Raw genomic sequence first — 43,046 nt, 5'->3', positions numbered from 1 at the left:
GACCTCCGCCGTCCCTGGGAAAGACCCGCACTGCCAGGCAGGCTCACGCCCGCCCGTGTCCGACGCGGGTTCCGCCACCTCCACCACCGACTGCCGAGGCTGTCGCACGGCTCCTGCCCGGTGAAGGTCAAGAGTGCTTCTTGGGCGTGTGATTGATGAGCTTGTTGAGGTTGTGCACCGTGCCGAGGAGCTTGATCTCGACGTCCACCGCCTGGTGGCCGCGGTAGTTGAGGTGTCGTCCGAAGCGTTGGAAGATCTGGGCGTATCCCGGCTTGACCAGGGCACTGCGTTGACGGTACTGGGCCCGTCCTGTTGGGTTGGCGAGGCGGGCCGCCATGTCCTGCTGGCCGGCAGGGGCCTGCTGACGTTTCGCGGGAAAGCCTGCCTGGTCGGCATCGCTGGTGACCGAGACCAGTAGCGGGAGGTCGGCGAGGGCCTCGAAGGACGCGGCGGACGCGTAACCGCTGTCGGCGAGCCACAGTTGGATGTCGCCGGGGAGCCGTGCGGCCTGGTGATTGTGCTGGGTCTTCTTCACCATCGGAACGAGGGCCGTCCTGTCCGAGGGATTGTCGTGCGCTTCGATGGCGAGCAAGAATTGACGGCGGGCGCACACGATCTGGATGTTGTATCCCTGTAGGTAGCCGCCGCGTTTGCCGGGAATCAGCCGGGAGTCGGGATCGCTCAGGCAGGCACGGGACTCCGGAGAGGGGGCCGGTCGGGGTGTGCGGGCCCGCTCCAGCCAGGCCCGCATCTTCACCAGTCGCGTTCGCTGGCGAACGAGGACGGTCTTGTTCTCCATCGGGACCGGCGGCCGTCCGTTCGCTCCACGACGTCCTGCCGCCCGGTCCTCTCGGCCGCGGAGCTCGTACTTCTTCAGCTTCTCCTGGTGAGCCTCGGTCTCGATGGCCAGGCGCTTCTCTGCGCGGGCCACCATCCGCTCGGCGGCTTCGACCTTGATCCGGATCTCTGTGGGTGAAGGCATGGCCCGTTCATGCAGTCTGTCCCTGGCCAAGTGGGCCCGAGTGAGCCGGTCACACAGCCGGGACAGGCGAGGCCAGTTGTCGCACGCGTCCTCGCCATCGCCCTGTGCTGCCGAGCCATCGGCCTCGACGCTCAGCGCGTGGTCGACTGCATCCTCCATCAGCGCGTGGATCTCTTTCTCGCACTGGGAGATGGTCTCCTCCAGGCGCTGGAGTCGCTGGTTGGCGTCGCGTGAGGCGTTCGCCTCCATCGGTGAGCCGTCCACGGCCACCGCCGAAAGATCGACCAGGCCACGTCGGCCGCACAGCGACAACACCTGCACGAACAGCGAGCTCAAGGCGGCACGGTGGCGTCGTACGAACCGCGCGACGGTGGAGTGGTCCACTCGGCGGTTCGCGGTGATGATTCGGCAGCCCACGTCATCCCAGCAAGCCTGTTCGATGCGACGGGAGGAACGCACTCCTTTGCTGTAGCAGTACAGGAGCAACGCAATCAGGCTCGCGGGAGGGTATGCCACCCCGCCCCGCCCGTCTTCACGGTAGCTGTTCTCGAACGCCGACAGGTCAAGTAGCTCGACGACGTCGAGCACCTTCCAGCACAGGTGCTCGGGCGGCAGCCACTCTCGCACATCCCGCGGCATCTCAAGATCACGTGCACCGTCGCACGACAAGAAGTTCCGCCCCATCAGCCAAGATTCCGGCACCTCCCTGACCTTCGGAACCGAACAACGAATCGCTCTTGACCTTCACCGGGCAGGAGCCGTGCGACAGCCTCTGCCCCAGCCCGCAGCCGCACCGAAACCCGGCAAGCCCGGCCCCGGACGCCCACCCGGCTCCAAGAACCGACGCCCCGCACCCCACCACCACGTGGGCAAACCACCCAAAACGAATGCCCGACGGAACGCAAGAAAGGATCAAGCACCTTAAACGTCAAGCTCAGAGGCTGTCGAGTGACCTCGGATCGGAAAGCGGACGCGGTCTGGTGCGTGCGATTCCAAGGCGGAGGAGGGAGGCGACGCGAAGGGGCCCCCTCCCATGCCTTCAAGGCTATGGGGGAGTCGCCGACCGACGACAACGCGGGAAGCGTGCGTGCCAGGGCGTGGCCGCCCGGTCGGAGGTCACCCGACAGCCTCTCAGCCGCCCGTCGTTGATCATCAGGTGACTCCTGAACTCACGTCGAAGCGACATCCACGGAAAAGTTACACAGCCAGCGGGACGACCCACTCGACGACGGTGCCACTCGGTTCGTTCGAAGACAGGCTGAACGTGCCGCCCATCTCCTCCGCGCGCCTGCAGAGGTTGGCCAGGCCGCTGCGGCGGGTGACCGCCGGGTCGATCCCGCGGCCGTTGTCGGCCACGCGCAGCTGCAGGGCGGCGTCGGTGACATCGACGCTGACGTCGACGGTGGTGGCGTGCGCGTGCCGAGCGGCGTTGGACAGGGCCTCGCCGAGCACGGCCAGCAACTGCTCGGCCTGTTCGGCGGACACGGCCGTGTCCAGCAACCCGGTCATGCGCAGAGCCGGGGCAAAGCCAAGCGATTCGGTGGCCCGTTCAGTGGCCGCCACCAGCTGGGCGCGCAGCCCGCTGCCGTGACGGGTCTGATCGTGCTCGCGTAGGCCGTAGATGGTGGAACGGATGATCTTGATGGTGTCATCCAGGTCGTTCACAACCCGCTGGATCCGCTCGCCGACCTGCGGCCGGTCGGCCACTCGGCCCAGCGTGGACTGCAGCGTCAGCGCGCCGGCGAACAGCCGCTGGATGACCAGGTCATGCAGGTCTCGGGCAATCCTGTCGCGGTCATTGAGCACGAGCATGCGCTCCGTGTCCCGCCGGTGCTCAGCGACGTCCAAGGCCAACGCAGCCTGGTTGCCGAACCCGGTGACCATGTCGACAACGGCGTCCGTGAAGAAAGTGCTGCCCGGTATGTTCGCCACCTGCAGCACCCCGCGGACGTGCTCCCGGGTGCCGAGCGGTACGAAGAACGCCGGCCCCAGCTCCACCACCGAGGCGCTGCCGCCCTCGGCGCGCGGGTCAGCGCTCACGGCATCACTGGCGATCCTCTCCCCGGACGTGAAGATCTTCGCAGCCAGCCCAGCGGCGGGCAGCACCAGCCCGCGGACCTCCTCGGCCAACGCTCCCGAGGCGGCCTCGATGACCAACTCGCCGCGGTCACCGACCGGCACCCCCAAGGTGACCAGGTCCGCACCGGCCATCTCCCGCACGGTGGCCGTGACAGACTCCAGCACCGCGGTGGGCTCCGCACCGGACAGCAGGCTACGCGTCAGCTCGTTGCTGGCCGCCAGCCACCGCTGCCGGCGGTCCGCATCCTCGTACAGCCGGGCGTTGTCGATCGCCACACCGGCCGCCGCGGCCAGGGTCCGCAGCACCGCCTCGTCGTCGGTGTCGAACTCCGCCCCGCTCTGCTTGTTGGTCAGGTACAGGTTGCCGAAGACCTGGTCGCGGACCCGGATGGGGGCGCCGAGGAAGCTGGTCATCGGCGGATGCCCGGACGGGAAGCCGACGGACGCTGGATGCTGGGCCAGGTTCGCCAGGCGCAGCGGTTCCGGGTGACGGATGAGCTGCCCGAGGATGCCCTCGCCGCGCGGGTAGTGCCCGATCCGGGCGATGGCCTCCTCGTCGATGCCGACCGTGACGAACTGCTTGATCGTCCCTTCCTCGCCCAGGACGCCGAGCGCCCCGTATTGGGCGTCGACCAGGGTGACCGCCGACTCCACGATGCGGTGCAGCACCACCTCCAGGTCCAGGTCGGAGCCGACCGCCAGCACCGCGTCCAGCAGCGTGTGGACCCGGTCCCGGGCCCCCCGAACCTGCGTCACCTGCTGCTGCAGGTCCTCCAGCAGTGCATCCAGCCGCAGCTGTGGAGACATCCCGGATGTCTCCACCTCACGCGAATCCTGCGCGCGCTCGTCCACCACAGCTCCCTTTACCGTCTCGCTGGCCCGCCCCAAGGATGCCCGACGAGCCGAACCCGTTCGACGGCACCCTGGAGAGTAGCGAGGGCAGATCTCAGGAAGGGTGGGCAGATGGGTGATCATCTCATGGCCGGGCCCGATGACCTCGGCTGTGACGTGGATCAGAGCCGTAGTTCAGGGCGCCCGGGCCGACGTCGTACAAGGGAGAGTTGGGTGACATCCAGTAGGCCCCCGACAGACGGGCGAATTTTGGTGGTGGCTGCGGATCCGTGTTGCTGATGGTCTCCTCCATGAAGGGTTCAACGACCCTCCGGCACCGCTGATTTCAGACGTTGGGCCTGGGCGGGGTGCGCAAGGCGAGGATGGCCAGGTCGTCGTGGCCGTCGCTGGGATGGTGGTCCGCGAGGACTGTGCACAGCTCGTCCACGGGCAGGTGGGCGTGGGCGGTGGCCGCTGTGGAGAGGGTGCTCAGGCCATTGTCGTTGGACCGGTGGGGGTGTTCGACCAAGCTGTCTGTGAAGAAGATCACGGTGGCGTCCGCAGGCAGGGGGTGGTGGTCGGGGCGGGGCTGGTCAATGTCGACGCCCAGGGGTACACCGGGCTCGGCGTGCAGGTACACGGCCCGGTGGCCGGGGTGATCAGTAGCGGCGGGAGGTGTCCCGCGGTGCTCCAGTGCAGCGTTCAGGGGGCGCCGCCGGGCTTGATGCGGGCCAGGCAGGCGGTCGTGAGGGGGGTTGTCGGTGATCGCGTGCAGGGTGCGGTCGAGCTGGCCGAGTACGGCGCCGGGCGGGGTACGCCGATCGTAGAGCAGGGCGCGCAGCATGTGGCGGGTCTCGGCCATGGCGGCCGCCGATTGCAGGTCGTGACCGACGACGTCGCCTATGACGGCCGCGCAGGCGTTATCGGGGAGCCGGACGGCGTCGTACCAGTCTCCGCCGAGGCGCACTCGGCCTTCCCGACCTCGCTGTGCGCGTCCGCGATCGCGCCGGCTTCGAGGAGCGCGATCAGCTCTTCGGCCTCGCCCTGAAACACGCCCGCGCGGTTGAGGAGTTGGAGGAGAGTCTTCTTCGCACTCATGACGCTGGCGGAGTCCAGCGGGTGCCGGCCCTCTTCGGCGGTGTTGATCGTGTCCTCCTCGTCGGCCTCGGCCTGATACTTCTGCAGGTGCTTCAGCATGACGTGGCTCTTGTCTCTCACCGTCTGTGCCTTGGCTGAGAGGCTTTCAGCTGGGAGTGGCCGCCGTCCAGCTTCTCAAGGCTCGACGGACACGACCGGTCGCGGTCGCCCCCGAGGCCGTTCCGGACCCGCCCGTCTCCGTACGAGCCCGGGGCGGCGAGAGCGCAGGCGTGTCTGCCCGGCGGAGCAGGGCCCCGAGTGGCGTGCGAGGCTCCAGCCGAACGGGATCGGTGCCGTAGCCCAGTGCCCGTTCCACCGCTGCGTAGGTGACGCCGTGGTCCGCCAGGGTCTCGGCGACGACACCCGGACGTGCCGTCAGGGCAAGGAGCAGGTGTTCGTCACCGATCGTCTTCTCGCGACGGCCGAGGCAGACACGCTACGGTGTCGACGACCTCGGGATTGACCTGCCTGTGCGTCAGATGTAGTCCTCCAGGCGCGCCACCGTGAAGCCCTGTTCCTGGATGTGGCGCAGCATGTTCGCCGTCATCTCGGTCATCGAGTGCCCCTTGAGCTCTCCGGGGCCACGGAAGTGGGCGAGGATGATGTCGCCGGGGTGGAGTTTCTTGTCGGCACGCTGGTACTGCATGTTGGTGATCTGCATGGACTCGCGCCAGAGCACGATCGCCTCGACTCCGCACTGTCCCGCGGCGCTGCGGGTGTTCTCGTTCCAGTTGCCGTAGGGCGGTCGCAGCAGACGCGGGACGGTTCCGTACTCCTTGCCGAGCCTGGTCTGCTGGCCGCAGATCTCCTCGCGCTGCGCGGCCGCGCTCTCGGTGCGCAGGTTGGGGTGGGTCAGGGTGTGGTTCTGAATCGTGTTCCCGAGCTGCTGCAGCGGCTTGAAGTAGTCGTAGTCGGCGCTGATGACCGAGTCGGTCAGGAACATCGTGAAGGGGACATTCAGTTCGCGCATCATTTTCACGAACCTGGGGTCTTTCTCGGCGCCGTCGTCGAAGGTGATGAAGACGATCTCATCTTTGGTGGGTATGTCACTGATGACCCGCACCGGTTCGCCCGCCCGGCGTTTTACCGGCTTGACCTTCGGCGGGGCGGGCGGCGCGGCGAGAGGCTTGAGGCCCCAGGTGCGGAAGGCCGCGGCGTCGTGCGCGGTGCCTGCGACGGGCGCTGTGTCTTCCGCCCGGGGGGACGCCGCCGGCGCGCGAACGGAGCTCGAAGCGGCAGGCTCTGCCGCCTGGAAGCCCGCCGAACAGCCCGATATGAGCAGGATGCCGGTGAGCGCCAGTCCCGCGATTTTCTTGTCCACCTGAGAACCTCAAGTCCCGAACATATCTTCTATGGCGTCCTGCTTGACGGAAGACGCGGCCGCGGGGTTCCCGTAGGTCGGTGTGATGTGAAAGGGGGTTGAGCCTCGATCATTCGTGACGGGTCGTCGGATCCTCCGGCGGCTCGTTTCGGGTTGCTGGGCCGATTGCGGTCATGGTGAGGTCCCAGCTGTCGCGTCGGGTGGGCGCCGGGTTCCACTCTCCGGCAGGTTGATCAGGTCGTCGGGGCGGGTGAGTCCGCTGGTCAGCCGGGGTGCGGGAAAGTTTGGAGCTGTGATTACGTCGCTCCAGGGCCAGATGTGGTTGAAGCGGAGCCAGCGCCGTCGGCCGGTGGAGATCAGGAGTGCGGCGGCGGAGAACAGCCTGAGGCGGAGCTTCTTGGGTTCCCACCGGCGGGCATCGCCCGTGAGCGCGAGCATGGGTATCCAGGCCAGCGGGTCCAGCGCGAGCGAGACGATCTCCAGCCGAGCTGGTTCTGGCTGCTGCCGTGCAGCGGCAGGTTGCGCAGGCCGGTGTCGCGGGCATTGCGGATCCGGTCCTCGGCCCGCGCCCGGCGGCGATGCCGCAACTCCAGGTCGGCGATCGGGGCGTCCTTGGTGTTGGTGGCGAAGCAGGTCAGCCGGGCGGCTCGCTGTTCGCAGCTCATGCGAACGGCCCCGGGGTGCGACCCGGGGCCGTCTCAGTTCAGATCTCACTTAGGAGACTAGTGGAAACCAGCACAAACGAGAACCGGCCCGAGCCTCTGCCCCAGCGGTGGGCGATCATCCTCATCGCAGGCTTCGTAGCCGGTGCGGCCGTCTTCCCTCTCGGCGGCCTGCTGGTCGCTCTCGGGGCTGCCGGCGCGACAGTTCTGGGGCTGCACCAGCTCATCGCGTAGAGCGGGAATCGTTGGGGCGCTCCTGCGAGCGCCCCAACCGGGCGAGCAGCACCGGCTCCGAGCCGGCGGCCGCGAGCGAGGTGTTGTCGGGGAGGCCCGCGTCGGCGAAGACGGACAGTTTCACCGTGTGCTCGCTCACCGCCGCCGCGAGTCCGGTTGCCGCCTTCTCTTGACCCTTGACCCGGCAATCGCGCGTCCGGAGTGGCCACTTCCTTGCTGTACAAGAACCGATCGGTTCCCGAGCAGCAGGACAGCCGGATGATGGAACGCCGTCATCCGGCTGCCGGTGTGTTCAAGAAGTGTGTGCAGTCTGGCTTCGGATCAGGGAGTACGGACCACTGCACCGGAGACGAACCCTTCTCCATACTACGTCGGCCGCTTCCGCCCGGGAGGTTGCTTCGAACTCGGGTTGCACTCGGACGGAAGCCTTGGGCCTAGGAGGACTTCTTGCACACTCCCATGACGTGGACACCGAAGGCGCCCTTGTTCGGGCCTGTTTGGTCTGCGAACTTCTTCGGCACCGGTCCGGCGAAGAGCATGACGTCCCACTTACCGGATGACAGAAAATCCATCTCGCCGGTGGTGTCGAGTTTCCATCCCCGGCTTTGCAGGCGGCTGGTGAAGAGGGCGAGTTCGTCACGGCCGGGGACCTCGCGTGTCAGGATCACGCCGGCTGCCTGGCAGGGCGGAACCTTGGCGGCCTGCTGGCCCGGCTGACTCAGGGGCCGTACCCGGTAGTCCCCGAGGTCCTTGGCGGTGTGGCGGAGATCGCCCAGTACCTGGCCCAGGGTCTTCTCTCTGACGGGTGTCGCCTTCGCGGTCGGCGTAGGAGACGCCGTCGCAGATGCTGCCGGGGTTCCGGGGCCAGCGGCGCCCGCGCAGCCCGCGAGGAGCAGCGTCGCCGCGATCGCGGCGGCCGCCGTGGAGCGTCTGAATCCTGCCAATGTCCCACCCCTATGCTGTGCAGACCCGGTACGGAGCACCAGGTCAGAGGGGGGAGTCTGTCACTACGGCTCACGCCTCGCACACGCGTATCTTCTGCCCAGGCAAGAACGCCGTTCGACCGTCCGCGTGCGCCCAGGTCGTTGCCGCCGTGGTCTCACATGTGGTCTCGATTGCCGCCGATTCCACGACAGTCCATGAGCGTACGCCAAAGTGCCGCAGGGCCGCTGACCAGGGCTACGACGCGGGTGACAGACGTACACGGACCGCCGCGGAACAAGATCGGACAACTTGTAATGCGTAGGCCGTCGGCGTCCTGCGGGTCGACCGGCCGATGGCGGCAGACGCCGTCGGCCGCGGCCGCGTCGTGGTCCTCGCCGCGCTTGCGGACACCCTGGCACCGACCCTGGCCCTGCTGGCCGAGGAGGCGGGTGATCGGGCCGCTGACATCCGTACGGTCCTGGTCGAGGGGGCATGGGCGCGGTTCGAAGCCGGCGACCGCGACGGCTATCTGGAGCTGGTGGCCGCTGCCGCCGACCGGGTGACGGACGCCGATGTGATCGTGCTGGCCCAGGCGTCCATGGCCGATGCCGTCACCCGGACGGTCACGCGGATTCCGGTCCTCCCCAGTCCCCGGCCCGGGCTTGCTGCCGCGGCCGCGGCAGCGCGCTGAGCGCCGTACGGGTTCTCGTCCGGTGGCACGGAACCCGTACGTATGCTCCCGGCAGGCGCGGGCAGCTGCTCCGGGAGACGGTGGACAGGAGATCCGCCCGCACTTTTGGAGCCCGAGATGACCAACCCGTATCCCGACCCCGTGCCGCCCGCGCCGACGCCCGGACCTCCGCCCGGACCGCCCTCGCCGCTGCCGGGGCCGACACCTGCCCCGCCCGTACCCGGTCCGGTGCCGCCCGGTCCTTCGCCGGACCCGATTCCCCAGCCGCCGTCGCCCAACCCCGAACCGGTGCCGGAACCGGAGCCCACACCCCACCCCGCCGGATGACGAGTCAGGGCCGGACGGCTACCCCGTGTGCTGGGGGCCGATTCCGAGGAGGGAGTCGGCGTGTCCTGCCCCGCTCTCCTCGGCGATCGACTCCAGCGACTGGGCGTCACGCACCGGCGCGAATCGAACGGCCTCCTCGCCCGAGCTGTCGCTCCCGGCGCCGACCGTGCTGAACCCGTATACGGCAGGCCTCGGCAGACTGTTGTACGACCAGGGGGTCGAGAAGTAGTACGCGCCGGTGTCGTACAGCACCACGAAGTCGCCCTCCCGCAGCTCCGGCAGTTCCCGGGCGTGCGCCACGACGTCCCCGGCGAAACAGCACGGTCCCGCGATGTCCTGGACCAGCGGCGGACCGTCCTTGGGGCGCCCCTCGGCATCGAACGCCCCGACCCGCAGCGGCCAGGACTCGGGCATGAAGACGGTACGGGTGGCGATCTGCGCGCCGGCGTGGGTGAGCGCGATACGACGGGAGCCCGCGTCCTTCGTGTACTCCACCAGCGCCCCGATGAAGCCGTTCTTCGCGAGCAGCGACCGGCCGAACTCCGTGACCAGCCCGTACCGGCCGTCGAAGAGCCCCGGCGCCGCTCCGCGCAGCGCCGCCACATAAGCGGAAAAGGTGGGCCGTACGGAGTCGTCCTCGAAGTTGACGGGCAGTCCGCCGCCGAGGTCGATGCTGGTGATCTGCCGGGCACCGAGGGTCTCGTTGATCTCCTCGGCGAGCCGGTACGTCTCCGCGACCCCGGTCGCGATCAGCTCCAGCGAACAGCCCTGGGAGCCGACATGGGCATGCAGCCGGGTCAGCCAGGAGTGTTCGGCGAACGCCCGGACGACACTCTCGCGCGCGCCGGGGTCGTGCAGCGCCACGCCGAACTTGGAGGTCGGTGTCGCGGTACTCATCGCGCTGATGGAGCCTCCGCCCACCTGCGGGTTGATGCGCAGTCCGATGACGGAGACCGAGCTCCGGGGCCGCAGCGAGGCGATGCGCCGCACCTCGTCGAGGCCGTCGGCATTGAGTGCCACACCGAGCGCGAGCGCCTGACGGATCTCGTCGCGCGTCTTGGCGGGGGAGTCGAGGACGATCGCCGAGGGTGCGAATCCGGCGTCGAGGGCGAGCCTCAGCTCGCCGGGGCTGGCGACCTCGCATCCCATGCCGCAGTCGGCGAGCAGCCTCAGCACGGGGACGAGGGACGCGGCCTTGGCGGCAAAGGTGTGCAGCACGGTGGCGGGCGTGTCGGCGAACGCGCCATGGAGGGCGGCTACCGAGTCGCGCACCCCGTCGGTGTCGATGAAACCGGCGACGGGCCGGCCCTCGCCGAGCAGCCCGGTGCCGACGGCGTGGCGGAGCGCGGCGGCGACACGCGCGGAGGACGAAGGGCCCGGAGCGGGTGTGGTGAGAGGCATACGGCGAGAGTCGGTGATGGGGGCCCCGCAAGTCTCTGTCGAGCAGAACAGGATCGGTGCCGGACCTTGGCCGCAGGGCCAACGACCGTACGAATCAGGGACAAATCTAGCCGCTCAGCCGGACGGCGAGGGTGATGAGCAGCCGGGTGTCGGGGTCGTCGAGATCGACGCCGTACCGCTCCCGGGCGCGGCGCAGCCGGTACCGCAGCGTGTTGGGGTGCAGGACGAGCTGCCGGGCGGCCCGGCCGACGTCGCCCGACGCGTCGAAGTAGGCGGCGAGTGAGCGGACCAGCTCGCCCCCGGTTGCCAGGTCGGACCGTACGAGGTCGTGCACCGGTCCGCTGCCCGCTTCCCAGACCGGCCGTACGGCGTCCAGGACCCGCAGGACGTCCAGGGAGGGACCGACCTCGGCCGCCCCGGCGTACCGCAGGGGCTCAGGCTCCCCGCCGCGCGCGGCGCGATTGCGCAGCACCCGTACGACCAGCGTCGCCTCCTCGCAGGAGGCGGCGGCCCGCAGGGCGGTGGGCACGACGGGACCCGCACCGACCCGGACCGGCGCGGAGCCGTGCATCGACACGGCGAGTGCGTCCAACTCACGTGCAAGGCCGAGCACTTCCCGGTCCCGGCTGCGCTCGACGGGCAGCAGCACCAGCAGCCGGTCCCCGTCGCGCAGCACGCGTGCCGAGGGGCGGTACGAGGATGCGTGCAGGGCGAGTACATCGAGGACGCGGTCGGCCGACGGCCCTGCCGCGCCGTCGCGTTCGGCCACCAGGACCGCGCACGGCGCGTCCGGTGGCAGCCCCAGCGACCAGGCGTGGGTGCGCCGGTCCCCACGCCCGTACAGCAGACCGCGCAGCGCATGGTTCCTCCGGCGCACGGCCCCGCTCTCGCGCAGCCGGTGCTGCACGAGGTGAGGGGCGGCGACCTCCGCTCCGCGCCGCAGCGCATCCGCCGCCTGCGCGGAGAGAGCGCGCCCGTCCGCGGCCGCCCAGATGGAGCCGAGGACTTCGGAGCCGCTGCGGACCGCGATGATCAGGCGCTCGGGGCTGTCGCCTTCGGCGGCCCGGTGGATGACGTCCCGGGAGGTCCACAGGGCACGGAGGATTCCGCTGCGCCGGAGCTCGGCGACGCGCCACTCGGGAACCCTGCCGCCGAGAATCGTGGACCGGCGGACCCCGTCGGCCTCGGGGCGGGTGGCGGAGTGGGCCAGCACCCGGAAGCGGGTGTCCTCGATGGTGATGGAGCCCCCGGTGTTCTCGGCGATGGCCGAGGCGAGGGCTGCCAGCCCGCCTGTCGAGGTGTCCGCCGGGGTGGCCGCCTCCTCGGTGCGCACCGCCTCGGCGTAGGAGAGCGCGGAGCGCAGCAGAGTCACGGTGTCGGTCCATTCGGCCCAGGCCGCACGGGCGAGCAGGGCGATGCCCGACTCCTCGGCGGCGGCCAGTACTTCGGGCGCTGCGGGCACGCCCTCGGTGTCGCGGAGCACTACGGCGCAGGCACCGCGCCGGGCGGCTTCGCGGACCGGGCCCGTCGCATCGGCGGAGGCGGCCGGCGGGCCGACGGCCAGCACGATGCGTTGGTCGAGTGACTGTGCCTGTCCTTCGTCACCGACGGCCACGCCGCGGACGCCGACGTCGTGGTCGGCGGGCGCGAGCAACAGACGGAGCGTGCCGCTGTCGTCGAACGCCAGGATCTCACGGAGCGGAACCCCGGACTGCTGCTCCCGGTCCGGCTCGGGCACGTTGCGCCTCGTCATGGGAACCGAGCATACGAGCGACCGGCCGATGGCAGGAGTACGCCCGGTGTCCGGTCGGCGAGAGGCGCCCGATCCGGGCTCCATGAGGGGCGATTACCTGGATTCGATCACCGGTCACTCGGCTTCCGGGTCTTGTTCCGCGCTTCTCCCACCTCTAGGTTAAGCGTCGAGATAAGTCGATTTAATTTTCTGATTAGTAGCTGGTCGCGTCGTTGCGCGTCCGCTCGAAGTCGGAGCCCCTCAAGGAGTTGTACATGCGCATACGCCCGGCCACGCGCCGAACCACCGGATCGGTGGCGGCCCTTGCCGTCGTCGGCCTGCTGGCAGCGACCGCTGCCGCTGCCGCCCCCGCGGCGGCCGCCCCGACCGGGGGCGACGGCAAGGGCAGCCATCGCGTCGAGTCAACCTGCCGGGACGCGAGGCGATGATCGCCGGGTTCTACCGCGCAGGCAACGCACTGAGCAGCACCCTCGACACGGGCGCCGCGATCACGCACGGCAAGCGGATCCGGGTCACCCTCGCCGGCCTGGGAAGCGCCGGTGGCGACGGACACGGGTCCGGCGCTGCGGCTGGTCTCGCGCGGACGGATCTGCGCTGGTACGTCGACGGTGTCGAGAAGGTCTCCGCCCGTGGCCGCACCGCCGTCACCCCGGCCTCGCTCGGCGTGCGCGCGGACGGCCGCGGCCACCGGGTGACCGCCGAGGCCGTGGACCGTACGGACGCCATCCGCGACCCCGCGGTCCGCGCCTTGGCCACCGACACGCTCACCTGGACCGTCAAGGCGGCCGGGCACCGGTAGGCAGCCCGGGGGCCCGGCCCCGGCCGTCAGGCGATGATCGGGACCACGGCTTCCGGCGTCAGCATCCGGAACGTGAACGACTGGTGGAAGTAGAGCCGGATGTGCGTCGAGTCGTGGTCCCGATAGCCGATGGACAGATCCTCGCCCAGGCGCAGTTCGAAGTCGCCGCCGCGGGTGGACAGCAGCACACCGCCCGCGACGGCGGGCGCCCAGAGGATCTGGTCGTCCAGCAGCCGGGCGAGATGCGTGGCCACCGGATAGCCGTGGTCGGACGTCTCGGTCGCCTCGGTGAACGCGTCGGCGCCGAGCAGCAGCCGGTACGGCCCGTCCACACCGGCCAGCCGCAGCTGGGTCAGCGCCTGGCTCACCGTGGCCGGATAGTCGCGCGCATCGGCGGGCAGCGGCAGCGGAGTGTGCGAGGAACCGTCGCGCAGGCCGGTGATCCCGGCCGCCGCGTACCCGTCGATGACGGCCATGTCCTCGGCGAACGCACAGGTCCGGGCGGCGTCCTTGACGGGCTGCCAGTCACTGTCGTCGGAGCCGCGCTCGACGTCGTCCACGGCCGCCCGCGTCACCGTGAACGGCACCCGCCACTCGATCACCGGCACCGAGGTACGGGCCCGGGCGATGACATCCGGCGTCGGCGGGTCGATGTCCCGCAGATGCCCGTCACCGACCGCCGAGAACGACGGTCCCTCCGGATCCGTCACATCGACGACGCGACGGCCCGCCAGATGACGGCTGAAGGTGCGCCGGGCCTCCTCCTCGATCTGGTCCCAGGCGGCTTCCGTGACGGGGGCGAGTTCGCGGTGGAGGTTGTTCATCACTGGGCGCTTTCTTGCAGGCTGCCGATATGCAGCGAACCGTCCCGCGCATCCGCCGGAACCGCGGTCTGAGCGACCGGCGCGGACGCCGGCTGCGACAGGGATTCGGTCCCGGACAGGACGGGAGACGGCGGCGGGGCGTCGAAGAAGTCGGCGCTGGGGGCGTAGAAGAGGGTGCCGGTGACGGCGGTCGAGAAGTCGAGAATGCGGTCGTACGTGCCCGGCGGATTTCCGAGGAACATATTGCGGAGCATCTGTTCGGTCACGTCCGGATCGGCGGCATAACCGATGAAGTACGTGCCGAACTCGCCCTGTTCGAAACTGCCGAACGGCATGTTGGCACGCAGGATCTCGCGCGCGGTGCCGTCCGGCGCGGTGAGGGTGTTCAACGCGACATGGGAGTTATGGGGTTTGACGGCGTCGGGCAGCTCGACGTCGTCCAGCTTGGTGCGGCCGATGACACGCTCCTGCTCCTGGGTGCTCAGCGTGTTCCAGGACGCCAGGTCGTGGAGATACTTCTGCACGATGACGTAGCTGCCGCCTGCGAAGGCGGGGTCGGCTGCGGAGCCCACGAGCGCCGCCGTCCGCGCATCGGCGCCGATCGGGTTCTCCGTCCCGTCGACGAAACCGAGCAGGTCCCGGTGGTCGAAGTACCGGAACCCCTGCGTCTCGTCGACAACCGTCACCGCCCCGCCGAGCCGGTCGAGCAGTCGGGTGGCCCACTCGTAACACACGTCCATCTGCTCGCCCCGTATGTGGAACAGCAGATCGCCCGGGGTGGCGGGGGCGTGGTGGCGCGCGCCGTGCAGCTCCCGGAACGAATGGAGCGAGGCCGGCCGGGGCCCCGCGAACAGCCGGTCCCAGGCGTCCGAGCCGAACCCGGTCACACAGGCCAGTCCGGCGTTCGGCACCCGGAAGTCGATGGAACGGGCGAACGCCGCAAGGTCCGGCAGCACCTCGCGTACGGCGCTCTCACCACCGGGTTCGATCGTGGTGACCAGGATCAGGGCGGCGGTGGTCAGCGGCGCGACGACGGGCTGGGCGGCGGCCGGGTCCGGGACGGCGTCGGGCATGCGGCGACTCCGAGTGGGTGGTGGCGACAGCTAGTGCCCCTCCCGGCAAGCTTTGCCCCGTCGCGCCGCCCAGCACGCACGCTCGCCGCGTTGGCCAAAAGTCCTGGTAGCTCCGCTACAAGGACTTCCGGCCGCCTTGCGATCGCACGCACCGGACGACACTCCTTACGGGGCAAACATTGCCGGTCACGGCACTAGGCTGGGGCATCCCGGTGGTGTGGGACGCCGACGGTACTCGATGCTACTTACGCATACGTACGGCCCCGCCGCACCCGGGGTGCCCCGACCGGGCGACCGACCGCCCCCGTCAGCCGGTGGAGACCTCCGACCGGTCGCCGCCCCAGAGCGTGTGGAACGAGCCGTCACGGTCGGTACGCCGATAGGTGTGCGCTCCGAAGAAGTCCCGCTGCCCCTGTGTGAGCGCCGCGGGCAGCCGGTCGGCGCGCACCCCGTCGTAGTACGAGAGCGAGGCGGCGAACCCGGGGGTCGGCACCCCTTGGCGTACCGCCTCGGCGACCACCGTCCGCCAGTCGTCCTGCGCCGCACCGATCTCGGCAGCGAACTGCTGGTCGGAGAGGAGACTCACCAGCCCGGGACGCGCGTCGTACGCCGCGCGGATCCGGTCCAGGAAAGCGGCCCGGATGATGCATCCGGCCCGCCAGATCGCCGCCACCCCACCGAGATCGATGTTCCAGTCGTACGCCTCGCTGCCCGCCCGGATCTGGTGGAACCCCTGCGTGTAGGAGACGATCTTGGAGGCGTACAGCGCCTGTTCGACCTGGTCGGCGAAGGCTGCCGCCCCTGCCCCGGCGAGGGGGACGGCCGACGGCCCCGGCAACTCCCGTGCGGCCTCCCGGAGATCCGCGTGGCCCGACAGGGAACGGGCGAACACCGCCTCCGCGATACCGGAGACCGGCACCCCCAGATCCAGCGCGATCTGCACCGTCCAGCGGCCCGTCCCCTTCTGCTCGGCGCGGTCCTGCACGATGTCGACGAAGGGCTTGCCCGTCGCCTCGTCCGTATGGGCGAGGACCTCGGCGGTGATCTCGATCAGATACGAGTCGAGGCGGCCGGTGTTCCAGCTGCGGAATGTCTCGGCGATCTGCGCGGGGGAGTAGCCGGCCACCCGGCGCAGCAGGTCGTACGCCTCCGCGATCAGCTGCATGTCCGCGTACTCGATGCCGTTGTGGACCATCTTCACGAAATGCCCGGCGCCGTCGGGGCCGATGTGCGTGGTGCACGGGGTGCCGTCCTTCGCCTTTGCGGCGATCCTCTCCAGCAGCGGCCCCAGGGATTCGTACGACTGGGTGGAGCCGCCCGGCATGATACTCGGCCCGTTCAGCGCCCCCTCCTCGCCGCCCGAGATACCGACACCGACGAAGTGGATCCCGCGCTCCCGCAGCTCCTTCTCGCGGCGGCGGGTGTCCTCGAAGTGGGCATTGCCGCCGTCGATGATGACGTCGCCCTCCTCGAGCAGCGGGGCGAACTCCTGGATCACGGCGTCGGTCGGATCGCCCGCCTTCACCATGATGACCAGCCGACGCGGCCGCTCCAGCGCCGCCACGAACTCCTCGGGTGTGCGCGCGGCGACGAAGGTGCCCTCGTCGCCGAACTCCTTGACCAGGGCATCGGTCTTTGCGGTCGTACGATTGTGCACCGCGACCGTGAAGCCGTTGCGGGCGAAGTTCCGGGCGAGATTGCCGCCCATCACCGCGAGTCCAGTGACGCCGATCTGCGCAGTGCCGCTCATCTGTGTGCTCCTGCAATCTGTCGAGGATGCCGGGATGACCAGTATGGATACGGGAAGCGGGCACGGCCTGTTCACCCCGCCGCGCTCCGTTCACGCCGCAGTGGAACGCCCGTACGGTCGGGTGAGGAGCCGGCCGACCGGGCCGGTGGAACAGGGCTCTTCCGGGGGACAGGCCTCGCCCGTCCCCCGCCGCTGGACGCGGTGGCCCACAGCACCGCTCTGGTTCTGTCGCGGCGGCACCCGGGCGCGGTCGTCGTGATCCTGCCCGCCATCACGGTGAACAGCAGTCTGTCGCTGTCCGGCACGGCAGCTCTGATGCTGACGGGCCAGATCCCCTTCGGCCACGAGAGGGCGGTCGGGGAGGTGTCGTGCGGACCGGGTGAGGCGCAAGCACCGGGCGGTACGCGCATCGCGGACGGCATTCGCGCCCGGGCGATGCCGGTGCCGTCGTCCACGGCCCCAGGGCAGTGCCACCGCTCTGCCGGCATCCCCATCAGAGGGCGCTTTCCCGCTTCCTGGGATCCAGCGTCTTCTGCAGGCATCGCCCCTGGCGATGAACTGCGATCCGAGGTGCACCCGTTTCGTGCGTGACAGGTGGGTTCTCGGCTGAACTCTTGTCATCACCCTTTGTATGCCCATAAGTTGGCCGCTTGCGACGTGTCCTACAGCCAGTGGGGGAGCCAAGTCATGGCCGCGAACGGACGGCACCGCAAATACCAGCCCAGCCGCATCAACCGTGCCTCGCTGACGGTCACGGCAGGCGGTGCGGGCATTGCGCTCCCGCTCATCAGCGCAGCTTCGGCGGGCGCCGCGTCGACGGATGTCTGGGAGAAGGTCGCCGCCTGTGAGTCCACCAACAACTGGCACATCAACTCGGGCAATGGATACTTCGGCGGGCTGCAGTTCACCCGGTCGAGCTGGGCGGCCTACGGTGGCACCGCCTACGCGCCGCGTGCCGATCTGGCCACCAGGGAACAGCAGATAGCCATTGCGGAGAAGGTACTGGAGGCGCAGGGCCCCGGTGCCTGGCCGACCTGCTCCACCCGGGCGGGCCTGACACGGGGCGGCGACGCCCCCGACGTCAAGCCGCAGGCGGAGCGGACCGGTGGTCCCGTCGACACCTCCTCGAAGGGGACTCCCACCCCGAAGAAGGCGAAACCGAAGGCCGATAAGGCACCTAAGGCACCCGCGCCCGTCACGCCGACCACGGTGCCCGGCAAGCGCGAGTCGTACACCGTTGCGCGCGGCGACTCGCTCTCCGCGATCTCGTCGACCGAGCACGTGAAGGGCGGCTGGCGGCATCTCTACGCGGCCAACCGCAAGGTGGTCGGCGACGACCCGGACCTGATCTTCCCCGGCCAGCGGCTCACCCTGGACGCGGCCCGGACTCCGAAGCCCACTTCGAAGACCGGCCTCAAGCCGGGCGCGTCCACGGGACCGCAGCAGAAGACGAAGCCGCGTCGGCAGGCGGAACCGCAGCACCAGGCGGTGAAACCGCACCACACGACAGAGTCGAAGCCGCACCAGACGGCAAAGCCTCGGCCCAGGAAGACCGAGCGGGCCGAGAAGCACTCCGGGCTCACCGCCCCGGTGGCGGCGACCCGCATCGGCACCTCCTACCACCAGGCCGGTTCCTGGGCCAGTGGCTATCACACGGGCATCGACTTCCCCGTCCCCACCGGCACCTCGGTCAAGGCGGTGGCCTCCGGCACGGTCGTGTCGGCGGGCTGGGCGGGAGCGTACGGCTACCAGATCGTCATCCGGCACAGCGACGGCAAGTACAGCCAGTACGCGCACCTGTCCGCGCTCCATGTGCGCGAGGGCCAGCACATCAGCGGCGGTCAGCGCATCGCCCGCTCGGGCTCCACGGGCAACGTCACCGGACCGCATCTGCACTTCGAGATGCGTACCGGCCCCGGCTACGGCTCCGACATCGACCCCGTGACCTACCTCAGGGCGGGCGGCGTCAGCGTCTGAACGCTGCCGGGCGGCTGCGCGGAGTCATCGGGCTCGGCGGCCGACAGGGCACGTCGTCCCGAACCGGTACGCGGCCGCGGCGCGGGGCCGAACCCCACCCGCCCCGCCCGACGACTCCCCAGCGTCACCGGCACCGTCACCGGCGGCGGGAGCACCGATGGAATCGAGTCGGCAGCGGCCGAGCCGGACACGGCGGGCGCGCCCCGGGCAGGCTTCGCCTGCGGCTGATGCCCGGCCGGTGCCCCCGCGGACTCCACCGCACCGGCGGACTTCACCGCACCGGCGGACTTCACCGCAGCAGCGGACACAGCGGCACTCTCCGCGCCCTTCGTGGCACCTTCCATGTCCTCCGCGGCAACCCCGGCATCCACCTCCGACACATCCGCGCCGATACCCTGGACCCGCTGGTTCTCGCGCTGCTCCGCGCTCATCCGCTCCGTCGTCAGCATGATCAGCCCGCCCGCGGCCACCACGCCGCACGCGAGCGCCAGCACCGTGCCCGCCGTACCGTGCCGGAACTCCTCGCCGAACAGCGTGATGCCGACCGCCGCCGCGATCACCGGGTTCACGACGGTCACCGTCGCGAGCGGAGCGGTGAGGCCGGCGCCCCGGTACGCGGCCTGGGACAGCAACAGTCCGGCCCCTGCCAGCGCCGCGATCACCAGGAGCGAGGGCAGTCCCGCGCCCACGGCACCCGACGTCCACTCCATCGCCACCGTCTTCGTGAACACGGAGGCGATACCGAACGCGACACCCGCCGCCCCGGCCAGCACCACGCTCCGTACCACCGGCTTCTGCATGCCCTTCGAGACCACGAGGAGCAGCGCCACCGCACCGAACGTCACGGTCGAGAGCATGAACTGCTCCGGCCCGTCCAGCGTGTGCGACTCGCCGCTGCCGGTGAGCGCGAGCAGACCCGCCAGACCGGCCGTCGCCATGATCGCGCCGCGCCAGGCAGTCCCCCCGGCCCGGCGGCGTACGAAGAGGGCAGCCATCGGCAGGGCGAAGACGATCGTCAGCGCACCGAGCGGCTGCACCAGGCTGAGCGGGCCGTACGCCAGTGCCAGCACGTGCAGCACCGCACCCACACCGTTCAACGCCACCGCCACCCACCACACGCGGTTGCGCAGAGGGGTGAGCGAGCGGCCGTCTCCGGCCGTGGCGACGCGCTCCTGGACGATTGCCCCGGCCGCGTACGCGACCGCGGAGACCAGTGACAGCAGCACCGACAGTGCGAGGAAACTCATGTGCACCACGATGGCCCTTCAAAGCCGCCGAGTCGTCGTCCTTGAGACTGCGATCCGACGTACTGCTTTGGTAGTACGGCAGTGGTCCGCGTGTCCTCCTCCCGACGGTAGTCCTCCTCCCGACGGGCCTCAGGACGATCATCCCGCAGCGATACGGTGAACGGCGAGCCGCGGTACCCGGGATGCCCGCGATGTCACCAGGAGTGATCGATGGAAGCCGCGCAGGAACAGCGCACGGAGCAGGCGGACGCGGCCTCGGTGGGCGGCTTCTTCGCCCTGCGCGGCACACCGGTGCCCGGTGGCGCACACCGCCCGCTGGCCCGGCTGTACGCGGGGGAGACGGCATCGCTCACAGCTCGTATCGACGCGGTCGCCGCCGTGCTCCGTACCCCGGAGCGCAGAGTGGCCGCGTCCGTCGCGCACCTGGGTCTGGCCGCCCGTCTCTGGTCGACCGCCCTGGGGCCGGCGGCCATCGGGGGCCGCTTCCCCGATCTGTCCCCCGGCAGGCTCCACTGGGACCCGCAGCGCCCCGCCCCCGACGACCTGTGGCACGAGCCGGTCGCCACGCTGCCCGGCACCGCGGACCGGATCCGCGAGGTCGTCCAGTTCGGCCATCTCGCACCCCTGGCGGAGGCGATGCGCCGGAACGGACACCTCGCTCCGCGGCTGCTCTGGGGTAACGCGGGATCGGCCCTGGCCGGAGCGCTCCGCGAACTGATCGCCTGGGCACGGACCCACCACCGCCCGGACGTCGCACAACGGGCCCGGGCCCTGGTCGCCGAACTCTTCGACCACCCGGATCTGCGCACCACCGGCTCCCCGCACACCCCCGCGTTCCGCAGACACAGCTGCTGCCTCTACTACCGGTGCCCGGGTGGGGGCCTCTGCGGGGACTGCGTCCTCGACCGCAAACCGGGACCCTCTGCGGACTCCGCCCCCCGGTGATCGAAACACCGCGCGCCGACTGAGACCGCCCGCGAGGTCTGGGTCAACGGCCCCGTACGCGTACTACAACGCCGACACGTACAACCCGCAGAACGAGCCCGACCTCATCGCTCCGTACACCTATCTCTCCTCCGGGCAGCCATGGAAGACCACCGATGTGGTGCACGCGGCTCGTTCACGGTGAGTGCGCCCGGAGCCTCGGACACCGACCGGTACATCCAGTCGGCGGAGCTCGACGGCGCGGCGCAGTCGAGCACCTGCCTCACCACCGATGACATCCGCTCGGCCCGCTCGCTCTCGTTCACCGTGGGCAGCGCTCCCTCCGCCTGGGGCACCTCGCCCGAGGACGCTCCGCCCGCTCTCGGCTGAGCCCGGCCCGGCCGGAAGCCCGGACGCCCGCCCCCTCGGCGCCACGGCGACAACTTCGACTGGTCTGCCGACGCCGACGAGCTGACCGTTGCCGTGACCAACGGCATGGGCGAGGGCATCCAGGCGTCCCTGCTCACCCCGACCTGGCCACCGGCCAGGTCAGGGGCTCTCCCCGGAACAGGACCTGAAGGCTGTCCACCGGACCGTGGCCGGGCTGCGACCGGGTCAGCTGCTGAGCTCGAACTCGGCCCGGATCCGCTTGCCCACCGGCACCCGCTCGGCGGTCAGGCGGTCGCACAGGGCGACGACGATCTCCATGCCGTGACCGCCGAGGCGGGTCGGGTCGGGGGAGAAGAAGACGGGAAGCGCCGTGCTGCTGTCGTAGACCGTGACGCTGATCCGCTGCGCGGTGCCCTCCAGCTCCAGCAGGTAGGGGCCGTGGCTGTAGCGGTCGGCGTTGGTGACCAACTCGCTCACGGCCAGCATCAGATCGTTACGGGTGTGCTCGCCGAGCACCGCCAGCCATTCCGTGGTGAGCCTGATCAGGAAGCGGTCGGCCAGTGCGCGTGCCTGTGCGATGCATCCCGGCTCACCACCGAACACTTCGGCGATATGCAGTGCCTCAGTGGGCCGGTGACCCGGATGCGGGTCGTCCGGCCGGGAGAGGGCGTTTTGGTTCATGAGCTCCAGCCAGGGCGCAGCAGGGGAGGTCGGTGACCTTTTCTTCGCGGTTCGTCTACCCGTGTCATGAGATCCCACTCCTGGGAATGACGAGGGTGGTCAGGAGCGGCCCGGCAGTCGTACCACCGTCACGAAGAACTCGTCGATCCGGCGCACGGCCGCGATGAACTGATCCAGGTCGACCGGCTTGGTGACATAGGCGTTGGCATGCAGTTCGTAGCTGCGCAGGATGTCCTCATGTGTGCGTGATCCTGTCCTGGGTCCTGTCGTCAGACTGCCGACGTCGCCCGGGTTCATGGCGTCCCCTCCAACGGCCCGCTGCGCCACCCTGCGCACCCGGATGGAGCAGCGCGGCGGACATGGCAGACTTGAGCAGGGCGTTCGGCCCGAAGTGCGGCGGCTTCGCGCAAGCCCGCAGCCGGGCCTCAGCCCCGTGGATACCAGTCCTCGTGAGCCCGCTACGGCAATGCGCCGGGGGCCGCCGAGAGATCCCGGCGGCATGACGGACAGAGGAACGGCAATGACGGTGACAGAGGACAGCGCGGAGTTCGCTCCCGGTATCGAGGAGTTCGGTCCCGGTATCGACCCGGAGCGGCTGGCCGTCTGCCTGAGCGTGCTCGACGAACTCGACACCATCGAGGTCGACCACCCGGACGCCATCGCCGTGCGCCGCGCCACCGCCGGTATCTACCGGACCGTGAAGCAGCGCCGTCGTCAGGACCGCCGGGCCGCCAAGACCGCGCACGACAAGGCTGTCACCGAGGCCACCGCCACCGGCTCGGCCGACCGCATCGACGACGAGACCCAGGGTGTCCTGCCGTCCTCCTCGGCCGGTGCCGAGATCGCCGGGATACTCCAGCGGCCCCGCTCCTGCTACATCTGCAAGTCCCGGTACGTCGAGGTGGACGCCTTCTACCACCAGCTCTGCCAGCAGTGCGCCAGGGAGAACCGGGACCGCCGCGACGCGCGGACCGACCTGACGGGACGCCGGGCGCTGCTCACCGGCGGCCGGGCCAAGATTGGCATGTACATCGCGCTGCGGCTGCTGCGTGACGGCGCGCACACCACCATCACCACCCGCTTCCCCAACGACGCGATCCGCCGCTTCAAGGCGATGCCGGACAGTGACGAGTGGATCCACCGGCTGAAGATCGTCGGCATCGACCTGCGCGACCCCGCCCAGGTCGTCGCGCTCGCCGACTCGGTCGCCGCCGAGGGGCCGCTGGACATCCTGATCAACAACGCCGCGCAGACGGTACGCCGCTCCCCGCAGGCATACAGCGAACTGCTCGGCGCCGAGTCCGCACCGCTGCCCGCGGGTGAACTCCCCGCGGCCGAGGTCATCGGTACCTTCGGCAGCGGCTCGGTCGACCGCGTCGCCGCCCTGCCCGCCGCCCGCAAGGAGGGGCTGAGCGCGCAGGACGTCACTGAACTGGCCCTGGTCACCGGATCCGCCTCGCTGGAACGGATCGCTGCGGGCACCGCGATCGACGCGGGCGGTCTCGTACCGGACCTGCATCACACGAACAGCTGGATCCAGACGGTCGAAGAGGTCGAGCCGATCGAGCTGCTCGAGGTCCAGCTCTGCAACTCCACCGCGCCGTTCATCCTGATCAGCCGGCTCCGTCCCGCGATGGCCGCGACGGCAGCCAAGCGCGCCTATGTGGTCAATGTCTCCGCGATGGAGGGCGTGTTCAGTCGCGGCTACAAGGGCGCGGGCCACCCGCACACCAACATGGCCAAGGCGGCGCTGAACATGCTCACCCGCACCAGCGCCCAGGAGATGTTCGAGAAGGACGGCATCCTGATGACCGCCGTCGACACGGGCTGGATCACCGACGAGCGCCCGCACCCCGACAAGATCCGGCTGGCCGAGGAGGGCTTCCACGCCCCGCTCGACCTGGTCGACGGCGCTGCCCGGGTCTACGACCCGATCGTGCGCGGCGAAGCGGGCGAGGACCTGTTCGGCTGCTTCCTGAAGGACTTCGCGCCGGCCGGTTGGTAGATCGATCCGTTGTCCGAAAGTGACTGAGCGCACACGTTCCATCGAGCGCGAAAGCGCTCATTTGGTTAGGCTGGGGTGAACGGACGCCACCCGGGGATCCACAAAACTCCCCGGGCCGTCCTGGGACAGGCTTGTAACCAGGCCGCCGTTCCGCCCCATATACCGGCGCCACCGCGACCGAACTGTTCCTGCCCCGCCCCATACGGGTGGTCGATGTCCGGTAATGAGGCCGGAGTGTCGGCGACGCCCGGGGTTTCGCGACACAAAGGAGTGCGCGGTGACACCAGAACTGACGAAGCAAGAGAAGCGACCGGCAGAGCGACAGGGAGAGCGGGCCCGTCGGCCCGAGAAACTCCAGAACCTCGAAGTCTGGGCCAGGTCCGCGCCGATCCGGCTGGCCGGCTACGAGGACGACCTCGCCGAGCCGCACATCCTGCCCGGCATCGACTGATCGACGGGCCCGGCTGCGCGCCCGCCCGACGTTTGCGACGCCCGTCAGCCAGGGAGCCCCGGCCTTCCGACACAACGGAGGTCCGGGGCTCCGGCGCATCCCGGCCGGGTCACCGCACCGGGCGGAATCCAGGTAGCCCTGGGCGCCCGGGCCCTCAACCTGGGGCCGGGCCCTCAAGGGGGCGTGGCCGGGCTGATGCGGGCGGGGGCGAGGGCAACCGGTCTGATGAATTCCCGCACATAGGTGCGGCGCCACCAGTTCCCGGTGGCACGCAGCTCGCGCCAGGTCGTGTACCGGTAGCGGTACACCCTGGCCCGGATGTGCGTGGGCGGGGTGCCGGGGAACGGGTTGTGGCGCAGCAGCCGCAGCGTGTCCCGGTCGTTCTCCAGCAGCCGTTCCAGGAACGGTCCGAACCAGGGATGGGCGTACGCGGGAGAGAGCGCCGCGAACCACATCAGCCAGTCCAGGCGCAGGTGATAGGGAGCGAACTGGCGCGGGAGCCTCCGCGGATCGCCCGGCTTGCCGCGGAAGCCGTACTCCTGCCAGACGGTGTCGGGGTGGAGCACCGTCTCATCGGTGCCTTCGACCGCGATCTCCAGCCGGACCCGGCTGATGCTGCCGAACGCGCCGTACGTGTTGACGAGATGCAACGGGTCGAACGAGCGGTTCATCACCTGGCGGCGGGAGATCAGATTGCGCGCCGGACGGTAGCTGAGGACGACCACCAGCGCGGTGACGGCGATGACCAGCACCTCGTACCAGAGCGGCGGCGCCGACTGTGCGGGCTGCGCAGCGACCAGCGACCAGTCGACGGCGGACAGGGCGAGAGCGATGGTCACCCAGTTCAGCCAGGCGAAGTTCCCGGAGAGGACCAGCCACAACTGGGTGACGATCATCAGCGCCGCGGCCGCACTCGCCACCGGCTGCGGGGTGAAGAGCAATATCGGGACGAGGAGTTGGGTGACATGGTTGGCCGCCACCTCCACCCGGTGGACCGGTGGGGGCAGTCGGTGGAAGAACCAGCTCAGCGGTCCCGGCATCGGCTGGGTCTCGTGGTGGAAATACAGGCAGGTCAGCTTGCGCCAGCACTCGTCGCCCCGGATCTTGATCAGCCCGGCGCCGAACTCGACCCGGAACAGCACCCAGCGAAGCAGCCACAGCACCAGCACCGGCGGAGCCGTGTCCGCGTTGCCGAGAAAGACGGCGAGGAAGCCCGTCTCCAGGAGCAGTGACTCCCACCCGAAGCTGTACCAGATCTGGCCGACCTGGACGATCGACAGATACAACGCCCAGGGCAGCAACCACATCAGCATGGCAGTCCAGAGCGGAACGTACGAATCCACCCCGGCGATCAGCGCGACCGCGAGCGCGCAGCCGGTCCAGGCGACCAGCGCGAAGAACCGGTCGGAGTAGTGGAGCCGGAAGAGACCGGGAGCGAGCCGCCAGTCCGTTCGCCGCAGGAACTCGGGCACGGGCAGCATGCCACGTTCGCCGATCAGCGCCCGGAACTGGAGGGCGGCGGCGAGAAACCCGACCAGGTAGATGCAGGCGAGAGCCCGCTGGAAGATCAGCCGGCTGAGCCAGTAGCCATCTGCGATGAACCATTCCATCACTTCCAGTATCGACGCTGCGGAGCGGCTGAACGCTTCAACCCTCCGACACGATCCGTCCCAGCGTGGTGCCGAGCCGGCGTGCGTACCACCGCTGGAACACCGGCACGAGAGGTCCCGCCACCCTGCTGTACCAGCGGGCCGGACGGGAGAACGCCAGAACGACGGCCCCCGCCAGCTCCGCCCAGTCCCCGATGAAGTATCCGGCGAGGACCAGCAGGGTGCCGAGCGGCACGCTCAGCGCGGCGAACCGGCCCCCGGGACTGTCCGTGACCCGGCAGACGAGTCCGGAGACCAGGGCGGCGGCGAATCCGGCGAAGTGGAAGTGCGGCACGGTCAGGGCGAGGATGCCGGGCCCGAAGCCGAAGAGAGTGTGCCCGGAGCGCTCGGCGACCAGGGCGAGGGCCGCGACCGACGGCGTGACCAGGGCGGTGAGCAGCGCGATCTCGGCGGGTGCGGCACGGTGCGCCGCGGTGGCCCTGACCGTACGGAGCAGGCGGGGCGGCGCGTGCAGGGCGAGGAGTGCGGCCCGAGTGCGTAGCAGGCGGCGAGAGCTGTCGCGGGGCCGCCGCGTGGCAGCCAGAGGGAGACGGCGCCGGGTGCGGCGAAGAGCGGCCACAGGCGGCGGATCCGGTTGAGCTCGGGCGCGCCGGTCAGGCGCAGACCGGCGGGTACGACGACCAGCATGCCCAGCATCACGATCGTGTCGACCAGTACGGACATGCCGCATCCCCCGTCTTGAACGCGTTCAAGTAGCTTTCCGCGCCGACTCTAGGGGCTTTCTTGAACGCGTTCAAGACGGCTGCCGCGAGGGAGGGGGTGACCGTGGCGCCGTACGCCTGCTTCGACCCGGGACAGCGGGGGCGAGCGTGGATCCTGGGTCAGCGCGGGAGGGTCACCCGGAACGCCGTGTGTCCCGGCCGGCTCACGACATCGGCCGTGCCGCCGTGGGCGGTCACCACCGCGCGGACGATGGCCAGGCCGAGCCCGGTGCTGCCGGTGGACCGTGAGCGGCTGGGGTCGGTGCGGACGAAGCGCCCGAAGATATCCGGCTGCAGTGCGTCGGGGATGCCCGGCCCGTTGTCCGTGACGGTGAGACGTACCTCGGCGGCCTCTGCACGGAGCCGCACCGTCACCTCCGTACCGTCCGGGGTGTGTACCCGGGCGTTGGCGAGGAGATTGCCGATCACCTGCTGGAGCCGGTGCGCGTCGCCGGTGACGGTCACGGGCTCCTCGGGGAGGTCGAGGAGCAAGCGGTGGCCGGGGCTCGCGGCCCGCGCGTCGTCGGTCGCGTCGAGCACGAGCAGCGTCAGATCGACCGCTTCGTGGTCGAGCGGGCGCCCCGCGTCGAGGCGGGCGAGCAGCAGCAGATCGTCGACCAGGTGGCTCATCCGCCCGGACTCCGACTGGATGCGTTCCAGGGCGTGCCGGACCCCGGCGGGCACGGGGCCGTGGTGGCGCAGGGCGAGTTCGGCGTGGCCACGGATGTTGGCGACGGGGGTGCGCAGCTCGTGGCTGGCGTCGGCGGCGAAGTGCCGCAGCCGTTCCTCGCTCGCCTGCCGCCGGGCGAGCGCGTCCCCGATGTGTCCGAGCATGCGGTTCAACGCGGTGCCGACCTGCCCGACCTCGGTACGAGGATCGGTGACGGGCAGCGGGTCGGGCATGGCGACCTCGCCGCCGGCCAGCGGCAGCCGGGCCACGCCGACCGCCTGCTTCGTGACGCGTCGCAGGGGGCGCAGGGAGACCCGTACCCATAGGGCTCCGGCGACCCCGGTGGCGAGGAGGGCCACGCCGAACACGACCCCCTCGACCGCTTCGAGCCGGTGCAGGGTCTCTTCCACAGGGTGCAGCGGCAGCCCGGTGATCAGCACATCTCCGTCGTCGCCGGTGACGGCCGCGACCCGGTAGGCACCGAGCGCAGAGAGCCGCACGCTGTGGCCCTCCCCGTCGTCGGGCACGACCGCGAGCGTGTGCTGGTTGGCGGCGGTCAGCGGAACCTTGCGGACGTTCTGCTCATCGACCGCGGCAGCCTGGGTCACCCGGCCGTTCACCAGCCTCGCGCCGAAGGTGGAGTCGGCCTGGCCTCGCGAGTCGGGGCGGTTGTCGGCGTCAAGCGCGGCTTCGTGCTCCAGGCTCGCGGGGAACCTTCCGGCGGACGCGGTCAGCTGCTGGTCCAGACGGCGCACGAGGAAGCCCTCAAGGGCGAAAACGGTCGTGAGTCCGACCGCGAGACATGCGGCGGCGAGCAGCAGAACGAGCCCGGCGGTGAGTTGCCCGCGCAGCGTGTGCGGCGGCGGCCGCCTCATGACGGATCCGGTTTCAGGACGTACCCCACTCCGCGCACCGTATGGATCATGGGAGCGCGGCCCGCGTCGATCTTCTTGCGGAGATAGCTGATGTACAGCTCGACGACATGGGCGCGGCCGCCGAAATCGTACGCCCAGACCCGGTCGAGGATCTGTTCCTTGGACAGCACGCGGCGCGGATTGCGCATCAGGAACCGCAGCAGCTCGAACTCGGTGCGGGACAGCTCGACGACGGCGCCGCCGCGTCGGACCTCCCTGGCCTCCTCGTCCATGGTGAGCTCGCCGACCGTCAGCCGGTGCCGGCCCGGCGCACCGGCCATCCCCGCCCGCCGCAGCAGCCCGCGCAGCCGGGCGAGGACTTCCTCCAGGCTGAACGGCTTGGTCACGTAGTCGTCGCCGCCCGCCGTGATGCCCGCGATACGGTCCTCCACCGCATCGCGGGCGGTCAGGAACAGCACACACACCTCACGGGCCTCACGACGCAGCTCCCGCAGCACGCGCAGCCCGTCCAGGTCGGGCAGCATCCAGTCCAGCACGACGGCGTCCGGCCGGAACTCGCGCGCTGTGGCCAGGGCGGAGGCGCCGTCCGCGGCGGTACGGACCTGCCAGCCCTCGCCGGACAGTGCTCCGGCCAGCACTTCGGTCAGATCGGGTTCGTCGTCGACGACCAGCACCCGGACAGGGCCCCCGTCGGGGCGATGCAGGGGCGACTGTGTGCGGTGGTTGTCCATGATCTGTCCAGCATCCCTCGGCACGGACGACGGCGGGACGCCGGGGACCTCTGAGTTCCCTCTGAGTTGCCTCTGAGTTCCTGCCGGAATCCCGGCGGACCGGGGGCGTGGGCCGCCCATTCAGAAGGTACGCAGAAGATGCGCTGCGAGGCTTGCCGCCGATGACCGCCCCAGTGGTCCGTTACAAGGGGAGCCTCATGACCACCACAGCCCCCGCCTCGCCGTACGCGAGCAAGGGAACACGCCACCGCCGCCCGCCGCGCAGCGTCGCCCCGCACCTCGTGTCCGCCGTCATCTACGCGGGGGCCGCGGCCGTCCTCGCCCTGTGGTGGAGCGACACGTCAGCCGTCGTCGGCATGGCGGGCTGGCTGACCAATGCCGGGCGCATCACCGGGCTGCTGGCCGGGTACGCGTGCGCCGTCCTGATGGTTCTGATGGCCCGCGTCCCCCTGCTGGACCACAGCATCGGCACCGACCGGCTGGCGCGCCGGCACGCCGTCGGCGGCCGGTGGACCGTCTCCCTGGTCCTGGCCCACACCCTTCTCGTCATCTGGGGGTACTCCCTCAGCGCCCACACGGACGTGGTGAGCCAGACCTCCGTCCTGGTCCTGCACTACCCGGACCTCCTCAAGGGCACCGCGGGCTTTCTGCTCCTCCTCCTCACCGGTGCCGTCTCCGCCCGCGCCGCCCGCCGCAGGATGAGCTACGAGACTTGGCACTACCTCCACTTCGTCACCTATCTGGCGATCTTCCTCGCCTTCGGACACCAGCTCTCCGACGGCGCCGACTTCGTCGGCAACCAACCCGCGCAGCTGGCGTGGTACGCCCTCTACCTGGGCGCCGCCGCCCTGATCGTCTGGTACCGGTTCGCGGTCCCGGTACGCCGCGGCCTGAGGCACCGGCTGACGGTGACCGCCGTCCACACCGAAGCCCCCGGCGTTGTCTCCGTACACCTCACCGGCGAGCGCCTGGACGAGCTGGGGGCCGAGCCGGGGCAGTTCTTCCGCTGGCGCTTCCTCACCCCGGGCCTGTGGTGGACAGCCAACCCGTACTCGCTCTCCGCGCCCGCCCACCCCCGCCATCTGCGGATCACCGTCAAGGCCGACGGCGCCCACAGCGCCGCGCTGACCCGTCTCGCACCCGGCACCCGGGTCTGGGCCGAGGGACCGTACGGGGGCTTCACCGCGCGCCGCCGTACCGCCCACCAGGTGCTTCTGCTGGCGGGCGGAGTCGGCATCACTCCGCTGCGGACCCTGTTCGAGACGCTGCCCGGACCGGTGACCCTCGTCTACCGCGCCCGACGGGCCGAGGACCTGGCGCTGCGCGCCGAACTCGACGCCATCGCCGCCCACCGCCGCGCGACGGTCCACTACGTCGTCGACGGGCATGCCCCGCTGACCGCACCGGCCCTCAGCCATCTGGTCCCCGGCCTGGCCGCGCATGACGTCTACCTCTGCGGCCCGCCCGGCATGACCGAGGCGGCGATCCGCGCCCTGCGCGACGCCGGAGTGCCGCGCCGCCGTATCCACCACGAGTCGTTCGCGTTCTGATGAGTGCCCCGAGGAGAAACACCGTGCGCCGAGCCGTTCTCGCCACCACCGGCACCAGTGCCCTGGTCGTGGCCCTGCTGTCTCTGAAACCGCACCAGCCTCCCGGTCTCCTCGACGCGGGCAGGCGCCCGGCGACCACGGTCTCCCCGCGCACGTCGACCGGCGCCCCGCCCGGTGCCGCCGCCGCGACGGGCACGTTCAACGGTGATCCGGTCGACACGCGGTACGGACCGGTGCAGGTCGCCGCCACCCTCGCCAAGGGGAAGCTCACCGCCGTGCGGGTGCTCCGGGCGCCCGATGAGAACGGCCGCGACCAGGAGATCGCCGCGTTCGCGCTGCCCCGGCTCACCCAGGAGGCGCTGGGTGCCCAGAGCGCGGACATCGACTCCGTCTCCGGAGCCAGCTACACCAGTCAGGGCTATATGGAGTCCCTGCAGAGCGCATTGGACCGGGCTGGTGGCTGATCGCGCGCACGGGCTGCGCCATGTCGAGCACGTGATGGGCACGGTGTTCTCCTTCGACATCAGGGACCGGCCCACCCCTGCGATCCGCCGCGCCCTCGACGATGCGGTGCGCGTGCTGCACCACGTCGACGCGGTGTTCTCCACCTATCGTCCGGACAGTGCCATCAGCCGACTGGGCCGCGGCGAGTCCGGGCTCGGCACCTGTCCGGCTGAGGTCCGTGAGGTCCTCGACCTGTGCGGCGATGTCACCCGGGTCAGCCGCGGCTGGTTCAGTGCTACACCGGGCGGTGTCCTCGACCCCTCCGGGCTGGTCAAGGGGTGGGCGGTCGAGGCCGCCTCGCAGCAGCTGTACGAGAGCGGCGCGCACAACACCTGTGTGAACGGTGGCGGCGACCTTCAGCTGCGTGGCGAGGCGTCCCTCGGCGTCCCCTGGCGGATCGGTATCGCCCACCCCCTGCGCCGCGGGGCGCTGGCCACCGTCGTGTCCGGACGTGATCTGGCGGTCGCCACCTCCGGAACGGCCGAACGCGGTGCGCACATCCTCGACCCGCACACCGGCACCCCGGCCCTGGGCCTCTCGTCGATCACCGTGGTGGGGCAGTCGCTGACCCTGACGGACGCCTTCGCCACGGCTGCATTCGCCATGGGCGGTGGAGCACGCGGCTGGCTGGAGTCGCTGGACGGGTACGAGGCGCTCGCCGTCACACCCGACGGCCGGGAGTGGCGCACCAGTGGGTTCGGCTGGTAGTTCGCCGTCAGGGACGCCACCCAGGAGCTGACCGATTCGCCGCCGAGGGGCACAGCCCGGCCACCGTTATGGCCCGCGCCTCCGTCTTCCTCCATGAGCTCGACACCGACTGCTTCGCGACCTGCACCTACGCCGAGGTCGACCTGAGCACCGGGGCGGTGCGCTGCCTCGCCCTCGTGACGCGGGGGAGCCCGGCGTGTCCGGGCGTGGGCTGATGCTGGTGGACCGGCTGGCGGACGCCTGGGGCGTGGAGTCCCGCGGCAGCGGCCAGTGCGTGTGGTGCCAGTTCATCATCCCGAGGCGCGAGTGAGATGTGGCCATGGTTGACGCCGATGGATGTGATACGGATTACCAGACGGTAACAGAACGTAACATGTCTGTACTTGACCGTAACCGATCGCGAGCGATTGACTGCGACTGCGGCAGTCGTTGACTCCGGCAATCTTTGCCTTCGATGACATGAGGACCCGTTGGGCACTGAACTACTGGCACCTCTCGATCTGGCTTTCTGGCACCTCGAAACCGATGCGCACCCCATGCACCTCGGTGCGCTCGCCGTCTTCTCGCCGGCGCCCGCCCCGGCGCCGGGCGTCACCGCGGACGCCGTGGTGGAGCTGCTCGGCTCCCGCGCCGCGGCGATCCCCCGGCTGCGGATGCGCGTACGGGACGTCCTGCTGCCGGTCGGCGGCGCCGCCTGGTCCGTCGACAAGGACTTCGACGTCTATCGGCACGTCCAGCGCGTGCTGCTGCCCCGGGACGACGAGTCGCCGGACGGCGGCTTCATGGCCGGGGCCACCCGGCTCGCCGGCGAGCTGATGGAGCGGCCGCTGGAGCGGGGGCTGCCGCCCTGGGAGATGTACGTCATCTCCGGCGCCGACGAGGGGCCCTTCGCCGTGCTCGTCAAACTGCACCACGCGCTGGCCGACGGCATGCGCGCCGTCGCCATCGGCGCCGGGATCTTCGATGAGATCGCCTCCCTCGGAGCCCGCGCCCGCGGCGGTGCGAGCGCCCGCCGGGCGCGCCCGGTCCCGCCCCGCTCGTGGATGCCGGGGCCGCGCCAGGTGGCCGGATTCGCGCTGGGCCGGATCGAGGACCTCTCGCGGGCGTTCGGGGTCGGTGCCTCCGTCGTGTGGGCCAGCCGCCTCGATCTGCGCGGCGCCCCCGCGCTCACCGCGATCTCCAGCGGTACCCGTCGGCTGGCCACCGCGGAGTTGGACGGCGAGTCCGTCCGCCGGATCCGCCGGGTCGCGGGCGGGACCACCAACGACGTCCTGCTCGGCGTCGTCGCCGGAGCGCTCCGCCGCTGGATGGTGGAGCGTGGCGAGCAGCTGCCCGTCGCCGACCCGCGCGCCCTCGTCCCGGTCTCCCGGCGCAGGCCCGGCGCCGGCGCGGCCTCCGGGAACCGGCTCTCCGCCTATCTGCTCGGGCTCCCCGTCTCCGAGTCCGACCCGTGGGAGCGACTGCGCACCGTCCGCACCGCCATGGACCGCAACAAGGCCGCCGGACCGCTGCGGGGTGCGGGTGCCGTCGCGGTGCTCGCCGATCAACTGCCCTCACTGGCCCACCGCTTCGGCGCCCCGCTCGCCGGCAGCGCCGCCAGGATGCTCTTCGACGTGCTGGTCACGAGCGTGCCGCTGCCGCGCTCGGCGCTCTCGCTGGGCGGCTGCCCGCTGCGGGCCGTCTACCCGATGGCGCCGCTGGCGCGCGGGCAGTCACTGGCCATCGCCCTGTCCACGTACGGCGGCCGGGTGCAGATCGGCCTGGTGGCCGACGGCAAGGCGGTCCCCGACCTGGAGCGGCTGGCCCGTTGCGCCGAGGACGAGCTGCGCGAGCTGCTCGACCTGCTGCCGGTCAGTCAACCCTCCCAACGGTCCTGATAGATCGGACAGATTTCGGCGTGGGTGCGGTAGTTCGTGGGGTCGAGGGTGTTGACGCGTCCAAGTGATCCGATGAATATTCGTTGTGCAGGAATTAACGATCATTGGTGAGGGCGGCAGCGGCATGCGGCGAAATAGGCTGGGAACCAGTGCGGTCGAGGTGACCGAGCTGTCCTTCGGGGCGGCCGCCATCGGCAATCTCTTCCGTGAGGTCGACCCCGCCCGGGCCGCCGCCGCCGTGGACGCCGCCTGGGACGAGGGCGTCCGCTACTTCGACACGGCACCGCACTACGGGCTCGGCCTCTCCGAACGCAGGCTGGGCGCGGCCCTGCGTCACCGGCCGCGCGACTCGTACGTGGTCTCCACCAAGGTCGGCCGGCTGCTCGACCCCCTCCCGGCCGACCCGATCGCGTCGTACGACGGCCTCACCGAAGGTTTCGCCGTGCCCGCCACCCACCGCCGCCGCTGGGACTTCAGCGCCGACGGCGTACGCCGCAGCATCGAGGACAGCCTCGAACGGCTCGGTCTCGACCGCATCGACATCGCCTATCTGCACGATCCGGACGACCACGCCGAAATCGCCTTCCGCGAAGCCTATCCGGCTCTGGAGAAGCTGCGCTCGGAAGGCGTCGTCGGAGCCATCGGCGCGGGCATGAACCAGACCGCGATGCTCACCCGCTTCCTCCGCGACACCGACGTGGACACGGTCCTCTGCGCGGGGCGCTACACCCTCCTCGACCAGTCCGCGCTCACCGAGCTGCTGCCCGAGGCGACCGCACGCGGCCGCAGCGTCGTCGTCGGCGGAGTCTTCAACTCCGGGCTGCTCGCCGACCCGCGCCCCGGTGCGACCTACGACTACACGGCCGCCCCGCTGACCCTTCTCGACCGGGCCCTGCGCATCAAGGCCGTCGCCGAGGGCCACGGCGTACCGCTGCGCGCCGCCGCCCTGCACTACCCGCTCGCCCACCCCGCCGTCGCCACGGTGCTCGTCGGCACCCGCTCGGCCGACGAGATACGCGACGCCGCCGACCTGCTCTCCCGCGAGATCCCCGACGCCCTCTGGGACGAACTGCGCGCCGAGGGCCTGCTCACCGAGGACGGACACCGGCCATGAGAATCGCCCTGCACACCAAGGTCCGCGCCGACCGCATCGAGGAGTACGAGGCGGCGCACCGCGAAGTCCCCACGGAGCTCACCGCGGCGATCCGCGCTGCGGGCGCCACCTCCTGGACGATCTGGCGCAGCGGCACCGAGCTGTTCCACCTCATCGAGTGCGAGGACTACCCCCGGCTCCTCGCCGAACTCGAGCAGCTGCCCGTCAACGTCGCCTGGCAGGCCCGGATGGACGAACTTCTCGACGTGGCGCACGACTACTCGTCGAACGGCGCCGAAGCCGGTCTCCTCGTCGCCTGGGAGCTGTGACATGACCGGCCGGCAACGGATCGTCGACGCCCACCACCACGTGTGGGACCTGTCGGTACGCGACCAGGAGTGGATCACCGGCGAGGAACTGGCCCCGCTCCGGCGCACCTTCACCCTGACCGATCTGGAGCCCGAGGCCCGCGCCGCCGGGGTGCACGCCACGGTCCTCGTCCAGACCGTCACCGTCCCCGAGGAGACCCCCGAGTTCCTCGCCCTCGCCGACGGCAACGACCTCGTCGCGGGCGTCGTCGGCTGGACCGACCTCACCGCGCCCGGCATTGCCGACACCCTCGCCGCCCTGCGCGAACTCCCCGGTGGCGACCGGCTCGTAGCCATCCGCCATCAGGTCCAGGGCGAACCCGACCCCGAGTGGCTGCTGCGCCCCGAGGTGCAGCGCGGACTGTCCGCCGTGGCCGCCGCCGGACTCGTCTACGACCTGGTCGTCCAGTCCCACCAGCTGCCCGCAACCGTCAGGGCCGCCGCGCTGCTGCCGGAACTCACCTTCGTACTCGACCATGCGGGCAAGCCGCCCATCGCCGCCCGGAGCCTGCACCCCTGGGCGGAAGACGTCCGGGCGCTGGCCGACCGGCCCAACACCGTCTGCAAACTCTCCGGCCTGGTGACCGAGGCCGACCTGCGCTCCTGGACGGTCGACGACCTCCGCCCGTACGCCGACACCGTCCTCGACGCCTTCGGGCCCGACCGCCTGATGTTCGGCTCCGACTGGCCGGTCTGCCGGCTCGCGGCGAGCTATACGGAGGTCGTCGACGCCGCACGCGCCCTCACCGACGGACTGGGCGCGGACGAGCGGTCGGCGGTCTTCGCGACCACCGCGGAGCGGACCTACGGCCTCTGAGGGCGGCGGCAGGGAGCAGCGGGCTGCGGCATCCTGGGACCCATGCCCGAACTACCGGAGGTCGAGGCGCTGCGGGTCTTTCTCGACGAGAACCTGGCCGGCAAGGAGATCGCCCGCGTCCTGCCGCTCGCCGTCAGCGTGCTGAAGACGTACGACCCACCGCTCACCGCCCTGGAGGGCGGCACCGTCACCTGCATCGCCCGGCGCGGCAAGTTCCTGGACATCGGCGTCGGCCCGCTGCATCTGATCACCCATCTGGCCCGGGCGGGCCGGCTGCACTGGAAGGACAGCTTCCCCGCCGCCCCGCCGCGGTCTCGTTCAGCGACTTCAACCCGTGAATCACTCAAGCCAACACCTCCGGACACGCTCTACACTCCGGCCTCATGCTGCGCGTACTCGCCGTCGACGACGAAGCACCCGCCCTGGAGGAGCTGCTCTACCTCCTGCGCGCCGACCCCCGCATCCGCAGCGCCGAAGGCGCCACCGGGGCCACCGAGGCGCTGCGCCGGATCGGGAGCGCCGTCGACGCCGGTCCCGACGACCCGTCCGCCATCGACGTCGTCTTCCTCGACATTCACATGGCGGGCCTCACCGGCCTCGATGTCGCCCAGCTGCTGGCCGGGTTCGCAGCGCCCCCGCTCATCGTCTTCGTCACCGCCCACGAAGGGTTCGCCGTCCACGCCTTCGACCTCAAGGCCGTCGACTACGTCCTCAAGCCCGTCCGCCGTGAACGCCTCGCCGAAGCCGTCCGCCGCGTCGCCGAACAGGTCGGCGACCGCTCCGCTTCCCTCCAGGACACCGCAGCCGACCAGATAGCCGTCGAACTGGGCGGAGTGATCCGGTTCATCCCGATCGGCGACATCGCGTACGCGGAGGCGCAGGGCGACTACGCCCGGCTGCACACCGCGGGCGGCAGCCATCTCGTCCGGATCCCCCTCACCACCCTGGAGGAACGCTGGCGCTCGCGCGGCTTCGTACGCATTCACCGCCGCCATCTCGTCGCCCTCGGCCGGATCGACGAACTGCGGCTCGACGCGGGCAGCATGAGCGTCCGCATCGGCACCGCGGAGCTCGCCGTGAGCCGCCGCCACACCCGCGCCCTGCGCGATCTGCTCATGCGGCAGACCGGCCGCTGACCTGGGACTACCCAGGTCCGAAACCTTCCCAGAGCGGTCCCCGACTGCGTACACTCCGGGCCCATGTCCGCAGAGTCGACGCCCCGGCGTGAAGTGGTGACGGGGGAGCCCCGGCGGGTGCGCCCGCTGCCCCGCTACCGCACCCAGTCGGAGATCGACGAGCAGACCGCGCTCGGCGGCGCCTACGTCCGCTCGCTGATGCGCAGCCAGCTGCGCGCCGGGCTCACCGCGTTCACCGTCCTCGCCGTCGTCGTCGGCACGCTGCCGCTGGTCTTCGCGGCGCTGCACAGCGCCGCCGTCGTCTGGGCGGTCCTCGGCTTCGCCGCCTACCCGCCGCTGACTCTGATCGCCTGGTGGTACGTGCGGCGGGCCGAGCGCAATGAGCGCGACTTCGCCCGGCTCGTGGAAGGCCGCCCCGCACAGTGAGCCGCACATACGCGGTGGTGGCCGTCGCCGCTGTCGTTCTCGCCACCGTCCTCGTCGGCGGTTTCGGGCTGCGCATCTCCCGTACCACCTCGGACTTCTACGTCGCCTCCCGCACCGTGCGCCCACGGCTCAACGCCGCCGCGATCAGCGGCGAGTACCTCTCCGCCGCATCCTTCCTCGGCGTCGCCGGCCTGGTGCTCGTGCACGGCCCCGACATGCTCTGGTACCCGGTCGGCTACACCGCCGGCTATCTGGTGCTGCTGGTCTTCGTCGCCGCGCCGCTGCGCCGCTCGGGGGCGTACACCCTGCCCGACTTCGCGGAGGGGCGGCTCGAATCGCGGCAGGTGCGCAGGCTGGTGAGCGTGCTCGTCGTCGGGGCGGGCTGGCTCTACCTCGTACCGCAGCTCCAGGGTGCCGGGCTCACCCTGAAGATCCTGACCGGGGCGCCCGGCTGGCTCGGCGATGTGCTCGTCGCATCTGTCGTCGTGGTCGCCGTCGCGGCGGGCGGCATGCGGTCCATCACCTTCGTCCAGGTCTTCCAGTACTGGCTGAAACTGACGGCGCTTCTGGTCCCTGCGATCTTCCTGGTGCTGGTCTGGCAGGGCGACGGGCGGCCACGGGTCACCTTCGACGAACAGCTGTCCGTCTTCCGGGCCGACCATCCGCTGTACGCGACCTACGGGCTGATCATCGCGACGTTCCTCGGAACGATGGGGCTACCGCACGTCGTCGTCCGCTTCTACACCAGCCCGAACGGCCGCGACGCCCGCCGCACCACCGTCGCCGTCCTCGCCCTGATCGGCGTTTTCTACCTGCTGCCGCCCGTGTACGGGGCACTGGGCAGGCTGTACGCCCCCGAGCTGATCCACGGCGGGGACGCGGACGCCGCCGTGCTGCTGCTGCCCGGACGCGTCGTCGGCGGGCTCGGCGGGGACCTGCTCGGCGCACTCATCGCCGGCGGCGCCTTCGCCGCGTTCCTGTCGACCGCGTCCGGACTCACGATGGCCGTCGCCGGCGTCATCACCCAGGACGTCCTGCCCTCGCGCGGCGTACGGCACTTCCGGCTGGCCACCGTTCTCGCCATGTGTGTGCCACTGGCCGGCTCCCTCATGGTCAGCCGGGTGCCGGTGGCGGACTCCGTGGGGATGGCGTTCGCCGTATCGGCGTCGTCCTTCTGCCCGCTGCTGGTCCTCGGCATCTGGTGGCGGCGGCTCACCCCGCCGGGCGCGATCGCCGGACTGGTGCTCGGCGGCGGCTCCGCGTTCCTGTCCGTCGCGATCACCGTCAGCGGTGCGGTGCGCCCGCCCGGCTGGCCGCACACCCTGCTCGCCTGGCCCGCCGTCTGGTCGGTGCCGGTCGGCTTCCTCGCGATGGTCCTGGTGTCGCTCGCCACGCCCGGTCGCATACCGTCCGGCACGAATGCCGCGATGACCCGCTTCCATCTGCCGGAGGCCCTGATACCCGGGAGGCACCGATGACAGGGCCCACGTACACCGTCCTCGTTCTGCTCGTGCTTCTCCTGCTCGGCGCCGGGTTCCTGCTCGGCCGCCGCACCGCCCGCCCCGTCCGCCCCAGCGACGTCGGCACCCCCGTCGAGCACGCCACCTTCGAGACGCTGCACACCGCCTCGCTTGCCGCGCCCCCGCTGCGCGCCGGACTCACCGAGGAGAGCGCCCGCAGGTCCGCCCGCAGACTGCGTTCCCTGCTCGGCACTGACGCGCTCTGTCTCACCGACCGGGACCGGGTCCTCGTCTGGGACGGCGAGGGCGACCACCACGGCAGACACGTCATGGACCAGGTGCAGGGGCTTCTCGCCAGCGGCCGCGACACCGCCTTCCACAGCGACTGCGACGACCTCGACTGCCCGCTGCGCTGGGCTGTCGCCGTGCCGTTGACCGTCGACCACCGTGTCCTCGGCACCCTGATCGCCTACGCCCCGCGCGAGTCGGCGGTCCTGGCCAGGGCGGCCGGAGAGGTGGCCCGCTGGGTCTGCGTACAACTCGAGCTCGCCGAACTCGACCGGTCCCGCACGCAGCTCATCGAGGCCGAGATCAGGGCCCTGCGTGCCCAGATATCCCCGCACTTCATCTTCAACTCCCTCGCCGCCATCGCCTCGTTCGTCCGCACCGACCCGGAGCAGGCCCGCGAACTGCTGCTGGAGTTCGCCGACTTCACCCGCTACTCGTTCCGCAGCCACGGCGACTTCACCACCCTCGCCGACGAGCTGCACTCCATCGACCAGTATCTGGCCCTCGTCCGGGCCCGCTTCGGTGAACGGCTCGCGGTCACCCTCCAGGTCGCCCCCGAAGTCCTGCCCGTCGCCCTGCCGTTCCTGTGCCTCCAGCCTCTGGTCGAGAACGCCGTCAAGCACGGACTCGAAGGCGCCGTCACCCGCAGCCGCATCACCATCAGCGCGCTGGACGCGGGCTCGGAGGCGGAAGTCGTCATCGAGGACGACGGCACCGGAATGGACCCGGAACGGCTGCGGCACATCCTGCGCGGCGAAGGAGGACACTCCACCGGTATCGGACTGCTCAACGTCGACGAGCGGCTCCGCCAGGTGTACGGCGACGACTACGGGCTCGTCATCGAGACGGGCATCGGCGCCGGGATGAAGATCACGGTGCGGCTGCCGAAGTACCGCGCCGGGGTGCACGGTTCGTGAGGAGCAAAGGCACCCGCCGTGCTTACGGCCTCCCCCGCGGTAGGGAGTGGATCAGCGAGCGTCGTCGTGCGGCTTGGATGGCAAGGCGGAGGACGGAGTCGACGCGGAGCCTCGGTGACTGACGACAACGCGGCAAGCGGAGTCGCAGGGCGCCGGGAGCCCACTTCCTGTCGCGGGGGAGGCCGTCAGTGCAGATGGATCGCCAGATGCCCCAGTGGCAGCCCCAGCTGCCAGGCGGGCGTCCACACCTGGGCCGACGCCTGCGCCCACTCCTCGCCGCCCTCGGTGCCGAGCGGCTCCCACGGCGGCGGCCCGATCGCGTCGAGATCGGCCGCGAGCAGCTCGGTCTCGTCCAGCCACCGCCATGCCCGACGGGCCAGCGCCAGATCGGGATCCGGAACACTCCGGCCGCCGTCCGGCGAGGGGACCGCGGACGCCGCCGCGTCGAGCCGCTCGCAGACCCAGCGGCGCCAGGCGCTCCCGTACGCCGTCAGCAGCCGCAGCTCGTCCATCCGGGTCGCGGGCAGCGCATCGGCCACCGCCCCGTCGGAGAGGAAGATGGTCAGGGCGAGCGCCTCGCGCCCCGCGCGGTACTCCAGCGTCGACGGCTCCATCAGATCGCCGGTCCGCAGCAGTTCATCGGCGATGTACTCGGCGTACATCCAGGCCATCGGGACCAGCAGCCCGCCCCCACTGGTTCCATCCGTACGTTCCGGACGCATCCCGTCTCGCCTCTTCCTCATCTCGGCACCGGGCCACACGCAGCATTGAACCGGGGGAGCGCGCCCCGCGTGGCCAGAAGGACAGGATCCGTCCGACCCGATCCGTCACAGACATGAGGTTGCGATGACCGCCGATCCCGGGGAGGGACCGCACATGCGGCAGTTGCTCGGCGCGTATGTGCTCGATGCGCTCACCGACGGGGAGGCCCGGCTGGTCTCGCAGCATCTGCAGGACTGCGACGGATGCGCCGCCGACTATGTGGAGGTCGCGGAGACGGTGTCCCTGCTCGGCCTGCTGAGCGAGGAGGACCTGCTGGAGTAGCCGGGCAGGTTGCGGGAGAGCAGGCGCAGCGCGTAGTAGGAACGGGACTTGACCGTGCCCGCCGGTATGCCCAGCACCTGCGCCGTCTCGCCCACGCTCAGCCCGCGGAAGTAGATCTGGACCAGCACCGCACGGTGCTCCGGGCTGAGCGTCCGCACCGCCTCGCGGACATCGAGCGCTGCGACGGTCGCCTCCGCCGTGTCCTCCCGGCCCGGGGCGCTCTCCAGTACGAGGTCGCTGACCTCCGTCGGCCGGGCCTGGCGGGACCTGCGCGCATCGATCGCCAGCCGCCGGGCGACAGTGAAGAGCCAGGGCCGCATCGATTCGTACGGACTGTCGAACGCCTCGGGGTGCTGCCAGGCGCGTACGAGCGTCTCCTGGACCAGATCCTCGGCGCGCTGCCGGTCGCCGAAGGTCAGACCGAGCAGGAAGTGGAGGAGCGCGGGACCGTGTTCGCGCTGCAACTCCGCGAGGGCCCGCTCATCGGTCGTCGTGGTCATTGTGAACGCCCCTTTCCCGCGGAGGCCCCTGCCGCCTCGCCGCTGCCTGCGCCGTATATGAACGCATCGGGGCCGCGACGAACAGAAGATGCACCGAGGCGTGCGACGAGCGGTCGCACGGAGCGGCGAATGGTGCGGTGAACGGTCGGCCGGGCGGTGAACGGACAGGGGGCGGGCGTCGTGCGGCGCGCGCGACCCCGCACTCGGCCGGGCGTGCGGCGTGGCCGAGTGCGGGGTCGGTGACGGTCAGCGGGGAGCGGACGCCGGCCGTACGGACAGCAGCCACCCCCGGCCCGGCGCCACCGGGACCGGCTCGCCCGCCGCGGGGTCTTCTACCCGGGCGACCCGAAGATGGCCGACGCCTGTCTGAGACCGACCGGCAATTGGGGGGTGGGTGAAGGAGCGGGGCTGGGGTGCGTGCATCGCAAGGCGGAGGATTGAGCCATGGTGATTGACGACAACGCCGCGAGGTGCGTGGCCCAGCCCCGTGACGCCTCCCCCCAATTGCCGTCGGTCTGAAGATGGCCCAGGGCTCCATCGGCGCCACGGTGTTCGCCAAGTTCACGGAACGACGGTGACGGGCCAGCGCCCCGCCTTCACCAGCCGGATCGCCACCGATCCGATGAACCGGTGTCCCGCCGACTCCGACGCGCCCACCACGACGGCATCCGCCTTCAGCTCGTCTGCCGCGGTGACCAGGCCGTTGTACGGATCACCGCGGAAGGTGTGGAACTCCCAGCGCACATCCCATATGTCCTTGAGCCGCTCCGTGGCCGCCCTGATCTCGCTCACCAGGCCCTCCGCGACCTCGCCGGTCGTGTCGGCGACCGGTGCGCCGAGCGCGGCACCCGCGGGCATCACCGGCTGGACATAGACGAGGGCGAGCATGGCGTTCTGCCGACGGGCCAGCCCGGCGGCGTACGCGGCGGCGCGCATCGAGGAATCGGACCCGTCGAGGCCCGCGACGATCACTTTCGGACCGTCTGTGCCACGTTCGAACTGGTGAGGCTGCTGGTCTGTCATGGCAGTGAGGTTACGGTCTCCCCCGCAGTAGGGAGTGGATCAGCGAGCGGCGTCGTGCGGCTTCGATGGCAAGGCGGAGGAGGGTGCGTCTTCGGTGGATGGGCCATCACGTGATCCGGTCGGCCGAACGCGGCCACCGGCCCGGTACGCCCGTCGCCCCGGGCTTCCCGATGCAGCACGTACGACCGGATAGACGTACGTGACATCGGTGGTCACCTCGACCGC

The 43,046-nt window shown here is 70.6% G+C and carries 42 protein-coding genes and 8 pseudogenes; 25 read left to right on the top strand and 25 right to left on the bottom strand.

Annotation, left to right across the window (positions count from 1 at the left end; genetic code table 11):
* Positions 1 to 127: 127 nt before the first annotated feature.
* The 7 genes and pseudogenes from ACWD6R_RS28510 to ACWD6R_RS28480 all read right to left on the bottom strand — a co-directional run.
* Positions 128 to 1,621, bottom strand: coding sequence for a transposase (locus ACWD6R_RS28510; RefSeq protein ID WP_451821321.1), 1,494 nt, complete (start codon positions 1,619 to 1,621; stop codon positions 128 to 130).
* Between the two features lie 558 nt (positions 1,622 to 2,179).
* Positions 2,180 to 3,868, bottom strand: coding sequence for a sensor histidine kinase (locus tag ACWD6R_RS28505; RefSeq protein WP_451821320.1), 1,689 nt, complete (start codon positions 3,866 to 3,868; stop codon positions 2,180 to 2,182).
* Between the two features lie 370 nt (positions 3,869 to 4,238).
* A complete protein-coding gene (locus ACWD6R_RS28500) occupies positions 4,239 to 4,859 on the bottom strand; it encodes a PP2C family protein-serine/threonine phosphatase (protein ID WP_451821319.1) in 621 nt (206 codons plus the stop codon).
* Positions 4,793 to 5,110, bottom strand: coding sequence for a hypothetical protein (locus tag ACWD6R_RS28495; RefSeq protein ID WP_451821318.1), 318 nt, complete (start codon positions 5,108 to 5,110; stop codon positions 4,793 to 4,795). The genes ACWD6R_RS28500 and ACWD6R_RS28495 overlap by 67 nt, the downstream gene beginning before the upstream one ends.
* A 205-nt stretch (positions 5,111 to 5,315) precedes the next feature.
* Positions 5,316 to 5,465: pseudogene (locus ACWD6R_RS28490) on the bottom strand (Clp protease N-terminal domain-containing protein); the annotation flags it as partial.
* 39 nt (positions 5,466 to 5,504) lie between these two features.
* Positions 5,505 to 6,350: a polysaccharide deacetylase family protein gene (locus ACWD6R_RS28485; RefSeq protein WP_451821317.1), complete on the bottom strand. Its 846-nt coding sequence runs from the start codon at positions 6,348 to 6,350 to the stop codon at positions 5,505 to 5,507.
* Positions 6,351 to 6,638: 288 nt separating this feature from the next.
* Positions 6,639 to 7,033 (bottom strand): annotated as a pseudogene (locus ACWD6R_RS28480) (transposase); the annotation flags it as partial.
* A 42-nt stretch (positions 7,034 to 7,075) separates the two neighbouring features.
* On the opposite strand from ACWD6R_RS28480, the gene ACWD6R_RS28475 reads away from it, so the two are divergent.
* On the top strand, positions 7,076 to 7,246 hold the full coding sequence (locus tag ACWD6R_RS28475; protein ID WP_451821316.1) for a hypothetical protein: 171 nt from the start codon (positions 7,076 to 7,078) through the stop codon (positions 7,244 to 7,246).
* On the opposite strand, the gene ACWD6R_RS28470 is transcribed toward ACWD6R_RS28475, so the two are convergent.
* Both ACWD6R_RS28470 and ACWD6R_RS28465 read right to left on the bottom strand, forming a co-directional pair.
* Positions 7,236 to 7,385 carry a hypothetical protein gene (locus ACWD6R_RS28470; RefSeq protein WP_451821315.1) on the bottom strand — a complete coding sequence of 50 codons (150 nt, stop codon included), beginning with the start codon at positions 7,383 to 7,385 and terminating at the stop codon, positions 7,236 to 7,238. The genes ACWD6R_RS28475 and ACWD6R_RS28470 overlap by 11 nt on opposite strands.
* A gap of 295 nt (positions 7,386 to 7,680) precedes the next feature.
* Positions 7,681 to 8,190, bottom strand: a complete 510-nt coding sequence (locus ACWD6R_RS28465) for a hypothetical protein (protein WP_451821314.1) — start codon at positions 8,188 to 8,190, stop codon at positions 7,681 to 7,683.
* Between the two features lie 305 nt (positions 8,191 to 8,495).
* Here ACWD6R_RS28465 and ACWD6R_RS28460 point away from each other — a divergent pair.
* Positions 8,496 to 8,861: pseudogene (locus ACWD6R_RS28460) on the top strand (arylsulfatase); the annotation flags it as partial.
* Between the two features lie 345 nt (positions 8,862 to 9,206).
* Here ACWD6R_RS28460 and ACWD6R_RS28455 read toward each other — a convergent pair.
* Together ACWD6R_RS28455 and ACWD6R_RS28450 are read right to left on the bottom strand one after the other, a co-directional pair.
* Positions 9,207 to 10,589: a diaminopimelate decarboxylase gene (locus tag ACWD6R_RS28455; protein ID WP_451821313.1), complete on the bottom strand. Its 1,383-nt coding sequence runs from the start codon at positions 10,587 to 10,589 to the stop codon at positions 9,207 to 9,209.
* A 106-nt stretch (positions 10,590 to 10,695) separates the two neighbouring features.
* Positions 10,696 to 12,342 (bottom strand): PucR family transcriptional regulator, encoded by a 1,647-nt coding sequence (locus ACWD6R_RS28450; RefSeq protein WP_451821312.1) that lies wholly within the window; start codon positions 12,340 to 12,342, stop codon positions 10,696 to 10,698.
* Positions 12,343 to 12,596: 254 nt separating this feature from the next.
* Here ACWD6R_RS28450 and ACWD6R_RS28445 point away from each other — a divergent pair, with 254 nt between their 5' ends.
* Positions 12,597 to 12,770, top strand: coding sequence for a hypothetical protein (locus ACWD6R_RS28445; RefSeq protein WP_451821311.1), 174 nt, complete (start codon positions 12,597 to 12,599; stop codon positions 12,768 to 12,770).
* Positions 12,767 to 13,141, top strand: coding sequence for a hypothetical protein (locus ACWD6R_RS28440; protein ID WP_451821310.1), 375 nt, complete (start codon positions 12,767 to 12,769; stop codon positions 13,139 to 13,141). The genes ACWD6R_RS28445 and ACWD6R_RS28440 overlap by 4 nt, the downstream gene beginning before the upstream one ends.
* A gap of 26 nt (positions 13,142 to 13,167) precedes the next feature.
* On the opposite strand, the gene ACWD6R_RS28435 is transcribed toward ACWD6R_RS28440, so the two are convergent.
* From ACWD6R_RS28435 to gndA, 3 genes are all read right to left on the bottom strand, one after another.
* On the bottom strand, positions 13,168 to 13,965 hold the full coding sequence (locus ACWD6R_RS28435; RefSeq protein WP_451821309.1) for a family 1 encapsulin nanocompartment shell protein: 798 nt from the start codon (positions 13,963 to 13,965) through the stop codon (positions 13,168 to 13,170).
* Positions 13,965 to 15,038 (bottom strand): Dyp-type peroxidase, encoded by a 1,074-nt coding sequence (locus ACWD6R_RS28430; protein ID WP_451821308.1) that lies wholly within the window; start codon positions 15,036 to 15,038, stop codon positions 13,965 to 13,967. Before ACWD6R_RS28430 ends, ACWD6R_RS28435 begins: the two co-directional genes overlap by 1 nt.
* A gap of 307 nt (positions 15,039 to 15,345) precedes the next feature.
* Positions 15,346 to 16,788 (bottom strand): NADP-dependent phosphogluconate dehydrogenase, encoded by a 1,443-nt coding sequence (gene gndA / locus ACWD6R_RS28425; protein WP_451821307.1) that lies wholly within the window; start codon positions 16,786 to 16,788, stop codon positions 15,346 to 15,348.
* A 201-nt stretch (positions 16,789 to 16,989) separates the two neighbouring features.
* Between gndA and ACWD6R_RS28420 the strand changes: the two genes are divergently transcribed.
* The gene (locus tag ACWD6R_RS28420) at positions 16,990 to 17,379 is read left to right on the top strand and encodes a hypothetical protein (protein WP_451821306.1); all 390 of its coding nucleotides are present in this window, start codon (positions 16,990 to 16,992) and stop codon (positions 17,377 to 17,379) included.
* Positions 17,380 to 17,475: 96 nt separating this feature from the next.
* The gene (locus ACWD6R_RS28415) at positions 17,476 to 18,765 is read left to right on the top strand and encodes a transglycosylase family protein (protein ID WP_451821305.1); all 1,290 of its coding nucleotides are present in this window, start codon (positions 17,476 to 17,478) and stop codon (positions 18,763 to 18,765) included.
* Here ACWD6R_RS28415 and ACWD6R_RS28410 read toward each other — a convergent pair.
* Complete coding sequence (locus ACWD6R_RS28410; RefSeq protein ID WP_451821304.1) at positions 18,735 to 20,021, bottom strand: DMT family transporter; 1,287 nt, start codon at positions 20,019 to 20,021, stop codon at positions 18,735 to 18,737. The genes ACWD6R_RS28415 and ACWD6R_RS28410 overlap by 31 nt on opposite strands.
* A gap of 201 nt (positions 20,022 to 20,222) precedes the next feature.
* Here ACWD6R_RS28410 and ACWD6R_RS28405 point away from each other — a divergent pair, with 201 nt between their 5' ends.
* Positions 20,223 to 20,957, top strand: coding sequence for a (2Fe-2S)-binding protein (locus ACWD6R_RS28405; RefSeq protein WP_451821303.1), 735 nt, complete (start codon positions 20,223 to 20,225; stop codon positions 20,955 to 20,957).
* A 15-nt stretch (positions 20,958 to 20,972) separates the two neighbouring features.
* Positions 20,973 to 21,326: pseudogene (locus ACWD6R_RS28400) on the top strand (glycoside hydrolase domain-containing protein); the annotation flags it as partial.
* A 225-nt stretch (positions 21,327 to 21,551) separates the two neighbouring features.
* Here the strand turns inward: ACWD6R_RS28400 and ACWD6R_RS28395 are convergent.
* The gene (locus ACWD6R_RS28395; RefSeq protein ID WP_451821302.1) at positions 21,552 to 22,007 is read right to left on the bottom strand and encodes an ATP-binding protein; all 456 of its coding nucleotides are present in this window, start codon (positions 22,005 to 22,007) and stop codon (positions 21,552 to 21,554) included.
* Between the two features lie 99 nt (positions 22,008 to 22,106).
* A pseudogene (locus ACWD6R_RS28390) lies at positions 22,107 to 22,262 on the bottom strand (response regulator); the annotation flags it as partial.
* A gap of 265 nt (positions 22,263 to 22,527) precedes the next feature.
* Here ACWD6R_RS28390 and ACWD6R_RS28385 point away from each other — a divergent pair.
* Positions 22,528 to 24,012, top strand: a complete 1,485-nt coding sequence (locus tag ACWD6R_RS28385) for an SDR family NAD(P)-dependent oxidoreductase (protein ID WP_451821301.1) — start codon at positions 22,528 to 22,530, stop codon at positions 24,010 to 24,012.
* A 277-nt stretch (positions 24,013 to 24,289) separates the two neighbouring features.
* Positions 24,290 to 24,463, top strand: coding sequence for a hypothetical protein (locus tag ACWD6R_RS28380; RefSeq protein ID WP_266978285.1), 174 nt, complete (start codon positions 24,290 to 24,292; stop codon positions 24,461 to 24,463).
* A 173-nt stretch (positions 24,464 to 24,636) separates the two neighbouring features.
* On the opposite strand, the gene ACWD6R_RS28375 is transcribed toward ACWD6R_RS28380, so the two are convergent.
* The 5 genes and pseudogenes from ACWD6R_RS28375 to ACWD6R_RS28355 form a co-directional block, all read right to left on the bottom strand.
* Positions 24,637 to 26,073 carry a lipase maturation factor family protein gene (locus tag ACWD6R_RS28375; RefSeq protein ID WP_451821300.1) on the bottom strand — a complete coding sequence of 479 codons (1,437 nt, stop codon included), beginning with the start codon at positions 26,071 to 26,073 and terminating at the stop codon, positions 24,637 to 24,639.
* Positions 26,074 to 26,110: 37 nt separating this feature from the next.
* Positions 26,111 to 26,692, bottom strand: a complete 582-nt coding sequence (locus ACWD6R_RS28370) for a YndJ family transporter (protein ID WP_451821299.1) — start codon at positions 26,690 to 26,692, stop codon at positions 26,111 to 26,113.
* Positions 26,665 to 26,760: pseudogene (locus ACWD6R_RS28365) on the bottom strand (YndJ family protein); the annotation flags it as partial. The gene ACWD6R_RS28370 and the pseudogene ACWD6R_RS28365, both read right to left, overlap by 28 nt.
* A gap of 194 nt (positions 26,761 to 26,954) precedes the next feature.
* A complete protein-coding gene (locus ACWD6R_RS28360; RefSeq protein WP_451821298.1) occupies positions 26,955 to 28,379 on the bottom strand; it encodes a sensor histidine kinase in 1,425 nt (474 codons plus the stop codon).
* Entirely contained in the window at positions 28,376 to 29,110 is a 735-nt protein-coding gene (locus ACWD6R_RS28355; protein WP_451821297.1) for a response regulator transcription factor, read from the bottom strand. The genes ACWD6R_RS28360 and ACWD6R_RS28355 overlap by 4 nt, the downstream gene beginning before the upstream one ends.
* Positions 29,111 to 29,307: 197 nt before the next feature.
* On the opposite strand from ACWD6R_RS28355, the gene ACWD6R_RS28350 reads away from it, so the two are divergent.
* The 14 genes and pseudogenes from ACWD6R_RS28350 (at position 29,308) to ACWD6R_RS28285 (ending at position 40,254) form a co-directional block, all read left to right on the top strand.
* A complete protein-coding gene (locus tag ACWD6R_RS28350) occupies positions 29,308 to 30,660 on the top strand; it encodes a ferredoxin reductase family protein (RefSeq protein ID WP_451821296.1) in 1,353 nt (450 codons plus the stop codon).
* 23 nt (positions 30,661 to 30,683) lie between these two features.
* Positions 30,684 to 31,124, top strand: coding sequence for an FMN-binding protein (locus ACWD6R_RS28345; RefSeq protein ID WP_451821295.1), 441 nt, complete (start codon positions 30,684 to 30,686; stop codon positions 31,122 to 31,124).
* Between the two features lie 34 nt (positions 31,125 to 31,158).
* Positions 31,159 to 31,872, top strand: a complete 714-nt coding sequence (locus ACWD6R_RS28340) for an FAD:protein FMN transferase (protein ID WP_451821322.1) — start codon at positions 31,159 to 31,161, stop codon at positions 31,870 to 31,872.
* A pseudogene (locus ACWD6R_RS28335) lies at positions 31,785 to 32,036 on the top strand (SpoIIE family protein phosphatase); the annotation flags it as partial. The gene ACWD6R_RS28340 and the pseudogene ACWD6R_RS28335, both read left to right, overlap by 88 nt.
* A 32-nt stretch (positions 32,037 to 32,068) precedes the next feature.
* On the top strand, positions 32,069 to 32,182 hold the full coding sequence (locus ACWD6R_RS28330; RefSeq protein WP_451821294.1) for an ATP-binding protein: 114 nt from the start codon (positions 32,069 to 32,071) through the stop codon (positions 32,180 to 32,182).
* A gap of 160 nt (positions 32,183 to 32,342) precedes the next feature.
* A complete protein-coding gene (locus ACWD6R_RS28325) occupies positions 32,343 to 33,749 on the top strand; it encodes a wax ester/triacylglycerol synthase family O-acyltransferase (protein WP_451821293.1) in 1,407 nt (468 codons plus the stop codon).
* Between the two features lie 124 nt (positions 33,750 to 33,873).
* Complete coding sequence (locus tag ACWD6R_RS28320; RefSeq protein WP_451821292.1) at positions 33,874 to 34,863, top strand: aldo/keto reductase; 990 nt, start codon at positions 33,874 to 33,876, stop codon at positions 34,861 to 34,863.
* Positions 34,860 to 35,171, top strand: a complete 312-nt coding sequence (locus ACWD6R_RS28315; protein ID WP_451821291.1) for an L-rhamnose mutarotase — start codon at positions 34,860 to 34,862, stop codon at positions 35,169 to 35,171. The genes ACWD6R_RS28320 and ACWD6R_RS28315 overlap by 4 nt, the downstream gene beginning before the upstream one ends.
* A 1-nt stretch (position 35,172) precedes the next feature.
* Positions 35,173 to 36,027: an amidohydrolase family protein gene (locus ACWD6R_RS28310; RefSeq protein WP_451821290.1), complete on the top strand. Its 855-nt coding sequence runs from the start codon at positions 35,173 to 35,175 to the stop codon at positions 36,025 to 36,027.
* 42 nt (positions 36,028 to 36,069) lie between these two features.
* A pseudogene (locus ACWD6R_RS28305) lies at positions 36,070 to 36,339 on the top strand (DNA-formamidopyrimidine glycosylase family protein); the annotation flags it as partial.
* 71 nt (positions 36,340 to 36,410) lie between these two features.
* Positions 36,411 to 37,163, top strand: coding sequence for a LytR/AlgR family response regulator transcription factor (locus ACWD6R_RS28300; protein ID WP_451821289.1), 753 nt, complete (start codon positions 36,411 to 36,413; stop codon positions 37,161 to 37,163).
* 63 nt (positions 37,164 to 37,226) lie between these two features.
* Entirely contained in the window at positions 37,227 to 37,589 is a 363-nt protein-coding gene (locus tag ACWD6R_RS28295; protein WP_327242797.1) for a hypothetical protein, read from the top strand.
* Entirely contained in the window at positions 37,586 to 39,067 is a 1,482-nt protein-coding gene (locus ACWD6R_RS28290; RefSeq protein WP_451821288.1) for a sodium/solute symporter, read from the top strand. The genes ACWD6R_RS28295 and ACWD6R_RS28290 overlap by 4 nt, the downstream gene beginning before the upstream one ends.
* Entirely contained in the window at positions 39,064 to 40,254 is a 1,191-nt protein-coding gene (locus tag ACWD6R_RS28285) for a sensor histidine kinase (protein ID WP_451821287.1), read from the top strand. The genes ACWD6R_RS28290 and ACWD6R_RS28285 overlap by 4 nt, the downstream gene beginning before the upstream one ends.
* A 185-nt stretch (positions 40,255 to 40,439) precedes the next feature.
* Here the strand turns inward: ACWD6R_RS28285 and ACWD6R_RS28280 are convergent, their stop codons facing one another.
* Positions 40,440 to 40,976, bottom strand: a complete 537-nt coding sequence (locus ACWD6R_RS28280) for a hypothetical protein (RefSeq protein ID WP_451821286.1) — start codon at positions 40,974 to 40,976, stop codon at positions 40,440 to 40,442.
* Between the two features lie 124 nt (positions 40,977 to 41,100).
* On the opposite strand from ACWD6R_RS28280, the gene ACWD6R_RS28275 reads away from it, so the two are divergent.
* Positions 41,101 to 41,298, top strand: a complete 198-nt coding sequence (locus ACWD6R_RS28275) for a zf-HC2 domain-containing protein (RefSeq protein WP_359107708.1) — start codon at positions 41,101 to 41,103, stop codon at positions 41,296 to 41,298.
* Here ACWD6R_RS28275 and ACWD6R_RS28270 read toward each other — a convergent pair.
* Positions 41,232 to 41,798, bottom strand: coding sequence for a sigma-70 family RNA polymerase sigma factor (locus tag ACWD6R_RS28270; RefSeq protein ID WP_451821285.1), 567 nt, complete (start codon positions 41,796 to 41,798; stop codon positions 41,232 to 41,234). The two genes, ACWD6R_RS28275 and ACWD6R_RS28270, sit on opposite strands and share 67 nt — an antisense overlap.
* A gap of 561 nt (positions 41,799 to 42,359) precedes the next feature.
* Positions 42,360 to 42,821 carry a universal stress protein gene (locus tag ACWD6R_RS28265; RefSeq protein ID WP_406423734.1) on the bottom strand — a complete coding sequence of 154 codons (462 nt, stop codon included), beginning with the start codon at positions 42,819 to 42,821 and terminating at the stop codon, positions 42,360 to 42,362.
* Positions 42,822 to 43,046: the final 225 nt, after the last annotated feature.

This window comes from Streptomyces sp. NPDC005151 (assembly GCF_053599875.1).
Note: the sequence above shows the minus strand (reverse complement) of the source record. Positions and strands in the feature narration are given on the sequence as shown.

Excerpts from the sequence above, each read along its gene's own strand:
- ACWD6R_RS28270 (WP_451821285.1), bottom strand. The coding sequence starts at position 41,798 with ATGACCACGACGACCGATGAGCGGGCCCTCGCGGAGTTGCAGCGCGAA.
- ACWD6R_RS28360 (WP_451821298.1), bottom strand. The coding sequence starts at position 28,379 with ATGAGGCGGCCGCCGCCGCACACGCTGCGCGGGCAACTCACCGCCGGG.
- ACWD6R_RS28355 (WP_451821297.1), bottom strand. The coding sequence starts at position 29,110 with ATGGACAACCACCGCACACAGTCGCCCCTGCATCGCCCCGACGGGGGC.
- ACWD6R_RS28340 (WP_451821322.1), top strand. The coding sequence starts at position 31,159 with ATGGGCACGGTGTTCTCCTTCGACATCAGGGACCGGCCCACCCCTGCG.
- ACWD6R_RS28285 (WP_451821287.1), top strand. The coding sequence starts at position 39,064 with ATGACAGGGCCCACGTACACCGTCCTCGTTCTGCTCGTGCTTCTCCTG.
- ACWD6R_RS28275 (WP_359107708.1), top strand. The coding sequence starts at position 41,101 with ATGACCGCCGATCCCGGGGAGGGACCGCACATGCGGCAGTTGCTCGGC.
- ACWD6R_RS28375 (WP_451821300.1), bottom strand. The coding sequence starts at position 26,073 with ATGGAATGGTTCATCGCAGATGGCTACTGGCTCAGCCGGCTGATCTTC.
- ACWD6R_RS28265 (WP_406423734.1), bottom strand. The coding sequence starts at position 42,821 with ATGACAGACCAGCAGCCTCACCAGTTCGAACGTGGCACAGACGGTCCG.
- ACWD6R_RS28280 (WP_451821286.1), bottom strand. The coding sequence starts at position 40,976 with ATGCGTCCGGAACGTACGGATGGAACCAGTGGGGGCGGGCTGCTGGTC.
- ACWD6R_RS28455 (WP_451821313.1), bottom strand. The coding sequence starts at position 10,589 with ATGCCTCTCACCACACCCGCTCCGGGCCCTTCGTCCTCCGCGCGTGTC.
- ACWD6R_RS28320 (WP_451821292.1), top strand. The coding sequence starts at position 33,874 with ATGCGGCGAAATAGGCTGGGAACCAGTGCGGTCGAGGTGACCGAGCTG.
- ACWD6R_RS28505 (WP_451821320.1), bottom strand. The coding sequence starts at position 3,868 with ATGTCTCCACAGCTGCGGCTGGATGCACTGCTGGAGGACCTGCAGCAG.
- ACWD6R_RS28405 (WP_451821303.1), top strand. The coding sequence starts at position 20,223 with ATGGAAGCCGCGCAGGAACAGCGCACGGAGCAGGCGGACGCGGCCTCG.
- ACWD6R_RS28510 (WP_451821321.1), bottom strand. The coding sequence starts at position 1,621 with ATGCCGCGGGATGTGCGAGAGTGGCTGCCGCCCGAGCACCTGTGCTGG.
- ACWD6R_RS28315 (WP_451821291.1), top strand. The coding sequence starts at position 34,860 with ATGAGAATCGCCCTGCACACCAAGGTCCGCGCCGACCGCATCGAGGAG.
- ACWD6R_RS28445 (WP_451821311.1), top strand. The coding sequence starts at position 12,597 with ATGCGCATACGCCCGGCCACGCGCCGAACCACCGGATCGGTGGCGGCC.
- ACWD6R_RS28350 (WP_451821296.1), top strand. The coding sequence starts at position 29,308 with ATGACCACCACAGCCCCCGCCTCGCCGTACGCGAGCAAGGGAACACGC.
- gndA (WP_451821307.1), bottom strand. The coding sequence starts at position 16,788 with ATGAGCGGCACTGCGCAGATCGGCGTCACTGGACTCGCGGTGATGGGC.
- ACWD6R_RS28440 (WP_451821310.1), top strand. The coding sequence starts at position 12,767 with ATGATCGCCGGGTTCTACCGCGCAGGCAACGCACTGAGCAGCACCCTC.
- ACWD6R_RS28385 (WP_451821301.1), top strand. The coding sequence starts at position 22,528 with ATGACGGTGACAGAGGACAGCGCGGAGTTCGCTCCCGGTATCGAGGAG.
- ACWD6R_RS28300 (WP_451821289.1), top strand. The coding sequence starts at position 36,411 with ATGCTGCGCGTACTCGCCGTCGACGACGAAGCACCCGCCCTGGAGGAG.
- ACWD6R_RS28415 (WP_451821305.1), top strand. The coding sequence starts at position 17,476 with ATGGCCGCGAACGGACGGCACCGCAAATACCAGCCCAGCCGCATCAAC.
- ACWD6R_RS28295 (WP_327242797.1), top strand. The coding sequence starts at position 37,227 with ATGTCCGCAGAGTCGACGCCCCGGCGTGAAGTGGTGACGGGGGAGCCC.
- ACWD6R_RS28435 (WP_451821309.1), bottom strand. The coding sequence starts at position 13,965 with ATGAACAACCTCCACCGCGAACTCGCCCCCGTCACGGAAGCCGCCTGG.
- ACWD6R_RS28430 (WP_451821308.1), bottom strand. The coding sequence starts at position 15,038 with ATGCCCGACGCCGTCCCGGACCCGGCCGCCGCCCAGCCCGTCGTCGCG.
- ACWD6R_RS28310 (WP_451821290.1), top strand. The coding sequence starts at position 35,173 with ATGACCGGCCGGCAACGGATCGTCGACGCCCACCACCACGTGTGGGAC.
- ACWD6R_RS28450 (WP_451821312.1), bottom strand. The coding sequence starts at position 12,342 with ATGACGAGGCGCAACGTGCCCGAGCCGGACCGGGAGCAGCAGTCCGGG.
- ACWD6R_RS28395 (WP_451821302.1), bottom strand. The coding sequence starts at position 22,007 with ATGAACCAAAACGCCCTCTCCCGGCCGGACGACCCGCATCCGGGTCAC.